Genomic DNA, 46,974 nt, shown 5'->3' with positions numbered 1-46,974 from the left:
AGACACGAAAATGAAAAATCCAGCGAAACAACCGCAACAAAACTCACAAGCTCAGAAAAAGACTAGATCCGGTGCGTTTCCACACAGCCTCTCCGCTTAACCGAACTCGGAATTCGCGTCCAAACATAGGCGACGCTACCGCGCCACCGCAGGAGAAAACCTGCCGATACGTCAACTTTCGGACTGAGACCTATTGTACGGCACCGCGCAATACCTAGCTATAGTTTGCGGGAGGGAGAAATCCGCCAAATAATTGAAAAGCAACGCTGTTGCGCGCAAAGAAACTCTTCGCGCGAGCGGAAAATTGCGCCGAATTATCGGGGGACCAGCAGTTAGAACCGAACAGGAGAACACGATGGCAGCACTTGAACAGGGAACTTGGGTTATCATTGCAGACGGGGAAAAGGCGCTGGTGATGGAGAATGTCACCGACGCTCAGGACCCCAATCTGGTCGTTGTCTCGGTCGAGGAGCCGGACGCACCAAAAACCAAGCCAACCGACCGCGCCGGGCGTCGATATGACGGCGGACCCAAGCAGAAATCCGCGGTTGAAGAGGATCACTGGAAAACGCATGCCAAGTCTCTGTTCGTACAGGACGTCGCCAACCTGCTGAACCGCAAGGGTCTGAAAGGCGCGTTCAAACGGCTGGTTCTGGTCGCCAGCCCGCATGTGCTGGGTCTGCTGCGGCGGCGTCTGCATAGCGATGTTCTGGCCAAGGTCGTGGCCGAGGTCGACAAGACGCTGACCAACCACCCGCTGCACAAGGTCGAGCAGATCCTGACGTCGCGGTTGGCAAAGCCCGCCTGAATTGGCAGAGAGCCTTCGGGCGGCATGGGCCGCCCGACCTCAGATCAGGTTGCGCAAGCTGGACATTGCGTCGTCAGGCGTTTGGACCCATGTGAGGAAATCAGCCAGCGACGCATCGGCGAATTCCTGATCCAGAACGTGATCCAGAAGGTTGCGCAGGCTGTCCCAATACCCGTCCACGTTCATGACCAGTATCGGCTTGTCGTGCAGGCCCAATTGCCGCCAAGTCAGCGCTTCGAACAGTTCGTCCAATGAACCCGGCCCACCCGGCAGCACGACCACGGCGTCGGCATTCATGATCATGACCTTTTTGCGCTCGTGCATCGTTTCGGTAACGATGAATCGGGTCAGGTCGGTCTTGCCGACCTCGCGCCGCAACAGATGCACCGGGATGACGCCGAACGTGTCGCCGCCTGCGGTTTGTGCTGCGCGCGCAACTTCTCCCATCAACCCCACATCGCCAGCCCCATAGACCAGTCGCCAGCCCTCCTGGGCCAAGAGCGTTCCAAACTGGCTGGCGGCCTGCGCATACGCCGGATTTGTGCCATTGCGTGACCCGCAATACACACAGACGGATTTCTGGGGCATGGAATGGTGTCTCCGGGCTTGTGTCAGAGGTTTTGACCCCTGATAGCGGGATTGATAGATTGGCTCAACCGTCCAATGGAATGCCTGCAACTCAGGGTGTTTAAGGGGCGGAATGAAAGGACAACAATGAACGCCAAATCGGGAAGCGGAAGCTCTGGAACATTTGTCTGGGGGCTGGTTGCGGGTCTTCTCGCGTTGCTGGGCGCAGGTGGTTTGTACATGGCGGGTGTCTTTGGCAGCGCCCCGGCCCCGCAGGAGACGGCCACCGAGCAACCGGCCGAAGCATCCGATACCGCCCAAGCACCTGCCGCGACGGACGCGGTGACGACCGAAGCAGAGCCTGCGGATGATGGGGCAGGGGAACAGGCGGCGCAAACCCCCGAGCCAGCGACAGAAGAACCCACCGACAATGCAGAGGTCGCAGAACCCGAAGCACCAGAGGCACTTGCTGCCGCACCGGTTCTGGATCAGATTTTTGTCGAACCGGATGGAAATGCGGTGCTGTCGGGCAATGCAGAACCGGGATCTCGGGTCAATATCCTGCTGGATGGCGAAACTGTTCACAGCTTTACCGTCGATGAAACCGGACAATTTGCCGAGTTCCTTTCGATCCCGTTTGCAGACGACGCGCGTGGGTTGGTTCTTGAGACGCAGGGCGATGATCAGACAGTTCGATCCGACGACTATCTGATCGCAGCCTTGCCTGATCCCGAGCCCGAAGCGGAAGCTCAGAACATCGCCGAGGCTGAGCCTGCCGCGCCCGAGGCCCCCACCGAAGACACAGCGCAGGTCGCGCCGGAGGCGCCGGTCAAAGATACGGATGAAACCCCTGCCGCGCCGACCGAGGAGTCGGTGCAAGAAGAACCGGAAACTCAGATTGCAACAGCGGAACCGGCAACCGAGGAAGAACCTGTCGCAGAATCCCAGCCAGAGGTTGCGCAGGATCAGCAGGTGGCGATCTTGCGCTCGGGCGAAGAGGGGGTTGAGTTGGTTCAGCCTCCTGCGGACGTCACTCCGCCGGATCAGGTTGCGCTGGATACGATCGGTTATTCCGAAGCTGGCGAAGTTGAACTGACCGGGCGCGTACAGGACGAATCGACCGTTCGGCTATATCTGGACAATGAACTGGTCGCCGATCTTGATCCCGTCGATGACGGCCAGTGGCGCGGCGAGATCGAAGGCGTTGATCCGGGGGTCTACACCCTGCGCGTCGATGAGGTTTCGCCCGAAGGCGAGGTGGTCAGCAGGATTGAAACGCCGTTCAAACGCGAACCCATCGAAACCTTGCGCGCAGCTGAAGAGGCATCTGGTGAGCAAACGCCCACGATCCGTTCGGTGACGGTTCAAAAGGGCGACACGCTGTGGGCGATTTCACGAGAACGGTTTGGCGACGGCATCCTGTACGTGCGTCTGTTCGAGGCGAACCGCGAGGCGATCCGCGATCCTGACCTGATCTACCCCGGGCAAATCTTTACGATCCCCGAATAAGACAACCCCTCTGGCCCTGTTGACGGGCCGGGCAATCTCAGACCGCTGTTAAGGTACGTGATGAGAAAATCGGCCCCGATGCATTCCGACAATATGCCTCAGCCGGACGAACGCCGCTCGGGCTGGCGTACGATCCGAAAGGTCACACCGTATCTGTGGCCGGATGACGAGCCATGGGTTAAGCGCCGCGTGGTGCTGGCGATGGCCATGCTGGTACTGGCCAAGCTGATCGCCGTCTACACCCCGATCCTGTACAAAGGTGCAGTGGACAGCCTTGCGGGCGAAGGCGTGCCGCCGCTGGCGCTGGGCGCAGTCGGCCTGACCGTCGCCTATGGCGTGGCGCGGATGATGACCGTTGGCTTTCAGCAATTGCGCGATGCGCTATTTGCGCCTGTCGGGCAGCGCGCGCTACGGGCACTGGCGCTTGAGACGTTTCAGCACATTCATCAGCTCTCCATGCGCTATCACGTGACGCGGCGCACAGGCGGTCTCAGCCGGATCATTGAACGTGGTGTCAAAGGGGTCGAGTTCCTGCTGCGGTTCCTGCTGTTTTCGATCGGGCCGCTGATCCTGGAACTGCTGTTGGTCGCCATCATTCTGATGTGGCTTTTCGACGTCTGGTATCTGGTCGTCGTCGCGGCGACGATTGCGCTGTATATCTGGTTCACCTTTGCCGTGACCGAATGGCGCGTAAAGCTGCGGCGCGAGATGAACGATCAGGATACCGAGGCCAACCAACGCGCCATCGATAGCCTGCTGAATTTTGAAACCGTCAAATATTTCAACGCCGAAGCGCGCGAGGCCGAGCGTTATGACGTGTCGATGAAAGCCTATGCCAGCGCCGCGCTGAAGACAGCCTATTCTCTGGCCTTTCTGAACTTTGGTCAGTCCATGCTGATCACCGCCGGGCTGATCGGGGTCATGGTTCTGGCGGCTATTGGCGTTCAGAATGGCAGCTTGACGGTCGGCGATTTCGTCATGGTAAACGCTTATATGATACAGATCACCGTGCCGCTCAATTTTCTGGGCACCGTCTACCGAGAGATACGTCAGTCGCTGGTCGATATGGGGCAAATGTTCGATCTGCTGGAGCAGCCCGCCGAAGTGACCGACAAGGCCTGCGCGCCAAACCTGAAGGTAAATGGGGGGCAGGTAACGCTGGAAAACGTGCGTTTCGGATATGAGGCGGATCGCGAGATCCTAAAGGGGGTTTCTCTGACCGTCCCAGCCGGTCAGACCGTCGCAATTGTCGGCGCGACCGGGTCCGGCAAGTCCACGATCGGGCGACTGTTGTTCCGCTTTTACGACGTCACTGGCGGCGCGTTGAAAATCGACGGTCAGGATGTGCGCGATGTCGCGCAATCCAGCTTGCACGCGGCGATTGGGGTGGTGCCGCAGGATACGGTCCTGTTCAACGACACGATCCGCTATAACATCGCCTATGGCCGCGACGGAGCCAGCCAGGACGACGTCGAAGCCGCCGCCAAGGCTGCCCAGATTCACGACTTCATCGAAAGCCTGCCGCAAGGCTACGACACCAAGGTGGGCGAGCGCGGGTTGAAACTGTCCGGCGGTGAAAAGCAGCGTGTGGGCATTGCGCGGACTCTGCTGAAGAACCCTCCGATCCTGTTGCTGGACGAGGCGACCTCGGCGCTGGACACAGACACCGAACAGGACATCAAGGACGCACTGTCGCGCGCCGGTGAGGGGCGTACGGTGATCACCATTGCGCACCGTCTAAGCACCATTGCAGAGGCCGATCAGATCGTCGTGCTGGAACGTGGCGAGATCATCGAGAAGGGCACCCATGATGAGTTGCTGCGGCGCGACGGGCGGTATGCGCAATTGTGGAGCCGCCAGCAGGCCGACAGCCAGGCGGCCTAGCCTGGCAGCGTGCCCGGGTTGGAATTCCGTCGGGAATGATCCGGTTTTGCGTTTGACGCCGACCGCGTCTGGCGACACTGTGCAAGCTGGGCGACGTGCCAGGCACGAAAGCTGAAATACAAACAGAGGAAAAATTATGAAGATACGAGCAGGGGCGGCGTTGGCCGCGGCCAGTTTGATGGCGACCGCGGCGGTTGCCGAGGACCTTGAATTCCTGATCATCAACGAAACCAGCGTCGATCTGGTCGAATTCAACGTCTCTCCGGCGTCATCCAACAGCTGGGAAGGCAACCTGCTGCAAGGCGGCTATCTGGCGTCGGATTTTGAGGTCGGTGTTCTGATCGCCGACGGGCTCAGCACTTGCGTTTATGACATTCGCGGCGTGTTCAGCGACGGAGAAGCGGTCGAAGACTATGGCCTGGATCTGTGCGAGCTGGGTGAATACGCCTTCGTTGAATAACGCGCAGCAATGTTCAAAGGAAAAAGGCGAGCACCGGGCTCGCCTTTTTTTATTCTGCCGCCTTCAGCGGTGTTGTCGGCGGATGGTCAGGGCGCTCATCCCGGATGTCGGGTCGGGCTGCGGCAAGCTCGCCCTCATCTGTCCAGATCACCTCGGTCGATTGGATTTCACGCGCGGCGCGGCCCATCAGCATATCCTGAGCTGCCCGGCTGGATTGGCTGGGTGAGACCCGTGCCAGCAGCTTCGCCAGCCAGGTTGCGTATGTAGTGACCCAAACCCGCAGCGCCAGGAAGGACGGCGTCACGATCAAGGTCAGTACCGTCGCAGTGCCCAGACCAAACACAACGGCCGTGGCCAGCTGTTTCCACCACAGCGCGGTTGGGCTGTTGACGGTATAGCCGCCGTTGACGAAGTCGAGCGACAGCCCGAACATCATCGGTGTCAGGCCGGCCATCGTCGTCAGTGTGGTCAGCAGAACCGGGCGGATACGCGCCTCGGCGGTGCGCACGATCGCTTCGATCCGCGGCATCTTGCGACAGTATTCCTGATAGGTATCAATAAGAACAATGTTGTTGTTCACCACGATCCCCGCCAGCGCCACAATGCCGGTGCCGGTCATGATGATCGAGAAAGGCTGCTCCCGAAAATACATGCCAAGAAGAACCCCGGTCGTCGATAGCACGACCGCCAGCAGGACCAGCACCGAGTTGTAGAACGAGTTGAACTGCGCCAGCAGGATCACGAACATCAGACCCAAGGCCCCCATGAAGGCGTTCATCAGGAAGGCGCCGGATTCTTCCTGATCCTCCTGATCGCCGGTCCATTCCCAGCTGATGACGTTCGAGAACGGGTTGGTTTCAAGCCACTGAGTTAGCTTTTCGATGCGCTCATTCGCAGTCATCGGAACCAACTGAACAATAGCCTTGCCGGCATCAAGCTGGCTCTGAACGATATCCAAATCGATAGTTTGCGCGACTTGCGGAACATTGTATCGCAACGTTTCTGGGCCAAAGATCAACGAGAACGGAAAGCCGCGTTCTTCTATTAACGTCACGTTGTAAGGATCACCGTTCTCGGCTTCTTCCTCCGAAACGCTATAGCCGAATCCAACATCCAACAAACCGTCTTCGACGGGGTCTCCGTCGTCATCCAACGGAACCATCTGGAGAATTTCAAGTCCCTCAATGATGTCCGCTTTGACGTCATAATACCGCTGCTGATCGATCCGCGTGATCTCGGCCAGTTTGGCCACCGGTTTGCGAGTTACAAAGTTCGACAAGGGTACCAGCCCGTCAGGAGTGCGAACCTTGAGCGAATCCAGCGTTGACAGAACCCGGTCTTCCTCGGGCAGGCGGACGCGGATCTCGACCTCTTCATCGGTGCTGTCGGGGCGCATCTCGCCCAGCAGGATGCCGCGCGTGACCAGTTGCACCATCGCGCCCACGGTGGCGACATCCGCGCCGAACCGACCGGCCTTGGCCACATCCACGTCGATCTGCCAGTCGATGCCGGGCAGGGGCATGGTGTCTTCGATCTGGATCAGACCCGGAGTGGCCTCGAACATCTCGCGTGCAGCCTGCGCGGATGCGGTCAGCTCGTCCCAACCATCGCCCTTGATGCGCAGATGCACGGGCTTGGCAGATGCGGGGCCCTGTTCCAAAGCGCGGATGTCGACGATGATCCCCGGGATCTTCGCAAGTTCTGCGGTCAACTGTTCCAGAACAACGTCGCCGTCATATTCGGGGTCGATGGTTTCCTGCTGGAAAAGCCCACCAAGCGCGGGCTCCGAGACTTTCGGACGATCTTCCCAAGGGGTGATCTCGAACTGAACCCGACCCACGGTGTCAGCGGGCGAGGATGCGCCGCCATCATTCTGCGTCAACCCGCCCTCGCCAGCGAAGGCAAACACGTTGGTGACGGCAGGGTGGGCTTTGATAACCTCTTCGGCAGCCAGAACCATGAGGTCCTTTTCATGCAGCGACAGGTTGCCCCGGGCGCGCACAAACGCCGTAGCCTGTTCCGGCTCGGTTTCGACAAAGAATTCGACCCCACGGTTGTTCGCCGCAAACAGGCCGATGACGGCGACGACACTGAAACCCACCGCAATGATCGACACGATCGGCATGATCGGATTGCCGACAATGAAGTTGACTACCCGGCCGAACGGAGTGCGTTCGCGCGCCGTGTGCACGCGCTCTTCCTTGTGGCGCTCGATCCTTGCGGCGCTCAGGGTTATGGACCCGGCAAAGGCACCGACAAGGAACAGAATCACGCCCGCAATTCTACCGCCCGGCAGCAGGTAATCCGGGTTCAGCATCTGCATCGCGCCCAGGAAGATCATGTACAGCGACGGAGGTACCAGGACCATACGGAGCCATTGCGGAGCCACCCGACGTAACCAGTTCGAGGTACGGTCGAACGTTCGGCTAATGCGTCCCGAGACACCGCCCACGACGGGCAGATAGATCAGCGCAACAATCAGCGACGAGGACAGTACGAAGATCAGCGTGATTGGCAGCATCTTCATGAACTCACCCGGGACGCCGGGCCAGAACAGCATTGGCAGGAAAGCGCAGAGCGTCGTTGCGGTCGAGGAAACGATCGGCCAGAACATCCGTTGCGCCGCCTCGACATAGGCGTGCATCGGGCCGATGCCTTCCTTGATGCGCTTGTCGGCGTATTCCACCACCACGATGGCCCCGTCGACCAGCATACCGACAGCCAGAATCAGCCCGAACATCACCATGTTCGAGATGCTGACGCCCATCACCGCGAGAAACGCAAAGCTCAGCAGGAACGAGGTCGGAATCGCAAATCCAACCAGCAGCGCAGCGCGGGTGCCCAGCGAGGCCAGAACCACAATCATCACTAGGGCGATCGCGGTCAGGACAGAGCCTTCCAACTGGCGCACCATCGAGTCCACGATGCGGCTCTGGTCGTTCGAGGTGCCAACCTCGACAGCGGCACGCATCTCGGCTGGCCATTTCTCTTGCGCGGCGGCCAGAGTTTCTTTGACCTGTGCCACGGTGTCGATCAGGTTGAACCCTTTGCGTTTGACCACTTGCAGGGCCACCGTGGATTCACCGTCGAAACGGGCGGTGCCGTCGCGATCTTCGAACGTATAGTTGATCTGGGCCAGTTCACCCATGGTGACGACCCGGTCGCCATTGACCTTGATGGGCAGGCTATAGACGTCCTCGGCTGTTTTGAAAGACGACGGGATCTTGACCGAGAACGTACCTTGCGCGGTTTCGACCTCGCCCGCGGCGATCAACTGGTTGTTGTTGCGTACAACATTGATCAGCTCATCTGCCGACACGTTGTAAGCTTCAAGCCGTAGTCGGTCGATAATGACTTCCAGCAACTCGTCACGATTGCCTGCGATCCCGGCCTCAAGCACGGAATCAAGCGCTTCGAGATCATCCTGCAAGTCCTTGGCGATACGCGCCATCGTACGCTCGGGCACCGCGCCGGTCAGGTTGACGATGACGATCGGGAACTCGGACAGGTTGATCTCATGCAGCGAATACTGTTCGGCCCCTTCGGGGAAATCGGCCTGCGCGCTGTTCATGGCGTCGCGCACATCGGCCATGATCGCGGTCTTGTCCCAGCCAAAATCAAACTCGAGCGCCAGACCGGCATATCCTTCGGCGGCGGTGGCGGACATTTCCTTCAGACCGTCCAGATCCGCCAGTTCCGTTTCCATCGGCTTGATCAGAAGGTTCTCGGAATCCTCAGCCGAAATGCCCGGGAACTGGACCGAGACGAACAGGGCCGGAATCTCGATGTCCGGCTCACCCTCTTTCGGCAGTCCCACGTAGGCAAAGCCACCAACGATCAGGGAAATCGCGATGAAGGCCAGCACCATTCTGGCCCGGCTTGCGGCCCAACTGACAATGCCCGTCATTGCGATGCATTCCTATAGGTTGGCGCGACCGAGACACCGCGGGTCACGAATTCCTGGCCAACGACGATGACATCCGTGGTTTCGGGCAGGCCGTCGACCCAGACGCCCTCGGCGGTGTCGCGCAGCAGTTGCACCGGCATGAAGTCGACCACGTTGCCGTCGCCGACGGTGCGCACACCCAATTGCCCGTCATTGTTCAGGGTCAGGGCGGATTGCGGCAGCAGGTGCGCCTTTACGCCCTCGGCATTAATCCAGATGCTTGCGGTCTGACCGTCGCGAATCCGCAGATCCGGGTTCGGAACGGTGATCTCGACCTCGAATGTCCGTGTTGTTTCATCCGCCGACCGGCTGAGGAAGGTCACCTGGCCTTCGACCTGCAGACCTGTCGCAAGCTGGGCCGATGCCGTCGAGCCGACCACAACACGGTTCACTTCGGTTTCGGGCACAAACCCAACCAGCTTGATCGGGTCCAGCTGAATGACCGTGGCGCACAACGAACCGGGTTGCATCAGGCTGCCCAACTCTGCCGTGTCGCTTTCCAGAAGACCCTTGAACGGAGCCTCGATGGTCAGTCGGTCCATTTCGCGGCGGGCCGCTGCGACCTCGGCGGTGGCGGCCTCGATCCCGGCCTGCGTGGCCTCAAGCCCGGCTTCAGCGGATTTGACGCCCGCCTCGGCACTGCTCATGGCTGCTTCGCTCGAGATTCGGCGGGTTTCCGAACCAAATCCGCTTTCGGACAATCTGTTGGCAGCTTTCAGGTTGATCTGCGCTTCGGCCACAAGGGCATGCGCTTCTTCGATGCGGGCTTCGGCCTCGGGGATGCGGCTTTCGGCCTCAAGCTTGCCTGCCATTGCTTCGGCCAGGCTGGCCGGGCGGGTGCCGGGATCAAGTTCGCACAGCAGATCGCCTGCCTCGACAAAGGTTCCCTTGCGCTTGGGTTCGGACAGCACGGTCGAGGTCGTTTCGGCCAGAACTTCGACCTGCCGGTTCGCCTTGGTCTGTCCGCGCAGCTGCACGGCGCTGCCAATCTCGCGCGCGACCGAGCGATATGCGACCACGCCAACAGCGTCTGCCGCGACCGGTGCCGCGCCGTCTTCGGCATCTGCCGACGTCTCGGCGGGATCGTCACCCAGGCCGGCAAAAGCAAACAGCGCGTCGCGCTGAAAAACCAACAAATACAATGCGACGGTGACCAAAACCGCGTTGATAAAAGAAATCAACCGCATAGAAAGCCTCGCTTTGATGTCTTCGCCGAAAATATCGGCATTCATGCCTTGAGATGGGGTCGATTCCCCCGCATGTCCATACTGAACTAATTAGTTCGGTTTCGTTTTTTAGGCAAGAGGCGCGGCAAGTTCATCAAATGTGTGGATTCGGGCACTTGGCTTGGCGGTGGCGCCGGGGTATGACATGGCGCCAGAAAGCTGAACATATAGCCCGGGGGCAGGATGAGCGACGCCGACAGTTTCATTGAAGAGGTCACCGAAGAGGTGCGCCGCGACCGCATGTACCTGCTGTTGCGACGTTGGGGCTGGGTTGGTGTCGTTGCCGTTGTCGCCATTGTCGGCGGGGCCGCGTTCAACGAATTTCGCAAGGCCCGTGATACCAGCCAGGCCGAGGCGCTGGGCGATGCGATACTGGCTGCGCTGGCTCAGAACGACTCGGCCGCAAGGGCGACCGATCTGGGGCAGGTCCCGACGCAATCTGCCGGTGGTGATGCGGTGCTGAACATGTTGTTGTCCGCATCGCAGGTGGAAACTGGGTCGCAAGAGGCAGCGGTCGAAAGCCTGAACGCCATCGCGACGCAGGGTGAGTTGCCAGAAATTTACCGCTCGATCGCCAGTTTCAAGGCGCTGTTGTTGCAAACCGACACCCTGCCAGCGGCCGATCGCCGCCAACAGTTCGAGGCTCTGGCCGCGCCGGGCGCCCCGTTGCGCCTGCTGGCCGAAGAACAACTGGCACTTATCGACATGACCGAGGGCGACACGCAGGCCGCAATCGACCGTTTGCAAGCTCTGCGTCAGGACGCCGAAGCCAGCTTTGACCTGCAACAACGCGCAGCCCAGCTGATCGTGGCGCTGGGCGGCGAACCCGAGCCGCTGGTGGCGCAACAAGGCTGAGCGCAGCGGTAACGAGAAAACGACAGGCGAGTTCAAAGAGTATGGCAGCACGATTTTTTTCACGTTTTGGACTGGTGGCCTCGGCGGTCGCTGCGATGACCCTGAGTGCTTGTCGGGAACCCGAGGTCGTTCTGCCCGGTGAGCGCGAGGATATTCGCCCGGCCATCGACAATGAAACGGTTGAACTGCGCGGTTCGAAGCCGATCAGCCTGCCTGCGCAAAGCGCCAATGCCAACTGGTCGCAAAGCCCGGGTACACCGGCGTTCCGCACGACCAATGCCGCCCTCAGGTCGGCACCGCAGCGGGTCTGGTCGACCTCGATCGGGGCTGGCGACGCGCGCAAACAGCGGATTACCGCAGATCCGGTCGTTGCCGGAGGTCTGATCTATACGCTCGATGCCGGAGCCACGGTTTCGGCGGTCACCCCACAGGGACAGGTCGCGTGGAGCACCAACGTGATTCCGGCGACCGAGAAAGAACAGGATGCCACCGGGGGCGGGCTCGCCTACGCAAACGGTGTTCTCTATGTCTCGTCCGGGTTTGGCCGCCTGACTGCGCTGGATGCCAAGACCGGCGCACAACGCTGGCAGAAGCGATTGAACGCCACCGGCAGCGGCGCGCCGCTGGTTAGCGATGGCCTGCTGTATCTTGTTGCTGGGGATCAGACCGGTTGGACGATCAACACCAAAGACGGACGGATTGTCTGGCAGATCGAGGGTACGCCCAGCGTCGGCAACGTTCTTGGCGCACCTGCGCCGGTAGTGACTTCGGATCTGGCAATCTTTGCATTTGGCTCGGGCGATATCGCAGCGACCTTCAAAAGGGGCGGCATCAGCCGCTGGAACGCATCCGTGGCCGGGGGACGCCGTGGCCGTGCCGCCGCGCGTATTGTGGATGTGACCGGTGGGCCCATGGTGTCAGGCAGCACGATCTTTATCGGCAACCATTCGGGCCGCACCGTTGCCTTTGACGCGTCAAATGGCGACCGCCGGTGGACAGCGCCCGAAGGGGCGGTGGATACCGTCTGGCCTGCGGGTAACAGCGTGTTCCTGATCAGTGATCGCAGCCAGCTTGTGCGGTTGGACGCGGCGGATGGTTCGATCGTCTGGGCGCAGGACCTGCCGGGCTTCATCAAGGACAGGCCCGGTCGCCGGGGTCCGATCTTTGCGCATTATGGCCCAATTGTTGCCGGAGGGCGGGTCGTTGTCGCTTCGAACGACGGGTTCCTGCGGTTCTTCAACCCGGTCGACGGATCTCTGGTACACCGGGTCGAGGTGCCAAACGGCGCGACCACAGCGCCTGTCGTCGCGGGCCAGACTTTGTACGTCGTGTCGACCAAGGGCGAATTGCACGCTTTCCGTTGACCGCAAGATGCGCTAAAGGGCGCATCTTGAGTCTTGAAAGTTGAATCGATGTCTCTGACCCTCGCCATCGTGGGACGCCCGAATGTGGGCAAATCCACCCTGTTCAACCGCCTTGTGGGCAAACGTCTGGCGCTGGTCGACGACCAGCCCGGTGTGACGCGCGACTTGCGTGAAGGCGAGGGGCGTCTGGGCGATCTGCGCTTTACCGTGATTGATACGGCGGGTCTTGAGGATGCGACCGACGACAGCCTGCAAGGCCGCATGCGACGCCTTACCGAGCGAGCGGTGGACATGGCCGATGTGTGCCTGTTCATGATCGACGCACGCGTTGGGTTGACGCCCACCGACGAGATGTTCGCCGAAATCCTGCGAAAACGGTCAAAACATGTGATCCTTGCGGCCAACAAAGCCGAAGGCAATGCCGCTGATGCGGGCGTGCTCGAGGCATATAATCTGGGTCTGGGCGAACCCGTGCGCCTGTCGGGCGAGCATGGCGAAGGGATGACTGACCTGTACGCGCAATTGATGCCTCTGGCGGATGCGGCGGAAGAAAAGGCCGAGGACGACGCGCCCGAAACGGATATCGCGCTGGACGAAGACGGGGAGGGCGAAGCACCGCTGATCTCGGACAGCAAGCCGTTGCAAGTTGCCGTTGTGGGGCGCCCGAACGCGGGCAAGTCCACGCTCATCAACAAGATCATCGGTGAAGATCGTCTGCTGACCGGTCCCGAGGCCGGAATCACTCGTGACGCGATCAGCCTGCGTATCGACTGGGCCGACCCCGATGGCGGCAGCACGCCGATGCGGATTTTCGACACCGCCGGCATGCGCAAAAAGGCCAAAGTGCAGGAGAAGCTTGAAAAGCTTTCTGTCTCGGATGGATTGCGCGCGGTCAAGTTCGCCGAGGTCGTTGTGGTGTTGCTGGATGCCGCGATCCCGTTTGAACAACAGGACCTGCGCATTGCCGATCTGGCCGAGCGTGAAGGTCGCGCCGTCGTCGTCGCAGTCAACAAATGGGACATCGAAGAGGACAAGCAGGAAAAGCTGCGCGACCTCAAAGAGTCGTTCGAACGTCTGCTGCCGCAGTTGCGCGGCGCGCCTCTGATCACGGTCTCGGCCAAGACGGGCCGCGGGCTGGAGCGATTGCGCGCCGCCATCCTGCGCGCTCATGACGTGTGGAACCGTCGAGTACCGACCGCCGCGCTGAACCGCTGGCTGACGGCGATGCTGGAACAACACCCGCCGCCAGCCCCGCAGGGCCGCCGGATCAAGCTGCGCTATATGACGCAGGCAAAGACACGGCCACCGGGCTTTGTCGTGATGTGCTCGCATCCCGACAAGATGCCCGACAGCTATTCGCGCTATCTGGTCAATGGTCTGCGCGAGGATTTCGACATGCCGGGTACCCCGATCCGTCTGACTTTGCGCGGGCAGGGCGACAAGAACCCTTACAAGGGTCGGCGCAAAAAGAACGCAGGCGCGCTGGCCAAACATCTCAAAGGTCGGGCGTAACTGCGCCAATTTTATGCATTTTTGCTTGCGGGGCGTGACAGGCCCCGAACGGCACGCTAGCATTCGCTTGCGTGCATTTGTTTTCGCGCGCGCTGCCACGCGGATTTTCCGCTTTAGCTTTTGATCGACTTTCTACAGGGCCATCGTGGGGAGCGGGCTTGATGGATTTGAGGGAATATACGCGGCAATATGCCGTTCAGGACAACCGGCTGGCTGCGCTCAGCTATTTTGGGACTTTTGCCGTGTATTTCGCGTCGCTGACGCTGGCGATTGTCTATGTCGACAAATGGTACGTGATGGTGCCGGCGGGCATCATCTTTGCGTTCTCGGCCGTGCGGCTTTACGTGCTTCAGCACGATTGCGGCCATCATTCGCTGTTTGAAACCCGCCAGCAGAATGAATGGGCCGGGCACGGCCTGTCACCCTTTACCTTCGCTCCGTTCGAAGTGATGAAGCAGAACCACAACCTGCATCACGCGGGGATCGGCAATCTCGACCACCGCGAAACAGGTGAAATCCACACCATGACCGTTCGGGAATGGAACGAGGCAGATTGGAAGTCGCGTCTTTTCTACCGCCTCTATCGCAACCCCTTTATCCTGGTGCCGGTGGGGGCGCTGTTTACCTATTTCATCCGCTACCGCTGGCCCAAGAATACGGTGCGTTTCGGGGTGAAGGGCGTCGTGTTGCACAACCTGTCGATCGTTGTGTTCCTTGGCCTTCTGTTCTGGATCGCTGGTATGACGGGCATTCTGGTCTGGCTGGTGTTTTCACTGCTGGGCGGAATGCTGGGTGTGTTTCTGGTCTATCTTCAACATAACTTCGAGGACACCTATTGGGATCGACGCCCGGATCTGGACCCGCAACTGGCGGCCCTACAGGGGTCATCGGCACTGGATTTCGGCTGGTGGTTCGACAACGCGGTTGCCTGCATTACACTGCACGACATCCATCATTTCAACGCCCGGATTCCGTCTTACCGGTTGCGGGCGTGCCACTATAACCTGCCACCCGAATACACGCCCCGCCGGATCAAATTCCCCGAGGCGGTTGCGGCGCTGACCCTGAAGCTTTGGGACGAGGATACCAATCGTCTGGTGCCCTTTCCCAAGCACGGGTCTACACAACTCGCCCAAAGCGGCTAGTTCTGAAACACGCGCACAGTATCGCTCTTGTCTGGGCGTATATGCTGTGTATATACAAAGATTGGGGAGACAACGAAAGGACCCGAAATGACCGCAGTTACCGAAGTGCGTGGCGTAGGACCTGCGCTGGCACAGGCGCTGAGCGCGATTGGCATCAAAACCGCCGAGGATCTGGCCAAAGCCAAACCCGCAGATCTGGTCAAGGTCCCGCGTATCGGGGCCGCGCGCGCTCCGATCCTGATTGCCGCTGCCAAGCAGGCCGCAAGTGCCAAACCGGTCGCCAAAGCTCCTGCGCGACGTGCCGCGGCCAGAAAGCCCGCGACCCGCAAACCTGCGACGCGTAAACCGGCTGCCCGGACCCCCGCCGCCCTTGCCACCGCTGCCGCCAAAAAGGCCGAAGCCGATCGCAAAGCGGCCGAAAAGCGCGCTGCCGCCAAAAAGGCCGAGGCCGATCGCAAAGCGGCCGAAAAGCGCGCTGCAGCCGAACAGGCCGAAGCCGAAGCAAAGGCCAAGAAAAAGGCCAAAGCAAAGGCCAAGGCCGAGAAAGCTGCCAAGAAGAAGTCCGAAATGGAGGCTGTTTTCAAAAGCGCCAAGGAAAAGGTGAAGGAAAAGTCCAAGAAGGGTAAAAAGTCCAAGAAGGACGACAAGAAAAAGCCGGATAAGAAAAAAGACAAGAAGTCGGACAAGAAATCCGACAAGAAAAAGGGAAAGAAAAAGGCGAAGAAGTAACCCTTCCCCGCCCGTTTCAAAAGATCGGCGCCTCCGGGGGCGCCCTTTTTATGCCAGCGTACCGTCGGCTTTCAAAGTCAGCTTGCCGCCCAGATATGGCGCGAGAACATCGGGCAGGGTGACCGTGCCATCGGCGTTCTGGCCGTTCTCGAGTACAGCAATCAGGCACCGCCCAACGGCCAGACCCGATCCATTCAGGGTATGCACGTATTCCGGCTTGCCGCCGGCTTCGGGTCGGAACCGCGCGTTCATGCGCCGCGCTTGAAACGCGCCGGTGGTCGAAACCGAACTGATCTCGCGATAGGCGTTCTGGCCGGGCAACCATGCCTCGATGTCATAGGTGCGGCGAGCGCCGAACCCCATGTCCCCGGTGCACAGAACGACGGTGCGATAGGGGATGCCCATCTGTTCCAACAAGTCCTCGGCACAGCGCAGCATACGCTTTTGTTCGTCATCCGATTTGTCCGGATGCGTGACCGAGACCATCTCGACCTTTTCGAACTGGTGCTGGCGCAGCATTCCGGCAGTGTCCTTACCGGCACTGCCCGCCTCGGATCGGAAACAGGCGGTATGAGCGGTCATGCGGATGGGCAAGGCGGATTCGTCCAGAATGTCGCCCGCAACCGAATAGGTCAGTGTGACCTCAGAGGTCGGGATCAGCCACCAGCCATTTGTGGTCTGATAGCTGTCTTCGCCGAATTTCGGCAGCTTGTCGGTGCCGTACATCGCCTCATCCCGCACCAGAACGGGGGTCTGCATCTCGGTCAGCTCGTTCTTGTCGATATGCGTGTCCAGCATGAACTGTGCCAGCGCGCGGTGGATGCGGGCAACCCCTTTGGACAGGTTCACAAACCGGCTGCCGCTGGTCTTGGCCGCAGTTTCGAAATCCATCGCCGCAGCTACGGCAGGAATTTCGTAATGCTCTTTCGGCGCAAAGTCGAAGTTGCGCGGGCTGCCCCAGCGGTTGACCTCGACATTGTCGTTTTCATCTGCGCCTTGCGGCACGTCGTCGGCAGGCAAGTTGGCGATGCGAGCCAATTGATCGGTCAGCAGCGCGTCCAGATCCTTGGCCTCGGTCTGCATGCGGGCGATTTCGGCCTTTTTCTCGGCCACCAGTGCGCGCAGGCGTTCGAACTCTGCCTCATCCCCTCGGCCCTTGGCAGCACCAACCTCTTTGCTGGCCTTGTTCTGTTCGGCCTGCGCAGTTTCGGCGGCCAGAATCTTGGCGCGGCGACTTTCGTCCAGCCGCAGCAGGTCTGACGACACCGGCGCGTCCCCGCGGCGCGCAAGGGCGGCGTCGAAGGCGGCAGGGTTTTCGCGAATGGCGCGGATGTCGTGCATGTCTCAGATCCTTGAAAGCGTGAATCACTGAAACCGCTTATGCATCATCTGAATGGCAGGGTGTAGAGCAGGTTACGACTTATCCGCTTCCTCGTGGATTTCATGCGCCAGATGGCCGTCCCACTCTTGTGCCGGGATTTTCGGCTCGGCCGGATCGGCCATATACGATGGCGTCATGATCTGGACGTTGTTCTCGTTGAATACGGCGACAATGTTGCGATGCAGGTCCGAGCGGATCTTCGGAATGATACTGCCGCGCGTGGTGAAGCCATTGATCTGATAGTTGATCGCATAGTCCGCCAATGCGGTCCATAGAACAAAGGGCTCGGGCTTCGCCTTGATCCCCTTGGTCCGGTTTGCGGCTTCTATCAGCATCGCCTCGACCTTTTCCGGGGGCTCTTCATATCCGATACCGACCGTCGTGTGCAGTAACAGCCCGCTGCCATCGGTTTTCTTCGAGAAATTGACGACGTCAGAATTCATCAACTGCGCGTTGGGGATCGAGATCAACTCGTTCTTGATCGATTTCAGATGCGTTTCCATCAGCTTGATCTGCACGACGTCGCCGATGTGATCCCCAATCTGAATGCGATCCCCGATTGAGGTCGAACGGCGATAGATCACAAAAAGCCCCGCCAGCATGTTCGACACGACCGAATTGGCGCCCAGCGACAGCATCGCGCCCACCAGAATGGTCAGCCCTTGGAACGCTGCTGAATCCGAGCCCGGGATGTAAGGGACCGCAAAGACCAGCGCGATCAGGATGACGACGACACGCGCAATGTTGAACGTCGGGTTGACCCAGTGTTTCTCAAAATCGCCCAGCTCGAATGTCCCGGCCTCGACCGCTTCGAAAAAGACGCGCATCCCCTTGATAACATACATGGTTACCCAAGTGATCAGCGCCAGCATGATCAGGTTGGGGAAATAGCTGATGATCCCTTTGAAGATCAGTAGGACCGGCTCGGTCAGGTAGGTCAGCAGCAGTTGCGCGAAATACCGCGTCTCGGCAAAGGCCAGCAGAACGAAGGACAGATAGTAGTAAAAGCCCAGAAAGAAGATGACGAGCAGAACAAAATTCAATCCGTACCGTATCAGCGCGGCCATGGCTTCGGCCTGAACATGCTTGGCGGTGGCCGTTTCCATGCCCTTGAGATAGCGCTGTACGAACCGCAAAGTCCGCCGCCTGATCCGGCGGTGCAGCCACAGGATCGCCAAGACGAAAACAACGAACCCTATGGTCCAGGCGGCCGCTTCGATTGTGCCCGAAACAATGGCCTCTTCCGTGCGGTTGGCGCGATAGGACAGGATCGATTCCCGGATCGCATCACCATGCAGCAAGCTCAGAACGCTGACTTCCATCTGATCGAGTTCAGAATCCGCTTCGGTGACGATCGAGACGATTTGACCATCAGCAAGGATGCGGATGCCGAATTCGGTCTCTTCGAAGGTTATTTCGACCTCGGTGGAATCCGAGGCTTCGGCGATCTCGACGATCATATTCTGAACGCGTTCCGCGCGCTCGGGCGCGGGCAGCGCGCTTGAGCCTCGCAGCCTGAACAGGATGTCGCCATCGACGATGACCGGGGCTTTGAAGACATCCGATTCCGCATCCTCGACCGCGGTTTCCTCGGGGGCGGTGTCCTGGGCCCAACCAGGCACTGGTGCGGCCAGCAGGACCGTGGCGGCAAACAGCAAATGCGCCAGCAATCGCAAGGGGTTGAAAAGTGATGCCATACGTCCTCCGATCCCCTGACTATATCCCAGTCAGCCCACCTGCCTAGGACATATCTGCAACGGTCGGGGCAATCTGCACGATGCATTGACCCGCCTTGGGGTATTCAGGCGCGGCCACTGCTTGCAAACGCCGGGTGCAAGGCATAGGTTCCCGCCAACTTTGCGGACAGCGCTCCGTATCAACAGAACAAAGGAATATCCCATGGAAGGTGGCGCAATCGCCCAGTTTCTCCCGCTGATCCTGATTTTCGGCATCATGTACTTTCTGCTGATCCGTCCGCAGCAGAAGAAGATGAAGGAACACAAGGCCATGGTCGAGTCGCTGCGCCGGGGCGATCAGGTTGTCACCCAAGGCGGGTTGATCGGCAAGGTCGCGAAGGTCAAGGATGATGGCGAGCTTGAGGTTGAGATTGCCGAAGGCGTCAAGGTTCGTGTGGTACAGGCCACCATTGCTCAGGTGCTGAACAAGACCGAACCGGCGAAGTAACTTCGCGCGACAATTCCTTGAAAAGGCAGGGTAATGCTGCAAATTGATACCTGGAAGCGGGTTCTGATCTGGTCGGTCTGTGTGATCGGCCTGATCCTTGCCCTGCCGAATGCGTTCTATACGAGAGTCGAGCAATCCAACGACGCTAAGGCGGCTATCGAGCTTGGCATCGACACGCCCGAGATGCAGGCTCAGGCGGCGGAATGGCCAAATTTTCTGCCGTCGTCACTGGTCAATCTTGGCCTTGATCTGCGCGGCGGCGCACATCTGCTGGCCGAGGTGCAGGTTCAGGATGTCTATGAATCCCGGATGGAGGCGATGTGGCCCGAAATCCGCGACGCCCTGCGGGATGAACGCGCAACTGTCGGCACGATCCGCAAACAGGACTCGGCCCCGGATGAGATTCGCGTTCGCATCAGCCAACCCGAGGGCATGGCCCGCGCACTGGAAGTTGTGCGTGGACTGGCGCGTCAGGTGCAGACGCTGACCGGTGTAGGGGCGACGGATATCGAAGCCCGCGCCGAGGGCGACACGATCATCGTGAACCTGACCGAAGCGGAAAAGCTGGCCACCGACGACCGTACCGTCCGTCAGGCGCTGGAAATTATCCGCCGCCGGATTGATGAAGTCGGAACACGAGAGCCCACGATTCAGCGTCAGGGTGCAGATCGTATTCTGATCCAGGTCCCGGGCATTGGCAGCGCAGGTGAGTTGAAAGAAATCATCGGCACCACAGCGCAGCTGACGTTCAACGCTGTTGTGGGGCCACGGGGAACGGACCCGGACGTCTCGGTGCGGCCCGGGCAAAAAGTTGTTCCGTCGCTGGATGATGAGGGGGTCTATTACATCATCGATGCCGCCCCCGTTGTGACAGGTGAAGAGCTTGTGGACGCTCAACCCTCGTTCGACCAGAATGGCCGCCCGGCGGTCAGCTTCCGGTTCAACACTTCGGGTGCGCGAAAATTCGGTGATTACACGCTGGAAAACATCGGCGCTCCATTTGCCATCGTTCTGGATGACGAGGTCATCTCGGCCCCGGTGATCCAAAGCCACATTCCGGGTGGATCCGGCATCATTACCGGAAACTTCACCGTCGAGGAAAGCACCAATCTGGCCGTCCTGTTGCGTGCCGGTGCCTTGCCTGCCGGGCTGGAATTCCTTGAAGAACGCACCATCGGCCCCGAACTGGGGCAGGACAGTATCGACGCAGGCAAAGTTGCCACCATTGTGGCCTTTGTTGCGGTACTTGTCTTCATGGCGCTCAGCTATGGGCTGTTTGGGGTCTTTGCCAACATAGCGCTGATCATCAACGTGGGCCTGCTGTTTGGCTTGCTTTCGCTGATCGGTGCGACACTGACCCTGCCGGGCATCGCGGGGATCGTGCTGACGGTTGGTATGGCGGTCGACGCCAACGTGCTGATTTTCGAGCGTATCCGCGAAGAACTCAAATCCGCCAAAGGTCCGGCCCGTGCCATCGAACTGGGTTACGAAAAGGCGCTGTCGGCCATTTTGGACGCCAACGTCACCACCTTCATTACCGCAACGATCCTGTTTGCCATGGGCAGTGGCCCCGTGCGGGGTTTCGCCATCACTCTGGGTCTTGGTATTCTGACCTCGGTCTTCACCGCGATTTTCGTGACGCGCCTGATGATTGTCCTGTGGTTCGAACGCCGCCGTCCGAAAATGATCGAGGTTTGACATGAGACTGAAACTTGTCCCCCAGAACACCTCGTTCGATTTCTTCAGCCGCTGGAAAGTCTGGCTGGGAATCTCGGGCCTTATGATGGTCCTCGCCTTTGTGTCCTTCATGCTGCAAGGCCTGAACTTCGGCATCGATTTCCGCGGCGGTACCACGATCCGCACCCAGAGCACGCAAGAGATCGACGTGGGCGCATATCGGGATGCGATTGCACCCCTTGAACTGGGCGATGTGACAATCACCGAGATTTTTGATCCCAACTTCGGCCCGGATGAAAATGTTGCGATGATCCGCATTCAGGCTCAAGAAGGTGAGGAGGCCGTAACAGCAGATACGATCTCGCAAGTCGAACACGTGCTTGGCGGCGCAACCGGCAGCAAGATGTTCGCAACTTTTGAAGGCAGGGACGGCGGACCCGTTGATACTGCTGCGTTGACCAACGTTCTAAGAAACTTCGGTGGCGTTCAGGACGGTGAAAGCGGGGAGGTTTTCGTCTTCCCAGCAGGATCGCCGTTTGAGCTGCGAGACCAGATTGAACAAGGTGGGAAAGCCGCGACCACAGTAGGATCGGTGACGTTCACCTACGATAATATCAGCTTCCCTTCCGTCGAATCCGTGGGCCCCAAGGTCTCGGGCGAACTGATCCAGACCGCCGTGATCGCGGTGGCGCTGGCGATCGGTGCGGTGCTCGTCTACATCTGGCTACGCTTTGAATGGCAGTTCGCGCTGGGCGCGGTGGCCGCATTGGTGCATGACGTGATCCTGACCATCGGTATCTTCTCGGAACTGCAAATCCGGTTCGATCTGGCCATCATCGCCGCCCTGCTGACGATCGTGGGCTATTCGCTGAACGACACTGTCGTTGTCTTCGACCGCGTGCGTGAGAACCTGCGGAAGTACAAGAAGAAGGAACTGAAAGAGGTTCTGAACATCTCGATCAACGAAACGCTCAGCCGGACGGTGATGACCTCGGTCACTACGCTGCTGGCACTGATCTCGCTCTACGTGCTGGGTGGAGACGTCATCAGGGGCTTCGTTTTCGCGATGATCTGGGGCGTGATCGTCGGGACATATTCTTCGGTCTTCGTTGCTTCGACCATCCTGCTGTGGCTTGGCGTAAAGCGCGACTGGTCCAAGCCGTCGAACACCGCAGGCAACCAGTTCGCCAATATCGATGCCTGATATCGCCGGTCAGTCCCCATTGGGGCTGACCATCCTTGCCCTGGCCGCCTTTGTCGGCGGGATGGTGCGCGGTTTTTCCGGTTTTGGCACGGCGTTGATCTTCTTGCCGATCGCCGGACAGTTCCTGACACCGTTCGGCGCATTGATTGCTCTGACGCTCATGGATGTCTTTGGGCCGCTTCCCAACCTGCGCCGCGCCTGGCAAGAGGTCAGCAAGCCCGACCTGGCCCGGCTGGTGTTCGGTTGCGCCCTTGTTCTGCCTGTCGGCCTGTGGCTGTTGACGCAGGTCCCACCCGAGGTATTCCGCTATGCCGTCAGCCTGATTGCGCTGTCCATGGTGGCCATTTTGATCCTTGGCCTGCGCTATCACGGCACGGTTACGCGCGGCATGGTGACCTTTATTGGCGGTATCGCCGGGTTTCTCGGTGGAATCGCAGGCATACCGGGGCCTGCGGTGATCCTATTCTATATGGCGCGTCCGGTTCCCGTGGCGGTTATCCGTGCGACAATCCTGTTGTTCCTGTTTGCCTTTGATTTCCTGATCCTCGGCTACCTTGGCCTCATGGGCCAACTTTCATGGGCGGCGGCTGCCGTTGGGTTGATTTTGGCGATCCCGAATCTAGTGGGTAACTGGCTGGGGGGCTGGCTGTTCGATCCAGCGAAAGAACGTGTCTATCGAGGCGTGTCTTACGTGGCCATCGTGCTTGCAGCCTTGTCCGGCCTGCCGCTTTGGGGCTAGAAACGCACATGCGCCTCAACGAAGTCACCTATACCAACGCAACCCCCGTCGACGGCTACGGCCCCGGCTTTTTCCGCATTGGCGGAGAGGTTTTTGAGGGGCCTGTTCTGACCAGCGCCGCAGGTACGTCGCTTTGGGGTGGTTATAACGACGCCGCGCCGCTGCTGGCCCTGTCTGAGACCACCGACGTGCTGCTGATCGGCACCGGTGCCGAGATGGCGCATATTCCCGCAGACCTGCGCCGCACGCTCGAAGGCGCTGGGCTTGGGGTGGAAATAATGAACTCGCCCGCAGCCTGCCGAACCTACAACATTCTGTTAGCCGAAGGCCGCCGCATCGCGCTGGCGCTGACACCCGTCTAGCGAACGACCCGATCCCTCGCAGACACTCACCTGAACGCCCTGCGGCAATTCCCACCTTTTGCCCGTGGGCGCATTGGGATAAGCGGGACATCATGACACTGAGCGTGACCGATCTTGCCATCGCCCGAGGGGGGCTGCCTGTGCTGGAGGGGCTAAGCTTTGCCCTACGTCCGGGTGAGGCGCTGATCCTGCGCGGACCCAACGGCATCGGCAAGACCACACTGCTGCGCACGCTGGCAGGTCTGCAGCCGCCCTTGTCGGGACGGATCGAAGGGGCGGAAGACCGGATCGCCTATGCCGCACATTCGGATGGGCTGAAACCGACGTTGACCGTGACCGAAAACCTGACCTTTTGGTCCAAAGTGTTTGGCACCAACAGCATTGGGCCTGCGTTGGAGGCGTTTGACCTGAACGATCTGGCTGACCGGCAGGCGGGCAACCTTTCGGCCGGGCAAAAGCGCCGCTTGGGACTGGCTCGGATGCTGGTAACAGGGCGGCCGATCTGGATGTTAGACGAACCCACAGTGTCGCTTGATCGTAATGCGGTACAGATGTTTGCCAACGCGGTTCGCGCACATCTGAGGCAGGGCGGCGCGGCGCTGATCGCGACCCATATCGACCTGGGCCTTGAAGGTGACATTCTGGACGTCGGCCCCTATAAGGCCAAGCCCATCCCCATCGACGACGATGACGGAGGTTTCCTGTGATCGCCCTGTTGATGCGAGATCTCAAACTGGCGTTCAGAACCGGGGGCGGCTTTGGCCTCGGCTTGGCATTTTTCCTGATCGTGACGGTTCTGGTGCCTTTTTCCGTCGGCCCCCAATCCGCGCTGTTGTCCACCATCGCACCCGGCATCTTGTGGCTTGGCGCTTTGCTGGCCTGTCTGTTGTCGCTGGATCGTCTGTTGGCGCTGGATTGGGAAGACGGCTCGCTGGACCTGCTGGCCACCGCGCCCCTGCCGCTTGAATCTGTGGTCACGATCAAGGCGCTGGCCCATTGGCTGACAACCGGCCTGCCGCTGGTTCTGGCAGCGCCTTTCCTTGGTGTGCTGCTGAACCTGCCGGTGCCGGGATTTTCCTGGCTTGTCATCTCGCTGCTGATAGGTACCCCCGCCATGAGCGTGATCGGAACCTTCGGTGCCGCCCTGACCGTGGGCTTGAAACGCGGTGGGCTGTTGCTATCACTGTTGGTTTTGCCGCTTTATGTGCCAACGCTCATCTTCGGGGCCGAGGTCGCCCGGCGCGGTGCGACTGGGATGGAGGTGCAGACCCCTCTGCTGCTGCTCGCCGGGATCACCGCCGCAACCATTGCACTGCTGCCCTTTGCAAGTGCTGCGGTGTTGCGCATCAATCTGCGGTAAGGTGTCCTATGTTTGACCGAGGTCAATTGAGAACAATGCAAAGTCGGACTAGATAAGGCCCATGTCGATCGCCGCCAAAGCCAACGCCCTCTGGGAATACGCCAATCCGCGCAAGTTTCTTGCAACCAGCGAGCGTGTACTGCCGTTTTTCTGGATCTCGGCGGGGCTGTGCCTTTTAATAGGGCTGATCTGGGGCTTCTTCCTGACACCCGATGACTACAAACAGGGCTCGACCGTCAAGATCATCTATTTGCATGTGCCCGCCGCATTGATGGCGATCAATTGCTGGATCATGATGCTGGCGACCTCGTTGGTCTGGTTGGTGCGGCGGCACCATGTCAGCGCGCTGGCCGCCCGTGCGGCAGCACCGATCGGCATTGTTATGACGCTGATTGCATTGGCGACCGGGGCAATCTGGGGGCAACCCATGTGGGGCACCTGGTGGGCCTGGGATCCGCGCCTTACGTCGTTCCTGATCCTGTTCCTGTTCTATCTGGGCTATGTCGCCCTGTGGGAAGCGATCGAAGACCCGGACACGGCCGCCGACTTGACCTCGGTCCTGTGTCTGGTCGGCTCGGTCTTTGCGTTCCTTAGCCGCTATGCAGTGAACTTTTGGAACCAGGGGTTGCATCAGGGTGCATCGGTGATGCGCGCCGGGGCGGTGACCGGAACCGACACCGAAGAAAAGGTCAGCAATGTCTTTTTCTACCCGTTGTTGCTGTGCATCGTGGGCTTTGTGTTATTGTTCATAGCGCTGGTGCTATACCGCACCGGAACAGAAATCCGGGCGCGTCGGATCAAGACCTTGCTGGCACGGGAAAGGATAGGCGGATGATCCCCGATCTGGGCAAATATGCCGACACGGTCCTGTCTGCCTATGGCGCGTCGCTGGCCTTGCTTGTTGCCCTTGTGGTGATCAGTGTGCTGCGCGGACGCAAGGTGCGGGCCGAGATGGAAACGATTGAAAAAAGGATGCGTCGCGATGGCTAAGGTCTCACCCCTGATGATCGCGCCGCCGCTGATCTTTGCGGCCTTTGCCGTGCTTGCCGGGATCGGGATGTTTCGTGATGATCCCGACGCCCTGCCTTCGGCGCGCGAAGGCCAGCCGGCCCCGCCAGTTGTCCTGACCGAATTTCCCGGCAAAACGATGTTCGATGACGCGACCCTGCGCGATGGCAAGGTCAAGCTGGTCAACTATTGGGCCAGCTGGTGCGCGCCGTGCCGGGCAGAACATCCCAACCTTGAGGCGCTGTCGGACGAAGGTATCCCGGTTTACGGCATCAATTACAAAGATCAATTGGGCAACGCACAGGCGTTCCTGACCGAACTTGGCGATCCCTACAAGGCAATCGGGCGCGATGAACAGGGCCGTATGGCGCTGGACTGGGGCCTTTATGGCGTGCCCGAGACCTACGTGATCGACGGAGAAGGCACGATCGTCCTGCGCTTTGCCGGTCCGATCACCCAACGCGTGATCGAAAGCACGATCCGCCCCGCGCTGGAAAAGGCTGCTGGTTCCGATTGAGCGGCGCTACAGCCTGTACCCGCCGGTCACGCCCAGAATTTCACCGGTCACAAAGCCCGAATCTTCGGACGCCAGAAACCGCACGACCTTTGCTATGTCCTCTGGCCTCCCGGCACGGCCAAGCGCGGTATCTTTGACAAACTGCGCCGTCAGATCGTCGGAGCGTGGCGCTTCGGGGATGTTGATCGCGCCAGGTGCCACGGCATTCACGCGGATGCCTTTCGGCCCCAGTTCTTTGGCCATCGCCCGGGTCCACAGGTTCAGGGCCGCTTTGCTGGCCCCATAGGTGGCCGCGTCGCGCGGGGGCAAGGTCGCGTTCATCGACGAGATGTTGACGATGGATGCGCCGGGTTTCAAATGCGGCAGGGCGGCAGTTAGCAAAGCCATTGGCGCAATCAGGTTGAGGTCCAGAATGGCGCGGTGATCTTCGGGCTCAAATTGCTCTTTCGGTGTGGATCGAACCAGCCCGGCGTTATTCACGATAACATCCAGCCGCCCGAACCTTTCGAGGATCTGCTGAACAATTGTCGCGGGCTGATCCGGTTCGGTCAGATCAGATTGAAGGGGCAGGGTACCACCCTCGGTCAGCGAGGAATCCGGTTTCGAGGTGAGCCAGGTAAAGGCGACCCGGTGATCACGCCGCAGGTTTTCCACTATCGCCCGGCCAATCCCGCGCGCGCCTCCGGTTATGAGAGCAACTTTGTCCATGGACCACACAAGAGGCGCAATTCCTGCCGGGTTCAATGCCAATTTTCGCGCCAGCCAAGCCAAGGTGCCGGCGGCCAAGCACCTATCTGCGCACCAGAATCCAGATCATGGCGGCGATAAATGCAAAGGTCACCAGGTTCATCAATGTATCCGTCAGATCACCGATCAGCATCGCTTTTCCCTTCCTCTCGCAATCCGCGGATCAGGCAGACCATCAGCAGCACCGAGATGAACACAAATGGTAGCGCGCCGAGCGAGATCAGAATTTTCACCGAATCGACCGAGCCCGATAGGATCATCGCGACGCTTAACAGCCCCAAAAGCGCGCCCCAGATCAGGCGAATACGGGGGGCAGGATTTTCGTCCCCTTCCGAAGAAAACGTCCCCAGAACGAAGGCCGCACTGACAACACTGGTCACGATGAACAGGAACGCCGCCAGCACGGTTGCAAGCGTCGTGATCAAGGTCAGAGGCAGCCGTTCGAGCAAGGCAAAGGTGACCCGTTCGATGTTTGTCTGCGTCAGGGTCAGCAGCTCACCGGCACCGTTGAGGGTTTCGAACAGTCCGATACCGCCGAACGCGCCAAACCAGAGAACCGAAAACAGTGTGGGTGCGAACAGGACGCCGATCACGAACTCGCGGATTGTGCGTCCACGAGAGATGCGGGCGACAAATACGCCAACGAAAGGCCCCCAGGCGATCCACCAGACCATATAGGTGAGGGTCCAGTCGCTGAACCATCTGGCGACATCATCGCCGAAGAATGTGAAGGTCTGAAACCCGCGCGGGATGACATTGGTGATGTAATCCCCAAACCCCTGAACGACCGTGTTCAACAGGTACTCGGTCGGGCCAAGGATCACGGTATAGGCCACAAGGCCAACAGCGATCAGCATTGCGGCGTTGGACAGGCGCGCCATGCCCTGACCCAGATCGATCAGAAGCGCCGGAATATAGGCGGCAACCATCGCGATGAAAACGATCCCTATCAAAAGTGCCCCGACGGTGTCGCGGCCGCCCAAAACCGCGATGCCATCAGCCACCTGAAATACGCCCATCGCCATCGAGCCGCCAACACCGATGGCAATTGCAACAATGGCCATGAAATCGGACAGCCATCCAACCCATTCAGCCCAGCGTTCGCCTGGAAACAGGCTTTTGATCGGTGCGCTGACCATCATGCCCGTCCCGCGCCGAAAGCTGAAATAGGCAATGGTCAGTGCAGTTGAGCCATAGATCGCCCAAGCGTGCAGGCCCCAGTGAAAATTCGTGGCCAACATGGCCTGTTGTGCAGCGATGAAATCCGGTGCCATGCCCGAGATAAAGCTGAAATGAGTCAACGGCTCGGCCACCGCCCAGAACAACAATCCGACACCCATACCGGCGGAAAACAACATGGAAATCCATGTGATGGTGGAGAATTCCGGCTCTTCATCGTCTCGGCCAAGGCGAATTGTGCCATAGGGTGAAAACGCCAGAACAAGGCAGCCGATCAACATGCCCGAGGCGGCGAGCATCACGAACCAGCCCCGGCTGCGAAAGGTTTGTTGGACTATGCCGTTGGCCCAGTTCACCAGGCTCTGAATGTCGATCACACCCCAAAGCCCGATCACCGCGATCACGCTGAGCGAGCAAACGAGCAGGGCGTTGGGCTTTTTCATGGCGATTGTCTTCCGCTTGCCGACCTTACCTGAACAGTTTCAGATTTTGGAATGAATGGCCAGAAATCAAAAAACCCCGGCGATTGGCCGGGGTTTTGAGAAAGATATGTTCGCCGTTGGCTTATGAAGCCTTGGCGAGGTTCCGCAGCACGTACTGCAGCACGCCACCGTTCTCGATGTATTCGATCTCGGGCGCGGTATCGATCCGGCATTTCAATGTGATCGTCTTTTCGGTTCCGTCGCCATAGGTGATCGAGCATGGCACCTCTTGCAGAGGTTCAACCGAATCCAATCCGTGGATCGAAACGGTCTCATCCCCTTTCAGCCCAAGCGTTTTGCGCGAATCGCCACCGGTGAATTCGAACGGTATGACGCCCATACCAACTAGATTTGAACGGTGGATGCGCTCAAAACTCTCGGCGATCACCGCTTTGACGCCCAGCAATGCGGTGCCTTTAGCAGCCCAGTCACGGGACGACCCAGCCCCATATTGTTCGCCGCCAAAGACGACCAGCGGAACGCCCAGTTCCTGATAGGCCATCGACGCGTCGTAGATCGAGGTCTGTTCGCCGTCCGGCCCCTTGGTATAGCCACCTTCGACACCGTCCAGCATCTCGTTCTTGATGCGGATATTGGCGAATGTGCCGCGCATCATGACCTCGTGGTTGCCGCGGCGTGAACCGTACGAGTTGAACTCGCGCGGTTGCACCTGACGATCCGTCAGATACTTGCCCGCAGGCGTGGTAGTCGCAAAAGATCCAGCGGGTGAGATGTGGTCGGTCGTGACCATATCACCCAGAATTGCCAGAACTTTGGCGCCTACGATGTTCGAGATCGTGCCCGGCTCAGGCCCCATACCCTGGAAATAGGGCGGGTTCTGGATGTAGGTCGATGTGGGCGGCCAATCATAGGTTTCCTGCTGCGGAACTTCGACCGCCTGCCACTTTTCGTCACCCTTGAAGACATCGGCATATTTCGATTGGAACGCCTCACGCGTGACGGTTTGCTGAACCAAATCGGCGATTTCCTTTTGATCCGGCCAGATGTCTTTCATGAAGACATCTTTGCCGTCCTTGTCCTGTCCGATGGGTTCCGAGGTCAGGTCAATATCCAGCGTCCCGGCCAACGCATACACGACGACCAGCGGCGGTGAGGCCAGATAGTTGGCGCGCACATCCGGGCTGATCCGGCCTTCGAAGTTACGGTTGCCGGACAGGACCGAGGTGGCGACCAGATCACCTTCAGCAATCGCCTCGGAAATCTCTTTCTGGATCGGACCAGAGTTGCCGATGCAGGTGGTGCAGCCATATCCAACAAGGTTAAAGCCGATGGCGTCCAGATCATCCTGCAATCCGGCGGCCTCAAGATAGGCCGAGACGACCTGTGAACCCGGTGCCAACGAGGTCTTGACCCACGGTTTGCGGTTCAGGCCCAAGGCGGCTGCCTTGCGCGCTACCAGACCCGCGCCAATCATGACATACGGGTTCGAGGTGTTGGTGCAGGACGTGATCGAGGCGATCACAACCTTGCCCGATTCCATGCCGTATTCTTCGCCTTTGACCTCGACCTGTTTGCCCATCGGGCGCTTGAAGGTTTCCGCCATCTCTTGGGCAAAAGCGGCCTTGGCATCGGTCAGCGCAACATAGTCCTGCGGGCGTTTCGGCCCCGAGATTGCGGGCACGATGGTGCCCATGTCCAGCGACAGGGTGTCGGTGTAGATCGGCGCATAGTCGTCGCCGCGCCAGAAACCGTTCTCTTTGGCATAGGCTTCGACCAGCGCGATGCGATCCTCGTCCCGTCCGGTGTTACGCATATAGCGCAGGGTTTCGCCGTCGATCGGGAAGAAGCCGCAGGTTGCACCGTATTCGGGTGCCATGTTGGCAATCGTCGCACGGTCTGCCAGGGGCAAACGATCCAGTCCTTCGCCATAGAATTCGACGAATTTGCCGACCACACCTTTTTCGCGCAGCATTTCAACGACTTTCAGGACAAGGTCAGTGCCGGTGGTGCCTTCGACCATTGCACCGGTCAGCTCAAAACCCACAACCTCGGGGATCAGCATCGAGATCGGCTGACCCAGCATTGCGGCCTCGGCCTCGATACCGCCGACACCCCAGCCCAGAACGGCCATGCCGTTAACCATGGTGGTGTGGCTGTCGGTGCCGACCAGCGTGTCCGGATAGGCGACCTCTTCGCCGCTCTGATCAGTATCGGTCCAGACGGTTTGGGCCAGATATTCAAGGTTTACCTGGTGGCAAATACCGGTGCCGGGGGGCACGACCCGAAAGTTGTTGAACGCGTTCTGGCCCCATTTCAGGAACTGGTATCGCTCCATGTTGCGTTCATACTCGCGATCCACGTTCATCTGGAACGCGCGCGGGTTGCCGAACTCGTCGATCATGACCGAGTGGTCGATGACCAGATCAACCGGGTTCAGCGGGTTGATCTTCTGTGCGTCACCACCCAGACCTTTGATCCCGTCGCGCATCGCGGCAAGGTCGACAACGGCCGGAACACCGGTAAAATCCTGCATCAGCACACGGGCAGGGCGATAGGCGATCTCACGCGGGTTTTTGCCTCCATTGGCCCCCCATTCGCCAAATGCCTTGATGTCGTCGACCGAGACCGAGAATCCGTCATCTTCGAACCGAAGCATGTTTTCCAGCACGACCTTCAACGCGGCGGGGAGGTTTGAGAAATCGCCCAGACCAGCGTCCTGCGCGGCGGGGATCGAGTAATAGGAAATGGATTTGCCATTCACGCTCAGGCTGCGGCGGGTCTTGGCGGTGTCCTGTCCAACTTTGATGGGCATCTAATGGCCTCCCTCTGAAATGACTTAGATCACGGGATTCGCTGAATGTTATCTGTATCACCTTTCGCGGCGGATCAAGGTCCAACAATCGGTTTGCGGTAAGTTCGGTGTACCATTGTATACATATAGCATCGCAAATATGCGATCTCAAGAATCCTTGATTGGCTGTTGAAGGCATTCCGTCTTACACAAGCTAAGCCCTTCGCCAAACTCAAGGCCAAACGCCATGTTCAAATCTGTCCTGCTGAGTACAACTTTCTCGCTGTTCTGCGCCGCTGGCGCGATTGCTGATAGCGATCCGGTCGTGGTCGAGCTGTTTACCTCTCAGGGATGTTCGTCCTGTCCGCCGGCAGATCGGATCATGCACGAACTGGCCAAAAGGGACGATGTGATCGGGCTAGCGCTGCATGTGGACTATTGGGACTATATCGGCTGGAAGGACGAATATGCCGATCCCGATCACACGCAGCGTCAGCGGGCCTATGCCCGCGAAGGCGGGCGGACAATGATCTATACGCCCCAAATGGTGATCAACGGGCAACAGGACGTGGTTGGTGCGCAAGCGGGTGAGTTGGATCGGATCATCAACGCCCATCTGACCGCAGCGCCCGAGGCCAGCGTCGACGCGGTCAGGTCCGGCGATTCGGTCACGGTTGAAGTCATCCCGATCGATTTGCCCGCAGGCGCGATCTATGACATCCGGGTGGTGCAGTATTCGCCGCTGCGCCATGCTTCAATCCGGCGCGGAGAGCTGGCGGGCCATGATCTGGATTACGCGAATGTCGTTGAAAACTGGCAGATCGCAGGTCAATGGGATGGCAGCGCGTCGCAGAAATTCTCGGCAACCTTGACGCAAGATCTGCCCGCGGTGGTTCTGGTGCAGCGTGTCGGGCACGGGCCGATCGTTGCAGCGACCAATGTCAGGTGATCAGGGCATGTCTTCGGGCTGAACACCCAGACCCTTCCATGCTTTCCAGCGCCGGTGAATCCAGAACCATTGGCCCATGTGCTCGCGCACCATCGCCTCAAGATCGTCATTGGTGAATTGCGTCATGGTCTTGGGGTCGGAATGCGGCACCGGATCGTGCAGAACGATTTCGAAATCGATCCCGTTGGGCTGCCGCACAGCATAGCAGGGGATCATCACGGCCTTGTATTTGATCGCCAGTTCCGCGTTCAGAACCGATGTCACGGCTGGCTTGTCGAAAAAGGTCAGTTCTTCGCCGCCCATTGCATGTAGGTCCGAAACGATGGCGATGATGCCGCCGCTCTTTAATGTGCGAACCATCTCGACCATGCCGCGGCGGCCCTGTTCGAACATGGGTGAGCCGGTTTTGTAGAAGGCATCGACATACATGTCGTTGAAATAGGGGTTGGCCATGCGTCGATACAGGCAGCCAATCGGCTTGCCACTGCGGGTTTGCAGCGCAACGCGTGCAGCCAGGTAGTGCCCAAAATGGGCGGTGATCATCATGACCGGTTGCCCGTCGGCGACAGCCGCATCAAAGGCCGCGACGCCTGGCCCCGAGATCTTGGCTTTGCTTTGCCTCTCGATAAAGCCTTCGGGCGAGAAATGTTCCATGATTGCGCGCCCGGCATTGTCGGGGACGTTGCGGCAGATGCGCTTGATCTCGCTCTCTGACAGGTCGGGGCGGGTCAGTTTCAGGTTGCGACGAACACGGGTGCGAAAGCCAACCAATGGCGCAAGCCAGCGCACGATCCTGCCCATAGTTGCAATCCGCGTCTCGTAGGGCAGCAAACGCATCCCTCCGATAACCCCTTTCAGGAACAGATTCGCGGTGTAATATTTCGCAAGCTCAAATCGATTTAGCTTGGACTTGGCTGCGGGCATGGAAGGTTCACCAATTGCTGTGATCTGAGTGGCCAGACATACTATCGCGCCTGCATGACCTCAAGTACCTGCCGTCTCGCGTGGGCTACCATTTCGTCGCTTAGTGTTTTCAGCCTTCTTCGCCCTCCGGTTCGATCAGGGCAATTGCTCCTTCGTCCAACAAGGTTCTGATGGCGCCGACGATCTGGGACATTGCGTCCTCGGCCTCGGCCTGTTTGACCTTGCCGCGTTCCGACATTTCCTCGCGCAGATTGTCGGCCATCCGGGACGACATGTTGGACAGGACGAATTCCGACGCTGCGAGGTCTGCTTCGGTTGCGGCACCCGCCAAAGCACTGACCAGAACCGGCTGTTCGATGCCGCGCAGAATGGCCGGGACATCGCGAGGCAGGATGCGCGTGGGGATATGGCTGAAAATGAAGATTGACTGCCGGACGACCGTTGCAAAATCGGCGTCCTCCTCGTCCAGCGCGTTAAGAAGCCCGTCGCGAGTGGTTGCCGCAGATTGATTCAGGATCGCCCCGATGCGCGCACCCGGAGCGTCGTTGAATGCAGGCACCGGGCGCTGATCCAACTGACCGGCCAGAGACCATCCAATACGTTCGACCGCCTCGGGCGTGACATTAGCTGTCTTCGACACCGCATATGTGATCCGCCGAGCCGTAGGGCCGGGGAGAAGACCCAACAACCGCGCGGCTTTGGCGGTGTCCAGTTTCGACAGCATAACGGCCGCCACTTCGGTGCTTTCGGCCTGCGCCATTTCGGCAAGATCTTCGGGCGCGACTGCGCGCAGCCTCTCCCACGGATCGCCGATCTGGCGTACACCCGCCTCTTTGCGCAGGCGAGCGGCGGTCGCGGGGGCGATCTTGCCATTCACCGCATCCAGCGCACCCGCCAGCCCATGCGGAAATGACAGGCCAACGCTGTCCAGCGCGTCGGCAAATTCTTCCGCCACCGAGGCCAATGTGACGCGATCGACCAACCCCATGCGCCCAAGTTGATGGGTCAGCTTTTCCTGTAGCGGGTCGGGCAACTCCTCAAGCGGGATATCCGCGCCTTCATTCAAAAGCAGCCGTACGATGACGGCTGCCTTTTCCCGATTGCTGAGTGCGCGTGGCACGACACGCGCCGGGTCGTCCCCGGCATCGCTTGCAGGCGCGCGCGCGCCGGGGGTCATCTGAACCAGTGCCTGTGTATCCTGCATCTGCCTGTGGTACCTTAGTTTTCTGTCACCGGCAGAATACGGAGAGTCAGGTAAAGAATCCCTGAAGTTCAGTAGCTGTAGGTCAGGCCTGTGCGGATCGCCTGACGCAGGGAGGTTTCAGCCCAGGTGCCTTCGCCACCTCGGGCCTTGATTTCGCGCCACTGTTCGATCGCCAGATCCGTCTTACCTTCGGCTACGAACCCCTGGCCCATGTAGCTGCGGGCCAGAATGTTGTCGGGATTGCTGGCAATGGCTTTTTCGTAGAACAGATTGGCCAGTTCCAACTCTCCCATCTTGCGATAGGTAAAGCCCCAATAGGTCTGAACACGGTCATCGTCCTGATCCATGATACGCAGGATACTTTGGGCGTTGTCGTATTGACCGTCATAGGCCAGTTCGCGGACCGCGTCATAAAGTTGATCTTCAGTGAAATTGCTTTTGTTCGGCTTTACACATTTTCCGGCGGCCTCGTCATAGACGCGCCCAAAGAAACATTTCTTGGTCGTGTTGGTGGGTTTTGGCGGGCTGCTGTCACCACCTGCGGCAAGAGCTGCCGGGGCAAATGCAAAAGCCTGAAGTGCAATTGCTGAAACAAATACGAGACGCATAATCCTACTCCGTTTTCTGGACGCTATCTGGAACAATAGCGCGGTCTACAGAAAATCTAACAACCTGGCGGCTGTTTTTATTCACAAGCAGGAAAACTTTTCGTCAGCTATTGACCAGTTTCACGCAGCTTTGGGCGTCACTGTCCCAGATTGTGCCTTCGGCACAGGACTGCGTTTGCGCCGATTTTGACGTGCATGCCAAACCAGCCGACGCGGCCACTGTCAGGCCAACAGCGCAGAGTAGGGTGCGGATCATTGCGTCTCTCCTTTGCGGAAAATGCAGTGTCAGCATAGCGCAATTAGACGGGTCAGGCAAAAAACAGAAGGCCCGGACGGCGAAAACCCTCCGAGCCTTGCTGCAATTGCCTGAATTTCCGGTGTTATTCGCCGAAAACGCGCGTGAAAATCGTATCGACGTGTTTGGTATGATAGCCAAGGTCGAACTTTTCCTCGATCTCTTCGGGGCTCAGCGCGGCCGTGACGTCGGCGTCGGCCAGCAGTTCCTCTTTGAAATCGGTGCGGTGTTCCCAGACCTTCAGCGCGTTTCGCTGAACCATGGCATAAGCATCTTCGCGGCTGACACCGGCTTGGGTCAGCGCCAGCAGAACCCGCTGGCTCATCACCAGGCCCGGGAACTTGTTCATGTTCTCCATCATGTTCTCGGGGAAGATCAGCATCTTGTCGATCACGCCCGTCAGTCGGGCCAGCGCGAAATCCAGTGTGATTGTCGCATCCGGACCGATCATGCGCTCGACCGAGGAATGCGAGATATCGCGTTCATGCCACAACGCCACGTTTTCCATAGCGGGGATCACTGCCGCCCGGACCATGCGCGCCAGCCCGGTCAGGTTTTCAGTCAGCACAGGGTTTTTCTTGTGCGGCATGGCGGATGAGCCTTTTTGGCCCATCGAGAAGAACTCGGCCCCCTCCAGCACCTCGGTCCGCTGCATGTGGCGGATTTCGATGGCGATGTTTTCGATGCTGCTGGCAACGACACCGAGGGTTGCAAAGAACGCGGCGTGGCGGTCGCGTGGGATCACCTGAGTGCTGATCGGCTCGGGCACCAGGCCCAGCTTGTCGCAGACATGCTCTTCGACTGCCGGATCGATATTGGCGAAAGTGCCAACCGCGCCGCTGATCGCTCCGGTGGCGATTTCCGCACGGGCATCGCGCATGCGGGACAGGTTGCGGTCCATCTCGGCGTAGAAGCGGGCAAAGGTCAGGCCCATGGTCGTAGGTTCGGCGTGGATGCCGTGGCTGCGGCCGATGCGGACGGTGTTCTTGTGCTCGATCGCACGACGCTTGAGCGCGGACAGCAAGTCTTCGAGGTCCGCGATCAGGATATCGGCGGCGCGGGTTAGCTGCACGTTGAAGCAGGTATCCAGAACGTCCGAGCTGGTCATGCCCTGATGTACAAAACGCGCCTCTTCGCTGCCCACATGTTCGGCCAGATGGGTCAGGAAGGCGATGACGTCGTGTTTGGTGACGGCCTCGATCTCATCAATGCGGGCGACGTCAAATTCCACGTCTTTGGCCTTCCAGACGGCCTCGGCATTTTCACGCGGGATCACGCCCAGATCCGCCATCGCGTCGCAGGCATGAGCCTCGATCTCGTACCAGATGCGGAACTTGGTCTCGGGCGACCAGATCGCGACCATGTCGGGGCGGGAATAGCGTGGAATCATTGGCAACAGCACCTTATTGTGGTTTGGCAGGAGGCGATGCCGCGGGGTTTAAACCTGTGCCGTCGCAGGAACAAGGCGTGAGTGCACGGATGAGACGGTTTGCCCTGATTTTAGCCCTATGGCCTGCTGTAGTGGTGGCCGAAAATTTCGAAGCGCTGACCGGAGATCAGATACTGGCGGCGCTAGTGGGCCAGAAACTCGACTATGGCGAGGGCATATCGCAGACCTTCGACGCGTCGATGTCGACGCAATACTTCTCGGGTCGGCCAAGCGCCGGGCGATGGGCGGTTCGACAGAACCGATATTGCTCGGTCTGGCCGCCGTCCGACCTGTGGGCCTGCTATGACGTGCTGCGCAGCGGAGAGGTGATCCGGTTTGTCGATGACAACGGCGGCATCACCGACGGGACCTTTGTGCGGTGAACCTTCCGAACACGCTTGCCGATTTTGCCGGGTCCTGGACCCTGACCAGAACCATTCAGGATGCCCGGGCGGGGCAGGTCGTCCAGGCCGAGGGGTCGGCCCATTTGCGCCTGGCAGACAATGGTCTGATCTATGACGAGGACGTCACGGTTCGAATTCCCGGCCAGCCCGCAATGAAAGGAACGCGTCGGTATCTTTGGCGCGAAACCGAAGACGGCATCGCGATACATTTTGATGACGAGCGTTATTTCCACAGGTTGAAACTGGGCGTGTCACACGCATCGGATCATCACGATTGCCCGCCCGACAGTTATGATGCGCGATATGATTTTTCGGCCTGGCCGGTCTGGTCTGTGCGCTGGGCGGTATCCGGGCCGCGAAAATCATATGAAATGCGGACCGAATATAGGTTACGATAGCGTAATCATCTTGCGGCACAGGTCCGAAAGAGGCATTGCTGCATATGCAAAAAGTCCGAATACGGAGAAAACGATATGAATGCGAATGTTCTGGCCCAAGCAATCGGCCCGCGCGAAGGAACGGCGCTGCGTGTCAAACAGGTGGTTCTGGTCGCGCTGGGTATCCTGGCGCTTGCCGTCGCTGCCAAGATCAAGGTTCCCATGTGGCCGGTTCCGATCACCATGGGTACTTTCGCGGTTCTGACCATTGGCACCGCCTATGGCGCGCGGCTGGGCTTGGTGACCATGCTGGGGTATCTGCTGATCGGCGCGCTTGGCTTTGACGTGTTTGCAGGCTCCTCGGCCGAGAAATACGGCTTGACCTACATGATGGGCGGCACCGGAGGGTATCTGGTCGGCTATCTGCTGGCGACGGTTCTTCTAGGTGCGCTGGCCGCACGCGGCTGGGACCGCTCGGTCGGAAAGTTGGCGTTGGCGTTGGTTCTGGCAAACGTCGTGATCTATGCGCCGGGCCTGCTGTGGCTGGGGCAGCTTTATGGTTGGGACCAACCGATCCTGGAATGGGGCCTGACGCCATTCCTAATCGGCGACGCGATCAAGCTGGCGCTGGCCGCGCTGTTGATCCCCGCACTGTGGAAGCTGGTGGGCAACGCCCGCACCTGACCCTTGCCCTTTGGGCTGAAAATCAACCCGCGGCCTGAGCAATCCGGTCGCGGGTTTTTTCATGTCAAACCAACGCGGTGCTGGACAAAGTGGCCCATCAGGGGGCAATCTGACAGCGCTGAAGTCATCAGGTTATTGAGATATGCGCGTATTATTTCCAAAGGCCCTTGCGACCTATGCTGCCGTCTGGTTGGCTAGCATCGCCCCCGCTGGGGCAGACACCGCTGTCACCTATACCGATGCCGGCAAGGCGCTGTTCCGCTTTGTCGTGCCGGATTTCTGGGCCTTGCGTGTCGGCGGTCCGCGCGAGATTGAAGACACAAGTTTGGGCGATCCCCGCGCCGTTGCGCGGGTGATGGGGCTGCGTCCCGTGACCGACGATACGGTCTGGATGGGCTTTGTATCTCCGCAAGGCGTGGCGACCATCGACGACGGAATTCGGTACCTGCAGGATGTCGACAAATTTCTGGTCAACGACGCCGAGGTCAGCGCAAGCGAAAGACGTTCGATCGGAGGGCTGCCTGCGCAGGTCTACCGCGGAACGGGTACGCGCGATGGGCGCGGTGTAAACTTTACCGCCACAGTGATCGACCTGCCGCGCGGGCGTGTGGCCGTTGCGATTGCGGTGCTGCGCGATGGCGCTGACCCTGCTTATGTCGAGGACCTGAACGCGGTCTTCGAGTCATTCCGGGCGATACGGTGAGGGCAATGACGATGAAACTTGTGAAACGATCATTGCTGGTGCTGGGTCTGGGCGGGGCTGCTTTTACCATGTCTGGTTGTGACGGTGTCACTGTTGGTGTCGGTTACGGGTATGACCCGTTTTATGACTCGATGCTGTGGAACGACTATTACCATGATGTGGATGTGGACATCGATATCGACCGGCCGGATCGGCCTGACAGGCCTGACCGACCGGATCGCCCGGATCGTCCGACCAAACCGGACCGACCGAAACCGCCGGTTGCCAAACCTCCTTCGCGTCCACGTCCACCGGTGGCACGCCCGCCTGCGGCGCGTCCGCCGATACATCGACCGTCACCGCGACGCCGTTGAACGGTTCGGCGCTAGGCCGGTGGCAGTAGCTCGGTCGTGATATGCGCCGATCCTTCCAACGTGCGATGGACCGGGCATTTATCCGCAATCTCCAACAGTTTGGCCCGTTGCTCCTGTGACAGCGGGCCTTCCAGCCGGATTTTGCGGCGGAACTGGTCTACTTTGCCTTCATTGGCCAGCCCGGCATCCTGGGCGTGTACTTTGTCATGGCAGACATCGACCGTAATGGCTGTCAGGGGCCACTTTTTGCGTCGCGCATACATCCTTATGGTCATCGACGTGCAGGCCCCGAGCCCGGACGAGACAAACCCATAGGGCGACATACCCCGGTCGGTACCGCCATAGGACGCAGGTTCGTCTGCGACCGCATGGTGGCGGGGGCCGGACTGGATGTCCTGAAGAAACCCGTCTGGGTCTGCCTCGGTAACACGAACAACTCCTTCCGGTGCACCCGGAGGTGGAGCGGGCGGAGAAAGTTTGACATAGCGCGACACCCACGCAGTGATCACATCCGCCGCATATTCCGCGTCCTTGGCCCGGGTGATCAGATGGTCCGCATCGTCAAGGGTCACAAAGCTTTTGGGGTGCTTTGCTGCCAGAAAGATTGTGCTTGCATTGTCGACACTGACCGTTTCATCCCGTGGCGCATGCAGGATCAGCAACGCCGCGCGCAGGTTTGCAATAGCCGGGGTCAAAGCAGATTCCGAGATATCATCGACAAAGGCCTTACCGATGCGGAACGGACGCCCGCCCAAAGTGACTTCTGCCGCGCCGTCCTGCTGAATCTGGGGCAGGGCATCGTGGAAATGATGCGCCACGTGACCCGGGTCCGCCGGTGCGCCCAAGGTCACGACCGCTTTGACCGACGGTATGCCAGAGCGTGCCTTCAGGACCGCCGCACCGCCCAGTGAATGCCCGATCAACAGGGCAGGGGCCATGTTGCGGCCAGCCAGATACTGAGCGGCTGCGACGAGGTCGTCGGCATTCGATGTGAATGTCGTATTCGCGAATTCTCCGCCCGAGTGTCCAAGACCGGTAAAGTCGAACCGCAGAACGGCAATGCCCATCGCGGCCAGCCGAGCCGAAATACGACGCGCCGCCGGAATGTCCTTTGAGCAAGTAAAGCAGTGCGCAAACAAAGCCGTGGCCAGAACAGGTCCATCCGGCAAGTCCAGTCGCGCCGCCAGCTGACTGCCGTCATGGCCGGCAAAGGTGATGCGTTCGGTGGGCATGGCAATTCCTTCAACACATGAGGTTGGATTAATACTGTGTGCATCCAACGCGCGCCTCAACCCATGTGTCATCAGCGTAACGGGAAGGTGAGTTGACGGTATCAGTTCTCGCCGTGCGTCGCGGCAAATCTGAGGGGGCGCCGTTGCTCAAATACATCAAGAAATGTGAAGTTATTCCAATCAAACATTCAATTTACTTATTTCTGTGCAATCCCAATATTCCGTTTGTTCCGAGATTTTGAAAGGAGAGCCAAAATGGCACATACAGCATCCGCCCGCAATGAAGGCGCTCTGACCCCGGTCGTTCTGATTCTGGCCGTCGCAGTCGGTTTTGCCCTGGGACAGAACTGGCAGATCGGCACACCCGCGCCAAACGCACAAATACAACCCTTGGACGAGGATTGGCACGGCAACGTGCGCAGGTCACACTGGCCGAACGGCGCTGATTGATTAGGTCTGCCCCATAAGGGCAGGATCAAACGGGTATCTGGTCAGGTTCTCATAGCCGGTTTCGGTGATCAGAACCTGATCTTCCAGCTTGATCGAAAAATCACCTCCTACCTCGCCAACCGCCGCTTCGACGCATAGAACCATGCCGGGCTCAAGCGGATAGTCATAGGCCCCGTCGACCGCCTTGTCGGGATAGGCCACCAACGGCCATTCGTCACACAGGCCGACGCCATGCATCAGGCAGCCGTATTTCTGGGCCTGAAACTTGTCGTCCAACTTGTGACAATTGGCGGTTAGTTCCGGGATCATGACACCGGGTTTCAACATTTCCATGTTGGTCATGATGTGTTCATGCGCGTGCTGCATGGCATAGACCATATCCGCGCGCGGCTTTTGATCGCCGATCCACCAGGTTCGGGAAATATCGACGCAGATGCCATAAGAACCGATCAGATCGGTATCAAAGGCGATGATCTCGTTCTTCTGTGTGATCCTGGGCCCGCATTCCTGAAACCAGGGATTGGTTCGTTGGCCTGACGCAAGCAGACGGGTTTCGATCCATTCGCCGCCACGGCGGATGTTTTCGGCATGCAGAACAGCCCAGATGTCGTCCTCTGAGGTCGTTCCGTCACCGACATTGGCACGGGCAAAAGTCTCCATCTCTGCCACGGCGGTTTCACAGGCGTGGCTGGCGCAGCGCATGGCAAGGATTTCGTCCGGCCCTTTGATTGCACGGGTTTTTTCCGTGAGTTCCTCGCCCTCCATGACTTCGAACCCCTGCGCCTCGAGCGCGCGCAGACCGTGCAGCATGATCTTGTCGACCGCGAGGCGCTTGTTGCCGCCGCCGTGCTGGTCGATCAACGCGCGCACTTCGTTCGAGAAGACATCCGCTGCCACATCGACCTTGTCGCCGCGGTCGAAATAGAACAGGTCCGCGCCAGAGCGCTGCTCGCGCACCAGCGGGTTGAACTTGGACAGGAACGGAGAGTTCTTGTAGTCCCAGATGACCATGTATCCGTCGGCGCACAGCAATACCGCCCGAAACGGGTTGTGTGTGTTCCACAGCTGCATATTGGTGCTGTCGGTTGCATAGCGGATGTTCAGAGGGTCGAACATCAGCACACCGCCGTAGCCACGGTCAACAACCGCTTGTGTCAGCCGCTTCCAGCGAAATTCACGCATCCGTTCCAGGTTGGGCAATTCCAGCCCCGCCGCTGCCCATTCGCGAAATGCAAGCTGAGTCGGCCCGATCTCGATCCGATCATTGTTGTTCGGTGTACCATCACCCAGCGTGGCCCCTTTGGTCGGGTCGATCTTGCGGGTGTCACGATAGGGTTTGTTCACGGCGGGCCTCATTTGCTTGCACTCCGACTGTGCGGATGAGGGAAAGACCCGTCGCAGAAAATTGCGACCGGAATTACGTCGCTTTTGGACCGACAATCCGGGAATGGGATGCTAATTCAAGATCATGCCCGAGATATTGCAGCACGCCATACCCTATGATCCGTTGTCGCCAAGCCCTCTGCCCGGGATAAAGCCCACCAGCATGGAGAACTGGCTGCATCGTGACGACGCCTTTGCCGACCAGATGCAACATCGGGGCCGATTGCTGGCCGAACACAAGGCCGAGGTTCTGGCAATGGACGCTCAGGCGCTGGCACCCGCGCAGGAGCTGTTGGATCTGGTTCTGGATCACGCCTACCCCGACGCGGTTGAAACTGCCCTTCGGCCCGATGGCGTGCGGGTCGGGATCGATCGCGAAAAGCCGCTGGAGACCTTGTGCAATCTGGTCCAGGAGGACCTTTGCATCTTGCAGAAACACGGCGACGAACATGTTTTGACCGGAGCGATCCTGTGCTTTCCGGCCAGTTGGCGACTATCCGAGAAGTTTATGCGCCCGTTGATCGCAATACATGACCGGATTGACCCCTATGATGGCGATATCGCCCGGCGGGTACAGCGTTTGTTCGACGGTATCCAGCCCGGCCGCCCATTGTGGCGTTTCAATGCGCTTTGGTACCATGACGCGGAACTGTTTCAGCCTCGTCGTATCAACAATCCGCGCGAAATCCGGGGCCGAGGGACTGCAAGATACTTGCGCAGTGAACGCCAGACGCTGGTGCGACTGCCGGAAACCAGAGCTGTTGTGTTTTCAATCCATACCTATGTACTGGCAGAACGCAGCCTGCCCAAAATGGAAAACCCCGCTTGATAGCGGGGCCTTCCTAGGAGGGTCTTTGGTCGTTCTTTACAAGCCCAGCGCGTTCGCAACTCCGGCAAAGGCGCTGGTGGAATTCAAAGCGAACAATGCCGTGGTCAGCGACAGAACCTGAGTGTTGAGGCGAAAATCTTCGCCCCGGATCAGGTTGACGGCGGCCATGGACACAGCCACCGGCATCGACACGCTGGCCAGCGCGCCGGTCATACCCCAACTTGTCAGGCGCAGAATGTCGCTTGGGCGATCGTCCTCGTCGTCGGCCTGAGCATGCGCCTGCGCGCCAAGAGGGGGCTCGGGTTCGTTCCGAAAGGCTATGCTCAGCAATTGTTCGTCGCTCAGCTGAATCGGCCGTGCCGCTTTGGGCGCTGTGTTTGCTGGCTCTGCGTCAGGCAGATCAAGACCGGCAAAGGGACCCGAGACCGCTTCGAAAATCTGTTTCCGATTGCGTGGTTTGCGCGGCGCAATTGAATCAAAGGCGCTCATGAATTGCTCGACCGTCAGCACCGTGTTGGGCGACAGCCATTCAACGCGCTGGGTCGAGCAGATATCGACCATGCGGTACAGAATGACGACCATCATCAGTTCCGAAATCTCGCTGTCGTCCAGGATCTTGGACACTGGCGAGATCGAAATGGTCAGCCGGTTGCGGGGCAGGGTCACAGGCTTGCGCGTCAGCGTCTTCAGGCCCGCAGCGCGGTCCATCCGCTCGTACCGGTCAAACGAGGTTTCTTCGTCGGTCTCCAGCGACAGGCGGATCAGATATTGGCTGGTGACGACACTGGCTTCGGTCGCGCTGAGGAGGGTCTTGCGCTCTACCAGATGACCATAGTCCTCAAGCGTCGCGACAACGATTTCGCAGGACCGATCCAACGCCCCGTCTGCACTGCCACTAAATTGCAGGCCACCATGATAACTCTGCTTTGCGGTCACAGCATGTTCCTTTGCCGTAATAATTCTTGATCACCATACTACGCGGCGATCACGGGCAAAATTTGACGAAAATGCAAAAAAATGAGTTTTTTGCGCTATTGATTACGCTTTGGAAACCAAGAAACTAGGCAATTTGATAAGACTCTGTGGCGAGAATGTGGCCGAATTGGGGTTTGGCGCTGTTTCGCGCCGAACCGGGTCAGTCATCGATTCGGGCCGCCATAATGGCAATGGATTTCTGGTAAACGGTAGCCGCGTTCCATTGCTGAATAACCGCGAAATTCGGCTGACCTTGTTGATAGCCGCGACCGGGCTTCCACCCTTTCTTACGAAGAAAATTCGCGGTCGAGGCCAGCGCGTCGGTCATGTTGTAAAAGTCCACACGCCCGTCGCCGGTGGCGTCCACGCCGTAGGTCAGCGCGTTGCCGGGCAGGAACTGGGTGTGGCCCAGCTCGCCATGTTTTGCCCCTTTTGTCGCCACCGTGATGCTACCGTTGTCGACCATTTTCAGGGCACCTATGGCATGTGGAACAAAGAACTCGGATCGGCGACAATCGTAGGCCAATGTTGTGATTGCGGAAACAACCTGGCTGTCGCCCATGAAGTTGCCAAAGCCGGTTTCCATGCCGTGAATGGCGATCAGAACACCGGCGGGCACGCCATATTGCCGCTCTAGCGCGGCATAGAATTGGGGGTTGCGCGCCTTGCGTTTGCGACCCTGTGCGACAATCGTGTTCGCCCCGCGGACCTGCATGAACTTGTCCAGCGAGTATTTGAAGCTTTTTTGGTTGCGGTCGGCGGCGATTGTGCGCGTCGCGTATCGCGATTGCGCCAACGCCTGCAGTCCCTTTTTCTTTACGCCCGCGCGTTTGGCTTTGCGCGCAAAATCCGCCTTCCAGGCCTCGAACCCGCTGCTGGTGTTGCCACAGGGGGCCGCGTGAACCTGCAATGGGACGGAAAGGACAAGAATAAAGACGGCGAAGCGTAACATTGAAGAAAATCCGGCGGTGAAAATCAGGGTCAGCCTAAGCGGCGCGCGGGAAATCCGCAAATTAATAGAGGTCAAGTTCCCCGGTCTCTTTCAGGGTCTCGAACCATTCGTCGGGCGTTTTGTCGATTTTGGCATGTTTGACCATCATCGCGTTCATATTCGGCAGATGGGACGAATCCGGCCATTGTTCAGGCTGCCAGAGGTTTGCGCGGATGACGCATTTGGGGCAATGCGCAAAGACAGTCCGTACATGTACCAGAAGCGCCAGTTTGGGAGCATGCCCTCCGACCGCCATCCCGCCCAGCAAATTGGGATCGGCGCAGATGCGCGCAGTGCCGCGAAGGCGCAGCGTTTCCATTTTGCCGGGAACAAAGAAGATCAGGCTGACGCGGGGGTCTTGCAAAACATTGTGGAACGTATCGACACGCTTGTTGCCGGGGCGATCGGGTATGGCGATCATCGTGTCAGAGACAACCTGAACAAATCCCGCCGGGTCTCCGCGCGGAGAGATATCCAGATGCCCGTCCGGGTTTGCGGACGCAATCAGGCAGAACGGCGATGCGGCAACAAATTCGCGGCACATCTCGTCTAGTTCTGACAGTTCCTTGGCGATGATCTGAGGCAGAGGCGCGCCGGTGACTTGCTCCAACTGCCCGGTCGAGGTGACAAAGTCCGAGAATTGCGCGAATGGATCGTCGGATGGCATGGCTCTTTCCTCTCCGGAATGGGCTGAGTTTGGAAGATCACATGCGATCCGTCAAATCCGGTGCGCGCAACCAAAAAAGGGGCACCAGTCAGGCGCCCCTTCGTAAACTTTGCTGAAAGTTTCCGGTCAGCAGCTGTAGTACATGCCGTATTCGACCGGGTGCGGAGTGTGCTCGTAGGTTTCGACCTCTTCCATCTTCAGTGCGATGTAGCCGTCGATCTGGTCCTTGGTGAACACGTCGCCCTGCAACAGGAAGTCATGATCAGCGGCCAGAGCTTCCAGAGCCTCACGCAGGCTGCCGCAAACGGTCGGGATGTCGGCCAGTTCTTCGGCGGGCAAATCGTACAGGTTCTTGTCCATGGCTTCGCCGGGATTGATCTTGTTCTTGATGCCGTCCAGACCAGCCATCAGCAGCGCAGCAAACGCCAGATAGGGGTTTGCAGCCGGATCGGGGAAGCGAGCCTCGACACGCTTGGCTTTCGGGCTTTCGGTCCACGGAATACGCACGCAGCCCGAACGGTTACGGGCCGAATAGGCGCGCAGGACGGGTGCTTCGAAACCAGGGATCAGACGCTTGTAGCTGTTGGTCGCCGGGTTGGTGAAGGCGTTCAGGGTTTTGGCGTGCTTCAGGATGCCGCCGATGAAATACAGCGCTTCGTCGGACAGGTCGGCATACTTGTCGCCAGCGAACAGAGGCTTGCCGTCCTTCCAGATCGACATGTTCACGTGCATGCCAGTGCCGTTGTCACCTGCGATCGGCTTCGGCATGAAAGTGGCCGACTTGCCGTAGGCGTGTGCCACATTATGGATGACGTACTTGTACTTCTGCAACTCGTCAGCCTGCTTGGTCAGGCTATCGAAGATCAGACCCAGTTCGTGCTGGCACGAGGCGACCTCGTGGTGGTGCTTGTCGACCTTCA

General features: G+C 59.2%; 46 protein-coding genes (1 of these 46 only partly in view). 27 read left to right on the top strand and 19 right to left on the bottom strand.

What is annotated here, in order from left to right:
* Nucleotides 1-355: 355 nt before the first annotated feature.
* On the top strand, nucleotides 356-808 hold the full coding sequence (locus ACR0LX_RS03835; RefSeq protein ID WP_480782623.1) for a host attachment family protein: 453 nt from the start codon (nucleotides 356-358) through the stop codon (nucleotides 806-808).
* Between the two features lie 39 nt (nucleotides 809-847).
* Here ACR0LX_RS03835 and ACR0LX_RS03830 read toward each other — a convergent pair whose 3' ends face one another.
* On the bottom strand, nucleotides 848-1,396 hold the full coding sequence (locus ACR0LX_RS03830; RefSeq protein ID WP_480782622.1) for an LOG family protein: 549 nt from the start codon (nucleotides 1,394-1,396) through the stop codon (nucleotides 848-850).
* Nucleotides 1,397-1,522: 126 nt separating this feature from the next.
* Here ACR0LX_RS03830 and ACR0LX_RS03825 point away from each other — a divergent pair, with 126 nt between their 5' ends.
* From ACR0LX_RS03825 to ACR0LX_RS03815, 3 genes are all read left to right on the top strand, one after another.
* Nucleotides 1,523-2,884 (top strand): LysM peptidoglycan-binding domain-containing protein, encoded by a 1,362-nt coding sequence (locus ACR0LX_RS03825; RefSeq protein ID WP_480782621.1) that lies wholly within the window; start codon nucleotides 1,523-1,525, stop codon nucleotides 2,882-2,884.
* Between the two features lie 78 nt (nucleotides 2,885-2,962).
* Nucleotides 2,963-4,768 (top strand): ABCB family ABC transporter ATP-binding protein/permease, encoded by a 1,806-nt coding sequence (locus ACR0LX_RS03820; RefSeq protein WP_480782637.1) that lies wholly within the window; start codon nucleotides 2,963-2,965, stop codon nucleotides 4,766-4,768.
* 136 nt (nucleotides 4,769-4,904) lie between these two features.
* Nucleotides 4,905-5,228, top strand: coding sequence for a hypothetical protein (locus tag ACR0LX_RS03815; protein ID WP_480782620.1), 324 nt, complete (start codon nucleotides 4,905-4,907; stop codon nucleotides 5,226-5,228).
* 49 nt (nucleotides 5,229-5,277) lie between these two features.
* Here the strand turns inward: ACR0LX_RS03815 and ACR0LX_RS03810 are convergent, their stop codons facing one another.
* Together ACR0LX_RS03810 and ACR0LX_RS03805 are read right to left on the bottom strand one after the other, a co-directional pair.
* Nucleotides 5,278-9,135, bottom strand: coding sequence for an efflux RND transporter permease subunit (locus ACR0LX_RS03810; protein WP_480782619.1), 3,858 nt, complete (start codon nucleotides 9,133-9,135; stop codon nucleotides 5,278-5,280).
* Complete coding sequence (locus tag ACR0LX_RS03805; protein WP_480568396.1) at nucleotides 9,132-10,361, bottom strand: efflux RND transporter periplasmic adaptor subunit; 1,230 nt, start codon at nucleotides 10,359-10,361, stop codon at nucleotides 9,132-9,134. Before ACR0LX_RS03805 ends, ACR0LX_RS03810 begins: the two co-directional genes overlap by 4 nt.
* Nucleotides 10,362-10,583: 222 nt before the next feature.
* On the opposite strand from ACR0LX_RS03805, the gene ACR0LX_RS03800 reads away from it, so the two are divergent.
* The 5 genes from ACR0LX_RS03800 to ACR0LX_RS03780 all read left to right on the top strand — a co-directional run bounded on the left by ACR0LX_RS03800 (nucleotide 10,584) and on the right by ACR0LX_RS03780 (nucleotide 16,005).
* A complete protein-coding gene (locus ACR0LX_RS03800; RefSeq protein WP_480568399.1) occupies nucleotides 10,584-11,255 on the top strand; it encodes a hypothetical protein in 672 nt (223 codons plus the stop codon).
* A 41-nt stretch (nucleotides 11,256-11,296) separates the two neighbouring features.
* A complete protein-coding gene (locus tag ACR0LX_RS03795; protein WP_480782618.1) occupies nucleotides 11,297-12,619 on the top strand; it encodes a PQQ-like beta-propeller repeat protein in 1,323 nt (440 codons plus the stop codon).
* 48 nt (nucleotides 12,620-12,667) lie between these two features.
* Nucleotides 12,668-14,131 (top strand): ribosome biogenesis GTPase Der, encoded by a 1,464-nt coding sequence (gene der / locus ACR0LX_RS03790; RefSeq protein WP_480782617.1) that lies wholly within the window; start codon nucleotides 12,668-12,670, stop codon nucleotides 14,129-14,131.
* A 161-nt stretch (nucleotides 14,132-14,292) separates the two neighbouring features.
* Nucleotides 14,293-15,276: a fatty acid desaturase gene (locus ACR0LX_RS03785; protein WP_480782616.1), complete on the top strand. Its 984-nt coding sequence runs from the start codon at nucleotides 14,293-14,295 to the stop codon at nucleotides 15,274-15,276.
* 87 nt (nucleotides 15,277-15,363) lie between these two features.
* Complete coding sequence (locus ACR0LX_RS03780; RefSeq protein WP_480782615.1) at nucleotides 15,364-16,005, top strand: helix-hairpin-helix domain-containing protein; 642 nt, start codon at nucleotides 15,364-15,366, stop codon at nucleotides 16,003-16,005.
* A gap of 48 nt (nucleotides 16,006-16,053) precedes the next feature.
* On the opposite strand, the gene serS is transcribed toward ACR0LX_RS03780, so the two are convergent.
* Nucleotides 16,054-17,346, bottom strand: a complete 1,293-nt coding sequence (gene serS / locus ACR0LX_RS03775; RefSeq protein WP_480782614.1) for a serine--tRNA ligase — start codon at nucleotides 17,344-17,346, stop codon at nucleotides 16,054-16,056.
* 72 nt (nucleotides 17,347-17,418) lie between these two features.
* On the bottom strand, nucleotides 17,419-19,083 hold the full coding sequence (locus tag ACR0LX_RS03770; RefSeq protein WP_480782613.1) for a mechanosensitive ion channel family protein: 1,665 nt from the start codon (nucleotides 19,081-19,083) through the stop codon (nucleotides 17,419-17,421).
* Between the two features lie 202 nt (nucleotides 19,084-19,285).
* Between ACR0LX_RS03770 and yajC the strand changes: the two genes are divergently transcribed.
* The 10 genes from yajC to ACR0LX_RS03720 all read left to right on the top strand — a co-directional run bounded on the left by yajC (nucleotide 19,286) and on the right by ACR0LX_RS03720 (nucleotide 26,437).
* The gene (yajC, locus tag ACR0LX_RS03765; protein WP_480568419.1) at nucleotides 19,286-19,570 is read left to right on the top strand and encodes a preprotein translocase subunit YajC; all 285 of its coding nucleotides are present in this window, start codon (nucleotides 19,286-19,288) and stop codon (nucleotides 19,568-19,570) included.
* A 33-nt stretch (nucleotides 19,571-19,603) separates the two neighbouring features.
* The gene (gene secD / locus ACR0LX_RS03760; protein WP_480782612.1) at nucleotides 19,604-21,268 is read left to right on the top strand and encodes a protein translocase subunit SecD; all 1,665 of its coding nucleotides are present in this window, start codon (nucleotides 19,604-19,606) and stop codon (nucleotides 21,266-21,268) included.
* A 1-nt stretch (nucleotide 21,269) separates the two neighbouring features.
* A complete protein-coding gene (secF, locus tag ACR0LX_RS03755; RefSeq protein WP_480782611.1) occupies nucleotides 21,270-22,451 on the top strand; it encodes a protein translocase subunit SecF in 1,182 nt (393 codons plus the stop codon).
* On the top strand, nucleotides 22,444-23,190 hold the full coding sequence (locus tag ACR0LX_RS03750; RefSeq protein WP_480782610.1) for a sulfite exporter TauE/SafE family protein: 747 nt from the start codon (nucleotides 22,444-22,446) through the stop codon (nucleotides 23,188-23,190). Before secF ends, ACR0LX_RS03750 begins: the two co-directional genes overlap by 8 nt.
* A gap of 8 nt (nucleotides 23,191-23,198) precedes the next feature.
* A complete protein-coding gene (locus ACR0LX_RS03745) occupies nucleotides 23,199-23,552 on the top strand; it encodes an Mth938-like domain-containing protein (protein ID WP_480782609.1) in 354 nt (117 codons plus the stop codon).
* 92 nt (nucleotides 23,553-23,644) lie between these two features.
* Nucleotides 23,645-24,259, top strand: a complete 615-nt coding sequence (gene ccmA / locus ACR0LX_RS03740) for a heme ABC exporter ATP-binding protein CcmA (RefSeq protein ID WP_480782608.1) — start codon at nucleotides 23,645-23,647, stop codon at nucleotides 24,257-24,259.
* Nucleotides 24,256-24,912, top strand: coding sequence for a heme exporter protein CcmB (ccmB, locus tag ACR0LX_RS03735; RefSeq protein ID WP_480568436.1), 657 nt, complete (start codon nucleotides 24,256-24,258; stop codon nucleotides 24,910-24,912). Before ccmA ends, ccmB begins: the two co-directional genes overlap by 4 nt.
* Nucleotides 24,913-24,973: 61 nt before the next feature.
* Nucleotides 24,974-25,747, top strand: coding sequence for a heme ABC transporter permease (locus ACR0LX_RS03730; protein WP_480568439.1), 774 nt, complete (start codon nucleotides 24,974-24,976; stop codon nucleotides 25,745-25,747).
* The gene (gene ccmD, locus ACR0LX_RS03725; RefSeq protein WP_480782607.1) at nucleotides 25,744-25,902 is read left to right on the top strand and encodes a heme exporter protein CcmD; all 159 of its coding nucleotides are present in this window, start codon (nucleotides 25,744-25,746) and stop codon (nucleotides 25,900-25,902) included. The genes ACR0LX_RS03730 and ccmD overlap by 4 nt, the downstream gene beginning before the upstream one ends.
* Nucleotides 25,895-26,437, top strand: coding sequence for a DsbE family thiol:disulfide interchange protein (locus ACR0LX_RS03720; RefSeq protein ID WP_480782606.1), 543 nt, complete (start codon nucleotides 25,895-25,897; stop codon nucleotides 26,435-26,437). Before ccmD ends, ACR0LX_RS03720 begins: the two co-directional genes overlap by 8 nt.
* A 6-nt stretch (nucleotides 26,438-26,443) precedes the next feature.
* On the opposite strand, the gene ACR0LX_RS03715 is transcribed toward ACR0LX_RS03720, so the two are convergent.
* The 3 genes from ACR0LX_RS03715 to acnA form a co-directional block, all read right to left on the bottom strand.
* Complete coding sequence (locus ACR0LX_RS03715) at nucleotides 26,444-27,145, bottom strand: SDR family NAD(P)-dependent oxidoreductase (protein WP_480782605.1); 702 nt, start codon at nucleotides 27,143-27,145, stop codon at nucleotides 26,444-26,446.
* 158 nt (nucleotides 27,146-27,303) lie between these two features.
* Nucleotides 27,304-28,806: a BCCT family transporter gene (locus ACR0LX_RS03710; RefSeq protein WP_480782604.1), complete on the bottom strand. Its 1,503-nt coding sequence runs from the start codon at nucleotides 28,804-28,806 to the stop codon at nucleotides 27,304-27,306.
* Nucleotides 28,807-28,927: 121 nt separating this feature from the next.
* Nucleotides 28,928-31,618 carry an aconitate hydratase AcnA gene (acnA, locus tag ACR0LX_RS03705; RefSeq protein WP_480782603.1) on the bottom strand — a complete coding sequence of 897 codons (2,691 nt, stop codon included), beginning with the start codon at nucleotides 31,616-31,618 and terminating at the stop codon, nucleotides 28,928-28,930.
* Nucleotides 31,619-31,844: 226 nt separating this feature from the next.
* Between acnA and ACR0LX_RS03700 the strand changes: the two genes are divergently transcribed.
* Nucleotides 31,845-32,546 (top strand): DUF1223 domain-containing protein, encoded by a 702-nt coding sequence (locus tag ACR0LX_RS03700; protein WP_480782602.1) that lies wholly within the window; start codon nucleotides 31,845-31,847, stop codon nucleotides 32,544-32,546.
* Here ACR0LX_RS03700 and ACR0LX_RS03695 read toward each other — a convergent pair whose 3' ends face one another.
* The 5 genes from ACR0LX_RS03695 to purB form a co-directional block, all read right to left on the bottom strand.
* A complete protein-coding gene (locus ACR0LX_RS03695) occupies nucleotides 32,547-33,470 on the bottom strand; it encodes a lysophospholipid acyltransferase family protein (RefSeq protein ID WP_480782601.1) in 924 nt (307 codons plus the stop codon).
* A 109-nt stretch (nucleotides 33,471-33,579) separates the two neighbouring features.
* Nucleotides 33,580-34,674 carry a flagellar motor switch protein FliG gene (locus tag ACR0LX_RS03690; RefSeq protein WP_480782600.1) on the bottom strand — a complete coding sequence of 365 codons (1,095 nt, stop codon included), beginning with the start codon at nucleotides 34,672-34,674 and terminating at the stop codon, nucleotides 33,580-33,582.
* Between the two features lie 68 nt (nucleotides 34,675-34,742).
* Nucleotides 34,743-35,282 carry a tetratricopeptide repeat protein gene (locus tag ACR0LX_RS03685; RefSeq protein WP_480782599.1) on the bottom strand — a complete coding sequence of 180 codons (540 nt, stop codon included), beginning with the start codon at nucleotides 35,280-35,282 and terminating at the stop codon, nucleotides 34,743-34,745.
* A 103-nt stretch (nucleotides 35,283-35,385) separates the two neighbouring features.
* Nucleotides 35,386-35,538 carry a chitin-binding domain-containing protein gene (locus ACR0LX_RS03680; protein ID WP_480782598.1) on the bottom strand — a complete coding sequence of 51 codons (153 nt, stop codon included), beginning with the start codon at nucleotides 35,536-35,538 and terminating at the stop codon, nucleotides 35,386-35,388.
* Between the two features lie 124 nt (nucleotides 35,539-35,662).
* On the bottom strand, nucleotides 35,663-36,967 hold the full coding sequence (purB, locus tag ACR0LX_RS03675; protein WP_480782597.1) for an adenylosuccinate lyase: 1,305 nt from the start codon (nucleotides 36,965-36,967) through the stop codon (nucleotides 35,663-35,665).
* Between the two features lie 89 nt (nucleotides 36,968-37,056).
* Here purB and ACR0LX_RS03670 point away from each other — a divergent pair, with 89 nt between their 5' ends.
* The 5 genes from ACR0LX_RS03670 to ACR0LX_RS03650 all read left to right on the top strand — a co-directional run bounded on the left by ACR0LX_RS03670 (nucleotide 37,057) and on the right by ACR0LX_RS03650 (nucleotide 39,527).
* A complete protein-coding gene (locus tag ACR0LX_RS03670; RefSeq protein WP_480782596.1) occupies nucleotides 37,057-37,389 on the top strand; it encodes a hypothetical protein in 333 nt (110 codons plus the stop codon).
* Nucleotides 37,386-37,808: a DUF6314 family protein gene (locus ACR0LX_RS03665; protein WP_480782595.1), complete on the top strand. Its 423-nt coding sequence runs from the start codon at nucleotides 37,386-37,388 to the stop codon at nucleotides 37,806-37,808. The genes ACR0LX_RS03670 and ACR0LX_RS03665 overlap by 4 nt, the downstream gene beginning before the upstream one ends.
* A 75-nt stretch (nucleotides 37,809-37,883) precedes the next feature.
* Nucleotides 37,884-38,471, top strand: coding sequence for a biotin transporter BioY (locus ACR0LX_RS03660; RefSeq protein WP_480782594.1), 588 nt, complete (start codon nucleotides 37,884-37,886; stop codon nucleotides 38,469-38,471).
* A gap of 142 nt (nucleotides 38,472-38,613) precedes the next feature.
* On the top strand, nucleotides 38,614-39,174 hold the full coding sequence (locus ACR0LX_RS03655; RefSeq protein WP_480782593.1) for a hypothetical protein: 561 nt from the start codon (nucleotides 38,614-38,616) through the stop codon (nucleotides 39,172-39,174).
* Nucleotides 39,175-39,179: 5 nt separating this feature from the next.
* Entirely contained in the window at nucleotides 39,180-39,527 is a 348-nt protein-coding gene (locus ACR0LX_RS03650; RefSeq protein ID WP_480568486.1) for a hypothetical protein, read from the top strand.
* Between the two features lie 11 nt (nucleotides 39,528-39,538).
* Here ACR0LX_RS03650 and ACR0LX_RS03645 read toward each other — a convergent pair whose 3' ends face one another.
* Complete coding sequence (locus ACR0LX_RS03645; RefSeq protein ID WP_480782592.1) at nucleotides 39,539-40,759, bottom strand: bifunctional alpha/beta hydrolase/OsmC family protein; 1,221 nt, start codon at nucleotides 40,757-40,759, stop codon at nucleotides 39,539-39,541.
* 255 nt (nucleotides 40,760-41,014) lie between these two features.
* Here ACR0LX_RS03645 and ACR0LX_RS03640 point away from each other — a divergent pair, with 255 nt between their 5' ends.
* Entirely contained in the window at nucleotides 41,015-41,209 is a 195-nt protein-coding gene (locus ACR0LX_RS03640; RefSeq protein WP_480782591.1) for a hypothetical protein, read from the top strand.
* On the opposite strand, the gene dddP is transcribed toward ACR0LX_RS03640, so the two are convergent.
* Complete coding sequence (gene dddP / locus ACR0LX_RS03635) at nucleotides 41,210-42,553, bottom strand: dimethylsulfonioproprionate lyase DddP (protein WP_480782590.1); 1,344 nt, start codon at nucleotides 42,551-42,553, stop codon at nucleotides 41,210-41,212.
* A 124-nt stretch (nucleotides 42,554-42,677) separates the two neighbouring features.
* Here dddP and ACR0LX_RS03630 point away from each other — a divergent pair, with 124 nt between their 5' ends.
* Nucleotides 42,678-43,421 carry a heme-dependent oxidative N-demethylase family protein gene (locus ACR0LX_RS03630; protein WP_480782589.1) on the top strand — a complete coding sequence of 248 codons (744 nt, stop codon included), beginning with the start codon at nucleotides 42,678-42,680 and terminating at the stop codon, nucleotides 43,419-43,421.
* A gap of 36 nt (nucleotides 43,422-43,457) precedes the next feature.
* Here ACR0LX_RS03630 and ACR0LX_RS03625 read toward each other — a convergent pair whose 3' ends face one another.
* From ACR0LX_RS03625 to glnA, 4 genes are all read right to left on the bottom strand, one after another.
* A complete protein-coding gene (locus ACR0LX_RS03625; RefSeq protein WP_480568500.1) occupies nucleotides 43,458-44,357 on the bottom strand; it encodes a hypothetical protein in 900 nt (299 codons plus the stop codon).
* A gap of 199 nt (nucleotides 44,358-44,556) precedes the next feature.
* A complete protein-coding gene (locus tag ACR0LX_RS03620) occupies nucleotides 44,557-45,348 on the bottom strand; it encodes a lytic murein transglycosylase (protein WP_480782588.1) in 792 nt (263 codons plus the stop codon).
* A 61-nt stretch (nucleotides 45,349-45,409) separates the two neighbouring features.
* Nucleotides 45,410-46,054, bottom strand: a complete 645-nt coding sequence (locus ACR0LX_RS03615; RefSeq protein WP_480782587.1) for an MSMEG_1061 family FMN-dependent PPOX-type flavoprotein — start codon at nucleotides 46,052-46,054, stop codon at nucleotides 45,410-45,412.
* Between the two features lie 126 nt (nucleotides 46,055-46,180).
* Nucleotides 46,181-46,974, bottom strand: partial view of a type I glutamate--ammonia ligase gene (gene glnA / locus ACR0LX_RS03610; RefSeq protein ID WP_480568509.1) — the 3' portion only. 613 nt of this gene lie beyond the right edge of the window; only the last 794 of its 1,407 coding nucleotides appear in the window; its start codon lies beyond the right edge, outside the window; its stop codon occupies nucleotides 46,181-46,183.

It is taken from the genome of Ruegeria sp. CH11 (genome assembly GCF_056537105.1).
The sequence above is the reverse complement of the archived record's forward strand: the minus strand, read 5'-3'. Positions and strand labels throughout refer to the sequence as shown.

Excerpts from the sequence above, each read along its gene's own strand:
- ACR0LX_RS03835 (WP_480782623.1), top strand. The coding sequence starts at position 356 with ATGGCAGCACTTGAACAGGGAACTTGGGTTATCATTGCAGACGGGGAA.
- ACR0LX_RS03830 (WP_480782622.1), bottom strand. The coding sequence starts at position 1,396 with ATGCCCCAGAAATCCGTCTGTGTGTATTGCGGGTCACGCAATGGCACA.
- ACR0LX_RS03825 (WP_480782621.1), top strand. The coding sequence starts at position 1,523 with ATGAACGCCAAATCGGGAAGCGGAAGCTCTGGAACATTTGTCTGGGGG.
- ACR0LX_RS03820 (WP_480782637.1), top strand. The coding sequence starts at position 2,963 with ATGCATTCCGACAATATGCCTCAGCCGGACGAACGCCGCTCGGGCTGG.
- ACR0LX_RS03815 (WP_480782620.1), top strand. The coding sequence starts at position 4,905 with ATGAAGATACGAGCAGGGGCGGCGTTGGCCGCGGCCAGTTTGATGGCG.
- ACR0LX_RS03810 (WP_480782619.1), bottom strand. The coding sequence starts at position 9,135 with ATGACGGGCATTGTCAGTTGGGCCGCAAGCCGGGCCAGAATGGTGCTG.
- ACR0LX_RS03805 (WP_480568396.1), bottom strand. The coding sequence starts at position 10,361 with ATGCGGTTGATTTCTTTTATCAACGCGGTTTTGGTCACCGTCGCATTG.
- ACR0LX_RS03800 (WP_480568399.1), top strand. The coding sequence starts at position 10,584 with ATGAGCGACGCCGACAGTTTCATTGAAGAGGTCACCGAAGAGGTGCGC.
- ACR0LX_RS03795 (WP_480782618.1), top strand. The coding sequence starts at position 11,297 with ATGGCAGCACGATTTTTTTCACGTTTTGGACTGGTGGCCTCGGCGGTC.
- der (WP_480782617.1), top strand. The coding sequence starts at position 12,668 with ATGTCTCTGACCCTCGCCATCGTGGGACGCCCGAATGTGGGCAAATCC.
- ACR0LX_RS03785 (WP_480782616.1), top strand. The coding sequence starts at position 14,293 with ATGGATTTGAGGGAATATACGCGGCAATATGCCGTTCAGGACAACCGG.
- ACR0LX_RS03780 (WP_480782615.1), top strand. The coding sequence starts at position 15,364 with ATGACCGCAGTTACCGAAGTGCGTGGCGTAGGACCTGCGCTGGCACAG.
- serS (WP_480782614.1), bottom strand. The coding sequence starts at position 17,346 with ATGCACGACATCCGCGCCATTCGCGAAAACCCTGCCGCCTTCGACGCC.
- ACR0LX_RS03770 (WP_480782613.1), bottom strand. The coding sequence starts at position 19,083 with ATGGCATCACTTTTCAACCCCTTGCGATTGCTGGCGCATTTGCTGTTT.
- yajC (WP_480568419.1), top strand. The coding sequence starts at position 19,286 with ATGGAAGGTGGCGCAATCGCCCAGTTTCTCCCGCTGATCCTGATTTTC.
- secD (WP_480782612.1), top strand. The coding sequence starts at position 19,604 with ATGCTGCAAATTGATACCTGGAAGCGGGTTCTGATCTGGTCGGTCTGT.
- secF (WP_480782611.1), top strand. The coding sequence starts at position 21,270 with ATGAGACTGAAACTTGTCCCCCAGAACACCTCGTTCGATTTCTTCAGC.
- ACR0LX_RS03750 (WP_480782610.1), top strand. The coding sequence starts at position 22,444 with ATGCCTGATATCGCCGGTCAGTCCCCATTGGGGCTGACCATCCTTGCC.
- ACR0LX_RS03745 (WP_480782609.1), top strand. The coding sequence starts at position 23,199 with ATGCGCCTCAACGAAGTCACCTATACCAACGCAACCCCCGTCGACGGC.
- ccmA (WP_480782608.1), top strand. The coding sequence starts at position 23,645 with ATGACACTGAGCGTGACCGATCTTGCCATCGCCCGAGGGGGGCTGCCT.
- ACR0LX_RS03730 (WP_480568439.1), top strand. The coding sequence starts at position 24,974 with ATGTCGATCGCCGCCAAAGCCAACGCCCTCTGGGAATACGCCAATCCG.
- ccmD (WP_480782607.1), top strand. The coding sequence starts at position 25,744 with ATGATCCCCGATCTGGGCAAATATGCCGACACGGTCCTGTCTGCCTAT.
- ACR0LX_RS03720 (WP_480782606.1), top strand. The coding sequence starts at position 25,895 with ATGGCTAAGGTCTCACCCCTGATGATCGCGCCGCCGCTGATCTTTGCG.
- ACR0LX_RS03715 (WP_480782605.1), bottom strand. The coding sequence starts at position 27,145 with ATGGACAAAGTTGCTCTCATAACCGGAGGCGCGCGCGGGATTGGCCGG.
- ACR0LX_RS03710 (WP_480782604.1), bottom strand. The coding sequence starts at position 28,806 with ATGAAAAAGCCCAACGCCCTGCTCGTTTGCTCGCTCAGCGTGATCGCG.
- acnA (WP_480782603.1), bottom strand. The coding sequence starts at position 31,618 with ATGCCCATCAAAGTTGGACAGGACACCGCCAAGACCCGCCGCAGCCTG.
- ACR0LX_RS03700 (WP_480782602.1), top strand. The coding sequence starts at position 31,845 with ATGTTCAAATCTGTCCTGCTGAGTACAACTTTCTCGCTGTTCTGCGCC.
- ACR0LX_RS03695 (WP_480782601.1), bottom strand. The coding sequence starts at position 33,470 with ATGCCCGCAGCCAAGTCCAAGCTAAATCGATTTGAGCTTGCGAAATAT.
- ACR0LX_RS03690 (WP_480782600.1), bottom strand. The coding sequence starts at position 34,674 with ATGCAGGATACACAGGCACTGGTTCAGATGACCCCCGGCGCGCGCGCG.
- ACR0LX_RS03685 (WP_480782599.1), bottom strand. The coding sequence starts at position 35,282 with ATGCGTCTCGTATTTGTTTCAGCAATTGCACTTCAGGCTTTTGCATTT.
- ACR0LX_RS03680 (WP_480782598.1), bottom strand. The coding sequence starts at position 35,538 with ATGATCCGCACCCTACTCTGCGCTGTTGGCCTGACAGTGGCCGCGTCG.
- purB (WP_480782597.1), bottom strand. The coding sequence starts at position 36,967 with ATGATTCCACGCTATTCCCGCCCCGACATGGTCGCGATCTGGTCGCCC.
- ACR0LX_RS03670 (WP_480782596.1), top strand. The coding sequence starts at position 37,057 with ATGAGACGGTTTGCCCTGATTTTAGCCCTATGGCCTGCTGTAGTGGTG.
- ACR0LX_RS03660 (WP_480782594.1), top strand. The coding sequence starts at position 37,884 with ATGAATGCGAATGTTCTGGCCCAAGCAATCGGCCCGCGCGAAGGAACG.
- ACR0LX_RS03655 (WP_480782593.1), top strand. The coding sequence starts at position 38,614 with ATGCGCGTATTATTTCCAAAGGCCCTTGCGACCTATGCTGCCGTCTGG.
- ACR0LX_RS03650 (WP_480568486.1), top strand. The coding sequence starts at position 39,180 with ATGACGATGAAACTTGTGAAACGATCATTGCTGGTGCTGGGTCTGGGC.
- ACR0LX_RS03645 (WP_480782592.1), bottom strand. The coding sequence starts at position 40,759 with ATGCCCACCGAACGCATCACCTTTGCCGGCCATGACGGCAGTCAGCTG.
- ACR0LX_RS03640 (WP_480782591.1), top strand. The coding sequence starts at position 41,015 with ATGGCACATACAGCATCCGCCCGCAATGAAGGCGCTCTGACCCCGGTC.
- ACR0LX_RS03630 (WP_480782589.1), top strand. The coding sequence starts at position 42,678 with ATGCCCGAGATATTGCAGCACGCCATACCCTATGATCCGTTGTCGCCA.
- ACR0LX_RS03620 (WP_480782588.1), bottom strand. The coding sequence starts at position 45,348 with ATGTTACGCTTCGCCGTCTTTATTCTTGTCCTTTCCGTCCCATTGCAG.
- ACR0LX_RS03615 (WP_480782587.1), bottom strand. The coding sequence starts at position 46,054 with ATGCCATCCGACGATCCATTCGCGCAATTCTCGGACTTTGTCACCTCG.